The organism is Synechococcus sp. MU1648, assembly GCF_023630615.1.
GTDB lineage: Bacteria > Cyanobacteriota > Cyanobacteriia > PCC-6307 > Cyanobiaceae > Parasynechococcus.
Genome location: NZ_JAKUHI010000016.1, coordinates 1 through 42,410, shown reverse-complemented (window position 1 = coordinate 42,410; position 42,410 = coordinate 1). Strand labels below are relative to the sequence as shown.

47 protein-coding genes are annotated in these 42,410 nt (G+C 58.9%); 16 read left to right on the top strand and 31 right to left on the bottom strand.

Annotated elements, in window-relative coordinates; genetic code table 11:
• Positions 1-677: 677 nt before the first annotated feature.
• Positions 678-908 carry a hypothetical protein gene (locus tag NCN06_RS12195; protein WP_226397815.1) on the bottom strand — a complete coding sequence of 77 codons (231 nt, stop codon included), beginning with the start codon at positions 906-908 and terminating at the stop codon, positions 678-680.
• Between the two features lie 1,235 nt (positions 909-2,143).
• Between NCN06_RS12195 and NCN06_RS12190 the strand changes: the two genes are divergently transcribed.
• Entirely contained in the window at positions 2,144-2,641 is a 498-nt protein-coding gene (locus NCN06_RS12190) for a hypothetical protein (RefSeq protein ID WP_250398980.1), read from the top strand.
• Positions 2,642-2,679: 38 nt separating this feature from the next.
• Here NCN06_RS12190 and NCN06_RS12185 read toward each other — a convergent pair whose 3' ends face one another.
• Both NCN06_RS12185 and NCN06_RS12180 read right to left on the bottom strand, forming a co-directional pair.
• Positions 2,680-2,760, bottom strand: coding sequence for a DUF1651 domain-containing protein (locus NCN06_RS12185; protein ID WP_226397919.1), 81 nt, complete (start codon positions 2,758-2,760; stop codon positions 2,680-2,682).
• A gap of 214 nt (positions 2,761-2,974) precedes the next feature.
• A complete protein-coding gene (locus NCN06_RS12180) occupies positions 2,975-3,247 on the bottom strand; it encodes a DUF1651 domain-containing protein (RefSeq protein ID WP_226397920.1) in 273 nt (90 codons plus the stop codon).
• 55 nt (positions 3,248-3,302) lie between these two features.
• Between NCN06_RS12180 and NCN06_RS12175 the strand changes: the two genes are divergently transcribed.
• Positions 3,303-3,521: a hypothetical protein gene (locus tag NCN06_RS12175; protein WP_226397817.1), complete on the top strand. Its 219-nt coding sequence runs from the start codon at positions 3,303-3,305 to the stop codon at positions 3,519-3,521.
• Positions 3,522-3,730: 209 nt separating this feature from the next.
• On the opposite strand, the gene NCN06_RS12170 is transcribed toward NCN06_RS12175, so the two are convergent.
• Both NCN06_RS12170 and NCN06_RS12165 read right to left on the bottom strand, forming a co-directional pair.
• The gene (locus NCN06_RS12170) at positions 3,731-4,564 is read right to left on the bottom strand and encodes a PfkB family carbohydrate kinase (RefSeq protein WP_226397921.1); all 834 of its coding nucleotides are present in this window, start codon (positions 4,562-4,564) and stop codon (positions 3,731-3,733) included.
• Between the two features lie 2,471 nt (positions 4,565-7,035).
• Entirely contained in the window at positions 7,036-7,230 is a 195-nt protein-coding gene (locus NCN06_RS12165; RefSeq protein ID WP_250398979.1) for a hypothetical protein, read from the bottom strand.
• A 782-nt stretch (positions 7,231-8,012) separates the two neighbouring features.
• Between NCN06_RS12165 and NCN06_RS12160 the strand changes: the two genes are divergently transcribed.
• Entirely contained in the window at positions 8,013-8,522 is a 510-nt protein-coding gene (locus tag NCN06_RS12160) for a hypothetical protein (RefSeq protein ID WP_226406499.1), read from the top strand.
• A gap of 67 nt (positions 8,523-8,589) precedes the next feature.
• On the opposite strand, the gene NCN06_RS12155 is transcribed toward NCN06_RS12160, so the two are convergent.
• A complete protein-coding gene (locus tag NCN06_RS12155; protein WP_226397819.1) occupies positions 8,590-8,853 on the bottom strand; it encodes a hypothetical protein in 264 nt (87 codons plus the stop codon).
• A gap of 333 nt (positions 8,854-9,186) precedes the next feature.
• Positions 9,187-9,483 carry a DUF8646 family protein gene (locus NCN06_RS12150; RefSeq protein ID WP_226397820.1) on the bottom strand — a complete coding sequence of 99 codons (297 nt, stop codon included), beginning with the start codon at positions 9,481-9,483 and terminating at the stop codon, positions 9,187-9,189.
• Positions 9,484-9,528: 45 nt separating this feature from the next.
• Here NCN06_RS12150 and NCN06_RS12810 point away from each other — a divergent pair, with 45 nt between their 5' ends.
• Entirely contained in the window at positions 9,529-9,660 is a 132-nt protein-coding gene (locus tag NCN06_RS12810) for a hypothetical protein (protein WP_255614156.1), read from the top strand.
• Between the two features lie 150 nt (positions 9,661-9,810).
• On the opposite strand, the gene NCN06_RS12145 is transcribed toward NCN06_RS12810, so the two are convergent.
• From NCN06_RS12145 to NCN06_RS12130, 4 genes are all read right to left on the bottom strand, one after another.
• Positions 9,811-10,263 carry an MAPEG family protein gene (locus NCN06_RS12145; RefSeq protein WP_226397821.1) on the bottom strand — a complete coding sequence of 151 codons (453 nt, stop codon included), beginning with the start codon at positions 10,261-10,263 and terminating at the stop codon, positions 9,811-9,813.
• Positions 10,264-10,313: 50 nt separating this feature from the next.
• Positions 10,314-10,769, bottom strand: coding sequence for a hypothetical protein (locus NCN06_RS12140; RefSeq protein ID WP_226397822.1), 456 nt, complete (start codon positions 10,767-10,769; stop codon positions 10,314-10,316).
• A gap of 87 nt (positions 10,770-10,856) precedes the next feature.
• A complete protein-coding gene (ribD, locus tag NCN06_RS12135) occupies positions 10,857-11,921 on the bottom strand; it encodes a bifunctional diaminohydroxyphosphoribosylaminopyrimidine deaminase/5-amino-6-(5-phosphoribosylamino)uracil reductase RibD (protein ID WP_226397823.1) in 1,065 nt (354 codons plus the stop codon).
• Positions 11,921-12,409 (bottom strand): DUF3122 domain-containing protein, encoded by a 489-nt coding sequence (locus NCN06_RS12130; protein WP_115092858.1) that lies wholly within the window; start codon positions 12,407-12,409, stop codon positions 11,921-11,923. Before NCN06_RS12130 ends, ribD begins: the two co-directional genes overlap by 1 nt.
• Before the next feature lie 71 nt (positions 12,410-12,480).
• Here NCN06_RS12130 and NCN06_RS12125 point away from each other — a divergent pair, with 71 nt between their 5' ends.
• Positions 12,481-13,461, top strand: a complete 981-nt coding sequence (locus NCN06_RS12125) for a helix-turn-helix transcriptional regulator (RefSeq protein WP_250398978.1) — start codon at positions 12,481-12,483, stop codon at positions 13,459-13,461.
• Here the strand turns inward: NCN06_RS12125 and NCN06_RS12120 are convergent.
• The 3 genes from NCN06_RS12120 to NCN06_RS12110 are packed head-to-tail and all read right to left on the bottom strand — an operon-like array spanning position 13,380 to position 17,250.
• Positions 13,380-15,878, bottom strand: coding sequence for a GH116 family glycosyl hydrolase (locus NCN06_RS12120; RefSeq protein ID WP_226397825.1), 2,499 nt, complete (start codon positions 15,876-15,878; stop codon positions 13,380-13,382). The genes NCN06_RS12125 and NCN06_RS12120 overlap by 82 nt on opposite strands.
• Positions 15,879-15,937: 59 nt before the next feature.
• On the bottom strand, positions 15,938-16,180 hold the full coding sequence (locus NCN06_RS12115) for a DUF8678 family protein (RefSeq protein WP_115092861.1): 243 nt from the start codon (positions 16,178-16,180) through the stop codon (positions 15,938-15,940).
• On the bottom strand, positions 16,177-17,250 hold the full coding sequence (locus NCN06_RS12110) for a sulfotransferase family protein (protein WP_226397826.1): 1,074 nt from the start codon (positions 17,248-17,250) through the stop codon (positions 16,177-16,179). Before NCN06_RS12110 ends, NCN06_RS12115 begins: the two co-directional genes overlap by 4 nt.
• 32 nt (positions 17,251-17,282) lie before the next feature.
• Between NCN06_RS12110 and cbiE the strand changes: the two genes are divergently transcribed.
• Complete coding sequence (gene cbiE, locus NCN06_RS12105; RefSeq protein ID WP_226397827.1) at positions 17,283-18,542, top strand: precorrin-6y C5,15-methyltransferase (decarboxylating) subunit CbiE; 1,260 nt, start codon at positions 17,283-17,285, stop codon at positions 18,540-18,542.
• Here the strand turns inward: cbiE and NCN06_RS12100 are convergent.
• From NCN06_RS12100 to NCN06_RS12090, 3 genes are read right to left on the bottom strand one after another with little or no spacing between them, the layout of a single operon-like run.
• Positions 18,474-18,992, bottom strand: a complete 519-nt coding sequence (locus tag NCN06_RS12100; RefSeq protein ID WP_226397828.1) for a DUF192 domain-containing protein — start codon at positions 18,990-18,992, stop codon at positions 18,474-18,476. The two genes, cbiE and NCN06_RS12100, sit on opposite strands and share 69 nt — an antisense overlap.
• Positions 18,993-18,998: 6 nt before the next feature.
• Positions 18,999-19,676, bottom strand: coding sequence for a winged helix-turn-helix domain-containing protein (locus NCN06_RS12095; RefSeq protein WP_226397829.1), 678 nt, complete (start codon positions 19,674-19,676; stop codon positions 18,999-19,001).
• The gene (locus NCN06_RS12090; RefSeq protein ID WP_226397830.1) at positions 19,673-20,581 is read right to left on the bottom strand and encodes an NAD(+) kinase; all 909 of its coding nucleotides are present in this window, start codon (positions 20,579-20,581) and stop codon (positions 19,673-19,675) included. Before NCN06_RS12090 ends, NCN06_RS12095 begins: the two co-directional genes overlap by 4 nt.
• A 258-nt stretch (positions 20,582-20,839) precedes the next feature.
• Here NCN06_RS12090 and NCN06_RS12085 point away from each other — a divergent pair, with 258 nt between their 5' ends.
• Both NCN06_RS12085 and NCN06_RS12080 read left to right on the top strand, forming a co-directional pair.
• Positions 20,840-22,720 carry an NHL repeat-containing protein gene (locus NCN06_RS12085; protein ID WP_350223196.1) on the top strand — a complete coding sequence of 627 codons (1,881 nt, stop codon included), beginning with the start codon at positions 20,840-20,842 and terminating at the stop codon, positions 22,718-22,720.
• Between the two features lie 47 nt (positions 22,721-22,767).
• Positions 22,768-23,688, top strand: a complete 921-nt coding sequence (locus NCN06_RS12080; protein ID WP_115024291.1) for a hypothetical protein — start codon at positions 22,768-22,770, stop codon at positions 23,686-23,688.
• A gap of 26 nt (positions 23,689-23,714) precedes the next feature.
• On the opposite strand, the gene NCN06_RS12075 is transcribed toward NCN06_RS12080, so the two are convergent.
• Together NCN06_RS12075 and pheS are read right to left on the bottom strand one after the other, a co-directional pair.
• Positions 23,715-24,326: a ferric reductase-like transmembrane domain-containing protein gene (locus NCN06_RS12075; protein ID WP_166016767.1), complete on the bottom strand. Its 612-nt coding sequence runs from the start codon at positions 24,324-24,326 to the stop codon at positions 23,715-23,717.
• A 149-nt stretch (positions 24,327-24,475) separates the two neighbouring features.
• A complete protein-coding gene (gene pheS / locus NCN06_RS12070) occupies positions 24,476-25,483 on the bottom strand; it encodes a phenylalanine--tRNA ligase subunit alpha (RefSeq protein ID WP_226397832.1) in 1,008 nt (335 codons plus the stop codon).
• 71 nt (positions 25,484-25,554) lie between these two features.
• Here pheS and surE point away from each other — a divergent pair, with 71 nt between their 5' ends.
• Positions 25,555-26,364: a 5'/3'-nucleotidase SurE gene (gene surE / locus NCN06_RS12065; RefSeq protein WP_226397833.1), complete on the top strand. Its 810-nt coding sequence runs from the start codon at positions 25,555-25,557 to the stop codon at positions 26,362-26,364.
• 322 nt (positions 26,365-26,686) lie between these two features.
• Here surE and NCN06_RS12060 read toward each other — a convergent pair whose 3' ends face one another.
• Positions 26,687-27,433: a phycobilisome rod-core linker polypeptide gene (locus tag NCN06_RS12060; RefSeq protein ID WP_226397834.1), complete on the bottom strand. Its 747-nt coding sequence runs from the start codon at positions 27,431-27,433 to the stop codon at positions 26,687-26,689.
• A 606-nt stretch (positions 27,434-28,039) separates the two neighbouring features.
• On the bottom strand, positions 28,040-28,600 hold the full coding sequence (locus NCN06_RS12055; RefSeq protein WP_115023707.1) for a DUF3611 family protein: 561 nt from the start codon (positions 28,598-28,600) through the stop codon (positions 28,040-28,042).
• Positions 28,601-28,606: 6 nt separating this feature from the next.
• Here NCN06_RS12055 and NCN06_RS12050 point away from each other — a divergent pair, with 6 nt between their 5' ends.
• The 5 genes from NCN06_RS12050 to NCN06_RS12030 all read left to right on the top strand — a co-directional run bounded on the left by NCN06_RS12050 (position 28,607) and on the right by NCN06_RS12030 (position 32,240).
• Positions 28,607-29,596 carry a bifunctional riboflavin kinase/FAD synthetase gene (locus tag NCN06_RS12050; RefSeq protein WP_226397835.1) on the top strand — a complete coding sequence of 330 codons (990 nt, stop codon included), beginning with the start codon at positions 28,607-28,609 and terminating at the stop codon, positions 29,594-29,596.
• Positions 29,597-29,730: 134 nt separating this feature from the next.
• Positions 29,731-30,789, top strand: coding sequence for a thiamine phosphate synthase (locus NCN06_RS12045; RefSeq protein ID WP_226397836.1), 1,059 nt, complete (start codon positions 29,731-29,733; stop codon positions 30,787-30,789).
• A gap of 3 nt (positions 30,790-30,792) precedes the next feature.
• Entirely contained in the window at positions 30,793-31,011 is a 219-nt protein-coding gene (gene thiS, locus NCN06_RS12040; RefSeq protein WP_166016773.1) for a sulfur carrier protein ThiS, read from the top strand.
• Between the two features lie 18 nt (positions 31,012-31,029).
• On the top strand, positions 31,030-31,977 hold the full coding sequence (locus NCN06_RS12035; protein WP_226397837.1) for a DUF1517 domain-containing protein: 948 nt from the start codon (positions 31,030-31,032) through the stop codon (positions 31,975-31,977).
• A gap of 119 nt (positions 31,978-32,096) precedes the next feature.
• A complete protein-coding gene (locus tag NCN06_RS12030; protein ID WP_170952137.1) occupies positions 32,097-32,240 on the top strand; it encodes a DUF8633 family putative protein in 144 nt (47 codons plus the stop codon).
• Positions 32,241-32,244: 4 nt separating this feature from the next.
• Here NCN06_RS12030 and larB read toward each other — a convergent pair whose 3' ends face one another.
• From larB to NCN06_RS12005, 5 genes are read right to left on the bottom strand one after another with little or no spacing between them, the layout of a single operon-like run.
• A complete protein-coding gene (gene larB / locus NCN06_RS12025) occupies positions 32,245-32,919 on the bottom strand; it encodes a nickel pincer cofactor biosynthesis protein LarB (RefSeq protein ID WP_226397838.1) in 675 nt (224 codons plus the stop codon).
• Positions 32,916-33,305 (bottom strand): TIGR03792 family protein, encoded by a 390-nt coding sequence (locus NCN06_RS12020; protein ID WP_370629803.1) that lies wholly within the window; start codon positions 33,303-33,305, stop codon positions 32,916-32,918. Before NCN06_RS12020 ends, larB begins: the two co-directional genes overlap by 4 nt.
• A gap of 54 nt (positions 33,306-33,359) precedes the next feature.
• Positions 33,360-34,574 (bottom strand): tRNA (guanosine(37)-N1)-methyltransferase TrmD, encoded by a 1,215-nt coding sequence (gene trmD, locus NCN06_RS12015; RefSeq protein ID WP_226397840.1) that lies wholly within the window; start codon positions 34,572-34,574, stop codon positions 33,360-33,362.
• A 6-nt stretch (positions 34,575-34,580) separates the two neighbouring features.
• Positions 34,581-35,042, bottom strand: a complete 462-nt coding sequence (locus NCN06_RS12010) for a phycobiliprotein lyase (RefSeq protein WP_226397841.1) — start codon at positions 35,040-35,042, stop codon at positions 34,581-34,583.
• 21 nt (positions 35,043-35,063) lie between these two features.
• Positions 35,064-35,966: a phytanoyl-CoA dioxygenase family protein gene (locus NCN06_RS12005; protein ID WP_226397842.1), complete on the bottom strand. Its 903-nt coding sequence runs from the start codon at positions 35,964-35,966 to the stop codon at positions 35,064-35,066.
• Between the two features lie 65 nt (positions 35,967-36,031).
• Here NCN06_RS12005 and gltS point away from each other — a divergent pair, with 65 nt between their 5' ends.
• Positions 36,032-37,261, top strand: a complete 1,230-nt coding sequence (gltS, locus tag NCN06_RS12000) for a sodium/glutamate symporter (protein ID WP_226397843.1) — start codon at positions 36,032-36,034, stop codon at positions 37,259-37,261.
• An 8-nt stretch (positions 37,262-37,269) separates the two neighbouring features.
• On the opposite strand, the gene era is transcribed toward gltS, so the two are convergent.
• Entirely contained in the window at positions 37,270-38,205 is a 936-nt protein-coding gene (gene era / locus NCN06_RS11995; RefSeq protein ID WP_226397844.1) for a GTPase Era, read from the bottom strand.
• A 62-nt stretch (positions 38,206-38,267) separates the two neighbouring features.
• Between era and NCN06_RS11990 the strand changes: the two genes are divergently transcribed.
• Positions 38,268-38,789 carry a sll1618 family protein gene (locus NCN06_RS11990; RefSeq protein WP_226397845.1) on the top strand — a complete coding sequence of 174 codons (522 nt, stop codon included), beginning with the start codon at positions 38,268-38,270 and terminating at the stop codon, positions 38,787-38,789.
• A gap of 53 nt (positions 38,790-38,842) precedes the next feature.
• On the opposite strand, the gene NCN06_RS11985 is transcribed toward NCN06_RS11990, so the two are convergent.
• The 4 genes from NCN06_RS11985 to ffh all read right to left on the bottom strand — a co-directional run.
• A complete protein-coding gene (locus tag NCN06_RS11985; protein ID WP_115092958.1) occupies positions 38,843-39,574 on the bottom strand; it encodes a Bax inhibitor-1/YccA family protein in 732 nt (243 codons plus the stop codon).
• Positions 39,575-39,642: 68 nt separating this feature from the next.
• On the bottom strand, positions 39,643-40,638 hold the full coding sequence (locus tag NCN06_RS11980; protein ID WP_226397846.1) for a PhoH family protein: 996 nt from the start codon (positions 40,636-40,638) through the stop codon (positions 39,643-39,645).
• 8 nt (positions 40,639-40,646) lie between these two features.
• Positions 40,647-41,039, bottom strand: coding sequence for a 30S ribosomal protein S16 (gene rpsP / locus NCN06_RS11975; protein ID WP_226397847.1), 393 nt, complete (start codon positions 41,037-41,039; stop codon positions 40,647-40,649).
• A gap of 79 nt (positions 41,040-41,118) precedes the next feature.
• The coding region (gene ffh, locus NCN06_RS11970; protein ID WP_250398977.1) for a signal recognition particle protein at positions 41,119-42,410 on the bottom strand (1,292 nt) is incomplete at its 5' end.

Below are 42,410 nucleotides of genomic sequence, written 5' to 3'. Positions count from 1 at the left end.
CGCCATGGTGTTATCGGAGTTTCCCCTCCATCCAATGGTCCCTGCATGACTATTGGGCGCTGAGTGTCAGCGTTTAATCCGTCGCCGACACAGCAAGCAACGGCCTGACTCCTTGCAACGAAGGCGGGGAGTCAGATCAGCGCATCTCTCAAAAACAAGCCTGCTGATCAGAAGCCCCGTCAGTAATGGCGGGGGTTTTGTTTGCTTGATCGATCACGGCTCAACCTCGGCACCCCAAGCAGGGTCATTGGCTGACCAGCCCAATGCAGAAGCTCTTTCCAGCGTTGTTCTGCAGCATCGCGGAATAAGAGACAAGTCCCTCACCTTCAACCAAGTCGGTGCCTAGAGCTTGCAGCGCTTCTTCAGGTGCTGCCCCTGCTATTGATCTCAGCCATCGAGCCCACAACATCTACCGCTGTTCACCAAAACACTGAACGAGCTTCGGGAGCAGTGCGCGCTGGAGGGGCTGGAGGCTTAACCCTGTTGTCTGTCCGCAGGGGTGCAAACAGCAGCATATTTCCGCCAACCAGCCCCGCAGTCACAACGATTGCGGCAAGCACTTCCAAAGATTCGCTCGGTTCGTTTTGCATGGCTCGTCCATGCAATCTGTCGAACTGAACCTCAAGTGGTTGTCAGTTTTTCAACAACCCAGCCACTCATTAATCAGCTTCCTCGCTTCATCCCGCTTCTGGAGCCCAGCCCATTTCTTTCTGCCAGGTGGGCGCCCAGAGCTTGCACCGCTTCTTTAGATGCTGTCCCTGCTGGAGCTGCTTCTGCCTGAGGTTGCAGCCCACCATCGTGTGGCAGTGCTGATCGACGCCATAGGTGAAGTGCTGGAAAGTCATGCAGACCACACCGCCTTTCCAGTTCTGCAGATCTCGCTCATCAACGAAGTCCCACTCCTCCATCACGACCCTGGCCAGCACAGATGCACTAGCCAGGGTGGCGATGGGCGATCAAGTGGCGGAACCAGCTGCTCGCAGGCAGCCAGGCACGCCACCTCAACATTCGATGGGCCAGGCCATCAAGGCAATGCGCCTTAATGCCGATGACTTTGTGCCCTTAAGGCACAAAACTGAGTGCATCGAAATCGGAGGAACCCATGACGGCCGAAACTCCACCCCAGCAGATTTAAGAAGCAGACTGACTTTCTGGCCCCTGCTCCAACAGTCTCAAAAATGACCTGGGTTGGTCGTTTGGTTAGGTACACATCAGATACGTCACGCCAATCGACGCTCCACTTGCATCGTCTCAGGTGCCCTCGGAGAAAACGACCCAACACCTAGAGCAAATGGCCCCAGGGCGCCTCTAGCCAGAAGCTTCGACCCTCTCTCTCTTCAGCAGTGATGGGTTGAACCATGCACAAACGAGCGAGCTAGGCCGTCTCTCCACCGGGAGGGGCGGCCTTCCTCTTTGGGCATCAGATCTTGCGCCTGATGACAGGCCGAACAGCAGAGGAAAGTAACAAGCAATACATAATTTGAGAGTATCTGTAACCGCACGAACACGTTCCATCGGTTACAAAAAGAGGGCCATTGGCTCTTCTGTCATGTTCGAAAAGCTTGTTGTTATTCAGCTTGGCGCTCTCCTCTTCGCCAACACTCATGATCACGACACGGAGTGGGTGAAGTGGGGAGGGATCGTCGTTTCTATTGCAACGATCGTTGTGGGCGTAGCGACTTAAGGCCGATCGGCCTAATGGTCGACTAACCCTGCATAAGCGAGCTAGGCAGTCTTTCCACCGGGAAGGGCGGCCTTCCTCTTTGAAAAGGCTAGAAATTGTTCCCCTAAGCAGCCTTGCTGTTTTTGCAGGGACGTTCACCTCGCCTCAACTTGAGCCACATCGCTTTCTCCAGAGCCGTGAGCTTTGGAGACGTTTCATGCAAAGCAGCTTGAGCACGTGCCCTGGCCGCAATGATGAAGCGGGCTGTCTTGTCTACCCCGTCGAATGCCATGTCCATAAAGAGGAAGACAGTCGAAAAGTAGAGACCCGAAATGAGCGCGCATCGAATGACAGTGAGCCCTCACTTGAGCGAGTGATCATTGGCTCGAATATCTACAACCCCAAGAAGCTCGCTCCCACCGACCGGCATATTCCAGTCAGTGCCCCGGGATTTAGGCAACGAGAAAAATCGCATAATCCTTGCCAGAACTGACGACAGAGGAGCAATCACTAGTCTTCCGGCATGGCCGCATTGCTTCTAGCCACCGATTAGGAACTGGCGCTTTCGCTACCGCCTTCAAGCGATTTCTCCAGCTGATCAACATCCTTCTGCAGTTCCTCGACCCGCTGCTGCAGTTCTTGCTCACGGGCGTGCTCGGCCTCATCCATCTGCTGGCGGCCGCCGTTGAACGGGCCATGGCGATCCGAAACACCACGAGCTTCGATCAGCTCTTGCTGGACGGCGAAGGCTCAACGCTGCATGACCTCATCGCGGATCCGCAAAACACCAACAACCTGGATCAGCTGGATTGGGATCTAGCCGCCGAAGCCATCGAAGCAGCCTTACCCGAAGACGACGAACGCACCGAATGGTTCAAACGCAATCAGCTGCAGGGCGAAACCCTCAAAGCGATGGCGGAAGCCAGCAGTCCGATGGAAAGTCGACCGAGCATCGGACAGGTGCGATTGCGCGAATGATGGCGCGGTTTGTATCGGTCGTCACACAATGACTTCAATCAACGCACCGGCGGCCTGCACCGACGCCATCCTGTTTTCAGCATCTTTTCCCACGCCTCGATGGCGTTGTGCCTGGTGATTACAGGACCGATCGTGATTCAGCCTCGCTTGCTGTTCCTATTGGATATCGAACGCCGCAATAGACAGGCCAAGGCATTAAATGGCTTGTGCTTGCCGTCAAAGATGAGTGCGCCGATTGGTTGAGAATGTGCGATGTGGATTTCCATGATTTCTCCAATGACTGAGTAGGTCTAGCGAACCGTTTTGAGCAGTTGGTGCGTCACCTGACACCATTCATCTCACTGGTGGTGAACACAGCCGCCAACCTGTTTTGAGCATCTTGTCCCACGCCTCGATGGCGTTATGCCGAAGCATCCTTCTGCGGGTTTGCGGCACCGGTGGGCGTGGTGGAACCCAGCGATAGGTGCGCACCGCAACCCACTTCGCATGGACCGTTGCTGAGTCAGCTTTGAACTGACAAAGCAGCTGTTGTTCAGGACTCACCAGCCAACCCTCACCGCCAGGCTTTTCCTGCGGGGGGTTGGTAGAGCGATCCTTGTTCGCCATGGGGTGGAGTCTGGCCAGCACCCTCGCCAAACTGAAGCGTTGCCAGCGAACGCCCATGCCGATCCCCTGGGGTGATCACCTCGATCTGGCCCGATGTGTGGCCCTGATCGGGGAGGAAGACCTGGGGGAGGCCACCACAATGCTGGGCCGATGCCTGATTCACCTGCAGCGGGACCTGCTGCTCGAGACCTGGCACGTGCGCACAGAAGAACCGCCCATGGCCCGGCCACGCGCACAAATCTGCGCACATCTACCGGCAGATCAGTTGCAATAACTGAAAAAAGAGGCCGCTATGCCAGCAGCCTCGACCGGCAATCCAGAGACCAGTAAGCACCAGTCAAAATTAGAGATGAATGGGGGTGAGCCAGGCACCAGCCGAGCGAGACGGTCAAGGTCTGGTGACCACCACGGCCCGTCGGCAGAAGAAACCGGCCCGAACCGATGTGGAGGGGATCCTCGGTCAGGGCGAACCGTCCAAGTTGACTAGCCGTAGGGTCCAAAGCGCGTCGCACAGGCGGCACCACACTGCGCACCCAAAGCGATGGCCTTCGCCAAGGACCATCGCGCGGCAAGGCCGGTGACCACCCCCGCCGCAAAGCTGTCTCCGCAGCCATAGCTCTCCACCACTGGCCCTGGGAGTGGCGCTGGGTCATAGCGCCCGCCAGGACGACTGAGGCCCCCTGCGGCACCCTCCGTGCGAATCAACGTGTGGGGAGCTGGGTTCAACTGCTCCGGCTCCACCCGCTCACCCGGATCAAGCCCACTGCCAATCAGGGCGTCGAGGGACACCTTGGCCTGTTGAAGCACAGGCAAACGAACCCGCGGAGTCGCGGCAAGGACTGCAGCAGAGCGGCAGGCTTTCAACAGAGGGGCGTCAGCTGCCGTGACGAAGAGGCCGTCGCACTCGCCCAGGGTCTCCCAGGGCAGGTCATCGTCGAGTGATGGGGTCAGCCGCTCGCCGATCACGGTGATCGCCCGGTCCCCCTCACCATCGACCAAGCTCAGGCCCCGCCGGGTTGGTGCCTCCCTCCAGGCGACATGCACCTCAAGGCCCAAATGTTCGAGCCGCTTAACGCAGGCTTCGCCGACCGAATCACGGCCTAGGGCCGTAAAGAACTGGACGGGCTGCTGCTGCAACCGTGCCATCTGCACAGCAACGACAGCACCACCGCCGGCGGGTTCCTGCAGGGTCCGCAGGGCGTGACCAATGGCCCCGGGTCGGGGCAATTGATCCACCGCCAGAAATTCCACCCACTCGACATGGCCGACGACGGCCAAGCGCAAGGGCGGCAGGGCTGAGGCGGAAGACAACGGCAGTCCCAGACGGCTGGACCCCCATCCTCTCTGGTGATGCAGCCCGAATCACCAGAGAGGATGGGGTGAGGGATGGGTCGTGCTGCCCTCTTGCGCGTCAGATATCAGCCAATAGGCAGGTTGATCTGCACATGGACCGGGTGTGATGAACCGGCTTTTATGTGCCTATCGAACTTTCTCTTACTGGTGCTTGGATGCTCCGATGGGGCAATGTGACACAGCCATTTGCCGCATGATTGCTGCTATTGCGGTCTGATTGTTGAATGCGCGATAGACAGAGAGCTGTTTGCTCAATTCGTGGCATGTCTTCTGTTGGGAGTCCATGAGTAAATCCTTGGCACAGAAATCATGGCCTCAGTAAGCATGGGGTAAATGTGCCAAATGCCACAAAATGAAATTGACGTGCGTCGAAGGCTTCAATGACCAGACTAAGCATTAATGCTCCTAAAAGTTTTGTGTGATCAATGATGCAGAACCACCGCAATCAGCCTATTAAGGTTTAGCTGGCAAGCGAGATGGCTATGGGATTTACTATTCCAACGTTCTCAATCGGAGTCGTTTTATATATCTTCTTTCACTTTTTACTGGGTGGTGTATTCAGCTAGTTCACGCAGCCTGGCTTGATTAATCAGACCTTGAGCGCTGCCACGAGGTCTGCCGTCGCGTTGGCTTTGGCAACCGATTGGCGCAAAGAAGAGCGACCGCCCAATCAACCCCAGGAGATTGGGCGGTTCACCCCCTCTCGTCGGGCGTGGAACAAGCCGGCTTTCAGGATTTCGCTTCCTGACGATTCAATGCTGGTCAAAAAAGAACGCACCTGTGCTCTATGTGCGGCATCCGCATGGCATCATCAGCCTTGGTTCTGAGGGGTGTTCCCGTAGAAGATTCCAGCGACAACCAATATCAAGCCAGCGAGGGGCAAAACGAACGGAACCATTCCCTAGGGATTCAAGAGGATTCAAGAGGAACACGCTGTGAGCGGATCGCCCTGGCAAATATCACTTTTAAAAGTGCATGGCCCGGAGTCTGGCTGAATCAGTCAGTCGCTTACTGCAACAGGACGAAACCACATCACTGAGCGATAAGTAATGCGGTTCCGCCACCGGTAGCCCTGCATTCATAACCACCGGCTCTTCATTCTTATCCCTGGCAATTGCCGGAATTACGCGTCACTTACTACAGAACGCAACCTTTTAAATAGACCTTCTCCAAGCCCTAACCAAAAGCAGGGGCATAGAGGTATGGGGTGGAGAATTGACGACCCTGCTAAGAAGGGTCGTCAACGCTGAGTTTCCCCACTCAGGCTCCACCGAGTCAAAGATGGCTCAAAAGACCTGATAAGTCAGTGCTGTGGCTGAAATCTGAGGAGATATGGCTATCGGCGGGACAGATTGTGTTTTTGGGGGTGATTGTTCCTAGACAATCGTCATCAGGGTCGAATTCGACAGAAGTTGGGCCGCAGAGATGCAAGCCATGGCCGAGCAAAGCCGTTTGCATGCGGACTGCAGCGGCTTTGTACCCACGGGAACGGATCAGCGTCTAGGGCCTTAGGCCGTTGCTTTGACGACGAAAGCCATAACAAGCACTGCAATCGCAACGGTTCCACTGAAGTAAGCAACGTTCGTGTGGAGTCCTTTCATGCAGCCTCTGGGGTTTGCATGAGTCTGCTGTTTTTTTCTCTCGCCGGTGGCTAAGGCTTAATGCCTAAATCCTCCTCAACGAGGAAGGCCGCCCTTCCCGATGGAAAGACGGCCTAGCTCGCTCGTTTGTGCATGTTGAACCCGTGAGTTGTTCAGGGGTTGAGAGGCCAGCCCACCTACGACAGGAATGGGGTGACCTCTCCTATTGCTCGCTTCCGACACCCCCGCTTTCCCAAGACAGGGGCCATGCCGCATGCCATTGCTGGCGAGAGGCGAAGTGTCGGGCTCTTCAAGCGTCTGGGGCCAAGGTTCCAGGTGGTGGACTCTCTGACTCTGGTGAGTGCCCCCCGACGAGACGGTGCCGGGATTTAGGGCAAGCCCATGGATGGTGAGAAAACCTGTGGAGCAGTGGCTTGAAAAGTCAGGCGACTTCTGCGTTTTGCTGCGGTGGAGTGTCGGCCGTCATGGGCTCCTCCGATCTCAATGAACACACTCTCGTCAGCGGTGCAGGGTCTGGCAATCAGCTGTCGTGCTTATTGCCTTCTGAGGCTGATCGAACGATTGTGGGGATGGCGTGCCAAGCCCAGTTTCCGGTCAACACTGACGAGGCAGAGACGTCGTCAGCCTGCAGGCCATGCCACGCATGGACGATGCCACATGTAGAAACACCCCGACAGAGAAGCCGGTCGGCTAGGGATGCCTGGTGAGCCCTGTAGCCATCGTGCTTGCCCAGAAAACCCCTTGGACAAAGACGGGATTTATGACCCCAAACCCTGTGCTGATGATGGTCATGCCGGGAATAACAAATCTTGCTCTAGCTATGGCTATAGCCACTTATTCGCAGCAGCCACCTTGTTGCAAGGGGATCACTGTTACGTCGTTGACGACATTTGAATCAATTAGTACCCGTACTTGAACGCCACCATTGGGCTCTTGGCCTAATTCCACAGCAAGCCCAACGAGTTCTTCACCGTCAGGTCGCGTGTAACTCAACAGCTCAACCCGAGCAGGTTCTTTGGCAATGGACATCAGCATCTCTAAAAGCAGTTCAACGCTGATCTGACTCCCTGCATCGTCAGAAGGGAGTCAGTGGTGTTACCAGCGCCCAATGGCTGTGGATCCATTGGATGGAGGTCTTGGGGACTCCAAATTCACCTTGACGGCGACCATAGGGACAGCACCGTTCAAATGAGTCACTGACAGCGACCAAATGAGCTGCAGGAGAGTTGTGGCGCTCTTCACCACCAATCCAGTGACCATTAAAAAACCCCATCTTTCGACGGGGTGAAGAGTGAATGCAAAGCGTGAACGCAAAACGTGCATTCAACCCATTTCTCTTCCCCACAGGAATCAATGGAGCCCAGCCAACTTGCTTACACCAGTCATACTTTCACCTCACGGAAGTTGGTGGAGTAAGGGAAGCGGTAGCCAAGCTCCATCTCCTCCAGCTGTTCTTCAGCCAGATAAAGGCTGCGGGTGAAGAAGCACAAATTCTCGCTATTACATACCAAAAATTTACCGTCGTCGATTCTTTGAATGGACGAACCTCGTGGGGTCTGAGCAATCAGATCTTCTGAAGCCATTGAACTTGCCAAGAAAGCCCCTTTGTCATGGCTTTAATCATCAAAGCCATGGCGTTACAACGCTCACAGTTCGCCAATTTTCCAGCCTATGGAGACCAGCCCCATAGGTGCGACAAAGAGAATTCAGCGAACTATTGGTAGCAATAGATACTCAAGTTAAGCATTGAGAAGAATTTCTTAGCATCACCAGCAAATAAGCTAAAAACAGTCTCACCGAAAATAGGCAGCATGAAGTGGCTTCTCTCAAAACTAGGGCTGTTAAGACAAGAAAAAAACACCCAAACCTTGAAGAGAGACGTCTCCTTCCTCAAAGCCTCGGCCAAGTCCAATACAATTAGTTGCGAATGGGGCTTGAGAAAGCAGACGCAGCAATTAATAAGTCAGAACCAAGGCACGACGCTAATGATAAGAATCAGAGATGCATCAGGCGATGGAACTATTGCTAACAAATCCATTGAAATTGGACGTCATGCCACGCAAGCCCAGATCGACACCCCTTTTCCAAATGGCCTAATCCTTCTCGAGCTTGGCTACAAAACACCGGAAGGCGACTTCATTACCCTTGAATATAGATTTATAGACCTTGGACCTAAAAAATGCACGACGCCGGAATTAACGAATTGGTTTACGAATGAATCAAAGAATATTCACCAAGAAATGTACGACTTAGCGACCCGAGGAGTGACACTTGGAGGATCCGAGCGAATAAGAGTCGATCAGCAAACCATCAGCCAATAGCCATAACTAAGCGAAACCTCGCCATGACAACCGCCCCATAACAACCGCGTGCACGAGGCTTTGGGAGTCAGTCAGATCCAAACCCTTTCTTGGGGGCTTTGCTGATCTGAGGCCTAGGCTTATTACTTTTTGACATCACAACTGCATCATCCTTGAATATCTTACCTTCAATCCAAACCGTCAACGCATAAACAAGTATAAGCGCTGGAACAAGAATTAGCCATTCGTTCTGAAATTCGTAAGGAATTTGTCTAACACCAAATACAGTTAGATACCCTGTAGCCAGCGTGAGAATGAGGCGTCGAATGGTGCCAGAGTTCAACTGTTTCAAGCCAGATCCTTAATGCTACCAACTAGATCCAACCTCAGCATCTATCTATCTCTGATCTCATATTAATTTCATTTTCCGTGAATCAACTCGCCTAAACCCTGCACATTCCTGGAATGTCATCACTGAAATCAGCTCTGCCCACTTTTAATTGCTTAATCTGCTCCAAAGCAGGCATTACTGCTGCATTCATATGGCTTCAACTTGAAGTCACATTTTGAGCCTTCACTCTTTTCACTTACTGACTTAGAAGCAAATCTTCCCCAAGCAAGTTAATCATTAGGGATTTCCCACTCCATTACTGGGTTGTGCTCAGTAAGCCGCGTCAAAAACTTCTCATTTCTCTTCACGAGATTTTTTCACGGCTAAGCCGGCTTCAACCGCTGTTCCAGCCGCCAGAGCGATTAACCCAACCAGGCCAACCAATTGGTTTTGAATGTCCTGGGCACCCTCTGCTCCTTGCCCAAGCACTGCCCCAAGCACGAACCAGGTCGTGGCCAGAGCAGATGTAATCCAGTAGGCCCTCCAGCGGCGCTGGTACAGGTACCCGGCGCCTAAACCCGGCACCACGTTCAAGGTGACGGCCACCCAGCCTGCTGATGCGGCGAGGATCTCTCTCTTGGTGGGTGCCATATCGACAAATGTTTCTAAACATCATTGCGGACTTCTACACCTGCCGTGCGTCGTGGCGCCCTTAACCGGGAACGCGACCTGCTGCTGGAGATCTGGCGTGTGCGCACGGAAGAGCAACCGATGCATCAGCTATGCGCACAGATCTGCGCACAGACTCCGACAGATCAGCTGCAATAACTAGAGAACAAAGCCGCTACGCCAAAAGCCTTGAACGCTGGCAAACAAAACAAAAACGAATCAACTTGAAACTCAGACAGTGGACTCACAGACAAGACCCAGTCAAAAGACATCCACCTCAATCACCTCAAGAGCTATCAACATCGATCGCTATACAAGGGCTGCCAATCCCACGCCATAAAGAATTCCACTGCACAGCAGACCCAGGAGCCAAGCCACGGATCGAGCGATGGGAACATTGAAGAGATAGGCACTGATGTAAGCAACACGTAGCGCTGGATGCGCCAAAGCCACCGCAACGGTGATGGACGGAAGGGTTTGTCCGTTCAAAACAGCAACAACAGCAAGCAGTGCCGCAGGTGCATGGATCGTGAAGGCTTCAAAACTGTTTTGCTGTGCCCAACTAGCACGCTTTCCCCACGCCGGAAAACGATCAAACATGGAACGAAGAGCCGCCAGATCCTTGATTTCAAGCCTTGCGCTGAATCGAGCGAGGTAGAGGAGGAGGATGCTGATCAGCAGCGTGGCTAACGACAGCACCAACGACCACAGATAATGCGCGGCACTCGCAACAGTCGATTGCGACAAATCTGAAATCAACATTCACAAATCAAGCCTTCTTCAATGCTAAAGACTTTAGGCACAAAAGCAACTTAATTTGATGTCTCACGAAGGCTTGCGATGAACGCCGCCACGCAAATACCCCATATCACTCCTTTAACAATAATCCCATTAATATCTTCAATGGGATGATCTGGCCGAAAAGTCGCCCCACGAAGATATGCTTCTAGGTGCGCAAAGAAGGGCACGAACATTCCTCCTGCCGAATATCCCCAAGCACCAGCCAAATAAATCGTGGACTGTGCAAGCTTGGCAGTGCATGCAGCAGCAGCAAGGATCAGCAAAACTCCCGACCCATAATCCTCAAGCATCGTTGTTGCATTGATCGCAAAATAATCAAGGCCTCGACGTGCTGTTTCTCCAAGAATAAATATTGTTCCCATGGCGTAGGCCATGGCCTGAGTGCCCTTCATACATTCATTTGATTCAAATTTCATTTTGAGGGCTGATGCCGAATTGTGCATGCAGCTCACGTTGTACAGCTGCATTGTTCGAGAACAATCCGATCGTTCCCTGAACTAGAGACCCAAAGTTGTTCATCACCTGAGAGGAAGACTCACTGAAGAGGAATGGATTCAGGAGCTGCTGCGCCAACGCAGCAACCAGTCCTGCCCCAGCGGCTCGCACTGGTGCCATCCCCCCTGAAGCACCTCATCCATGGCGCTGAAGTCCAGCTCCCCCAGAGGAGTGCGGGCTGCTGTGCCCCCCATCAGCTTCGGTGCCACCACCGCCGCAATCTCCTGCACACAGCCCTGTCGGATCGCCGCGGCCGCCAACTCGGGGCCGCATTCCCACAGCACTTGGTTGCAACCGCGCTGCGCCAGCACCTCCATCAGCTGCAACGGATCACAGACCGAAAGCCCAAGCCCCTCTGGGCCGCATGGCAGACGATTGGGATCAGCATCGGGCCCATGGGCCACCAGGGTCGAAGCCACCGCGGTGTTCCAGAGCTGCGCCTGATCCGGTAAGTCCAAACTGCGGCTCAGGACCACCCGCAGCGGTTCCGGTGAACGCCTGCCCCGGCTGGTGAGCAGCGGATCATCGACGCGAACCGTGCCGCCCCCCACGATCACAGCATCCATGCCACTGCGCAGCTGATGCACCCAATCACGCGCCAGTGGGCCGCTGATCCATTGGCTAGCGCCATTGGGCAAGGCGGTGCGGCCATCCAGGCTCATGGCCCACTTCAGAATTCCGAAAGGCCTGCCAGTGCGCACGCGATGCAGGAAAGCCCTGTTCTGCTGCAGGGCCTCGTCGCGCAGCACTCCGCTGATCACCTCCAGGCCAGCCTCACGCAGCTGGCGAATCCCCCCCCCATCCACACGAGGGTCTGGATCCTCAAGAGCAACCACAACACGACGGATACCGGCTTGCACCACCGCCTCACTGCAGGGGGGAGTGCGGCCGTGATGGCAGCAAGGTTCCAAGGTCACCACAAGGGTCCCTCCTCGGGCCGCAGCGCCGGCTTGCAGCAGGGCACCCACCTCGGCATGGGCTTCACCGGCCCGCGCATGAAACCCCTCGCCGACCAGACGCCCATCCCGATCCAGAACCAAAGCCCCCACCAGGGGATTGGGGCTGGTGTGACCTTGGGCAAGGGCAGCCAGGGCCAGCGCCCGCCGCATCCAGATCTCCCACATCAGCTGAGGGGAAGTTCCTGCAGCGAGCGCCATTCACCAACGACGTAGGGAGGTACGGGCAACTCGGTGAAGACTCCCGGCAACGCCAAGCGAAGCGGCCGGTTGTTGCTGAGATCGTTCAGCAAGGGATCGAGGGCAAATTCAGCCGCCGCCTCACGACCATCCGTGGCCAGCACCGGATTGGCCATGGTGATGTCATCCAGCAGCCATTCGCGTCGACCCGCCAGCACCTGAAGACCCACCGGGTGATCCAGACGCAATCTTCCGGGATAGCCCACAACGCGCAAGACAACTGGCTGACCAGGAGGCCCCTCGCGATAGGCCACCGCCTGCCAGCTGTCGTAATCGAGATCCCGCAGGCTCTCCAGAGAGCGCACCATGGCGACGCCGGTCTCACTCTCGTGTTGGTGAACCTGGGCCCAGGCCATCCCTGGCGTGAGCAACAACAGCCCAAGAGCGGCCATCAGACAACACAGGAGACGGCGCATACCGGAAAAATAAGTCAGAGAATTCTCACAACAAATCATCCCAACAGGTGAGTTTGACCAACAATTGACCAATGAAGCTCGACTTCAACTCAGCTCGGGGCCTCGGCGCGACCCTCCGAACACTCGGCTTTGAGATGGATGTGGCTCAATTGAGCCAGGGCGCTCTCGATGGAGTCTTCCACCTGGGTGGTTCGCGGCAGCTGCCGGTCTTGTCGATCCAGACCAATCAAGACCTAGTGCTTCACGGCAACAGGCGCCCGGGGATGTTGCCCATCAGCTTGAACACCACCGATCAGCAGCCGGTGGTTCGTGGCGAGGAAACTTATCCGGGCTCCCTTCATGGTTTTCATGCAGGCCTGACAGACACTTTTTTTCTGCTTCCGTCAGGGGCTCACATCCAGGTGGCGCTCGTCTCGCAGACAAGGCTTGAACAGCTCGCCACCACCACCGGCGACCACCAAGTGATTGAGGTCATCCATGGTTCCAATTCCGCCAACCTCCACCCCCAACGGTTTCAAGAAATCAGCGAGTTAATCCAGGACCAACTGATGGGAGTGGCCCAGGAGGATCTGGTCGAGGTCGCGATGCTTGAAGCCTTGACACCGCATGAGCTGAAGGGAACAGCGAGTGGTGAACTCGGCGTGGGGACCGCCCTAATGAAGGATCTGGTCAGATGGGGGTTCGAGAACAGCCGCCAGGCCATCACGCTTGACGATCTAAGCGCAACGATCTTTGCCTCACGTTCCTCCATCGTTCAGCACTGTCGTCAGACCTTCGGCACCGGTCCCATGGCGCTGCTCAAACAGATCCGGCTCGCTCAGGTGCAACACGCCCTGGGAGAGCCGGACGTGCAACACGCCATCCGCTGTCGAACCGTGCAAGAGGTTGCCTCCCATTACGGCTTTCAAAGTCGCAATCACTTCGCTCGGGATTACCGCAACCAATTCGGAGAATCCCCAAGAGCGACACTTCAACGGGCATCCGATCCGGGGATTGGACTCCAGTCGGTCTCGGTCGCCCAGAGCCCCCAGATGGCCATGGCCCGGAGGTAATGACAGGCCCGGTAGGTGTTCACAGCAGTGATGGCTTCAGGGGTGCGGAACTGCAAGCCGCCGGAATACACCTGCTCGACCACCGCGGAGCAGATGGCTTCCGCCGTCTGCTTCTCGCCCATCAATCGGTAGTAGCTGGCAATCCCGAAGTTGATCCCCGTCCACACCTCCAGGGGGTGGGTGCCATTGGGATCCAACGGAGTGCCATCCCGGCGTAAGCCGTTGGCTACACCAAGGGATCCGCCATCAAAGGCCTCGAAACAAGCCTCTTTGACAGCCTTCAACGTGCTGAGACTGTTGCTGTCACTCACCACCGGCGGAAGACCTAACAAGCGTGCGTAGAAATCTCCGCAAAGCTGATCGGCCATGACCACCGGCGTGCCGCTCTCGGCATCGATGTCGTAGTACTCGCCGTTCCAGAGCAACTTGTCGAAGTTGCCACGGGATTGCTCCAACCAACCGCTGAATTGCTTCTGCTCGGCTGAGGTATCAAGACCTGTCTTGAGCTGCAGAGTCTGGGCAATAGCAAGAGCAGCCTCGAGAGCCGCGATCCAGAGGGCACCGCAATAGGCACTCACCCCCTTCAGAGGCCAGTCATCGAAGGTCTGATCTGGAGCACCGCCGTTGTCGGGCAATCCATCATCGTTGACGTCGAAGGTCTTGAGGTAGCGGAGAGCCTCGACAGCCGCCGGCCAGCAGTCGGCCAAGAAACGAATGTCTTCACCGCTGGGCGCCAGCTTGAACGTGCGCCAAACCTGCAGAACAAAATCACTGCCGAGATCTTTCCAGAGGTTGCAGTCCTGATAAGCGGTGTAGTTGGTTGCATCCCAGGGAATCTCGTTGGGAGCCCCCAGATCATGGGGCGTGGCTCCCTTCACCTTGCGGTCTGCCTCCACCCGGCCTTTGCCCTGGGTGAAATACCAACCGATCGGCCGCTGCGTGGCATCCGCCGCCGGAATCGCCCGGGCAAAACTGCGCAACACGGCCTTGTCGAGCTCGGGCCAGAGCTGCAGCAACGCAAAGGATCCGTAGAGACGAACATCAAGACTCTCGTACCAGGCGTAGTCGAGGCACTCCAAAACGCCGAAGCGGCCGTGGGGATCATCGGGTGAGGCCGCGCTCCAGAGACTGCCGCCACTGCAGAGGTCGTAGAGCTCATTGAACAGAGCCATCCGCAGCGGTTCCGGCAAGTTCTGGCGTTGCAGCACCGGCTGCTGCCAGGCCTCGATCTGCTGGCGCCACGTCTGCCAGTCGCGCAGCGCTTCAGCCGCAATGGCAACCGCCTGGTTGCCATCAGCACCGAAGAAGTCGGTATAGCGGCGCAGAGCTTGGCTGCCGGTTGCAAAAGCCGTCACGGGAAGATCCCAGCTAATCACCACCGGGATCTCGATGCTCTGCCCGGGAGCCAGCTGACACTGCACCGCCAGAGCCGCGCTGAGGGGATCATCGGATCCACTGCGTCGATCGTTGTTGCTCTCGGGGATGGAGCCATCGGCACTGAAGCTGTCCCACAACTCACGGCCATCGCCGCTGGGATTCCATCGGCTACAGCGCTGGACGGTCACACCCGGCTGCTCGGCCGTGGCGATGCACCACTGCCCCTCGCCTTCGGCGACGGGTTTGGAGACGTTGCCCTCCAGCACCACCCCCTTGAGGGAGCCATCCTCAACGCAACGATTGCGCTGACCGTTGGTCATGCCGATGGCCGGGGCGTAATTGTGCTCGGGGCTTCCGTCATCGCGGAAGTGAACCTCGGCCGAGGCATCGGTGTTGGTGAACCAGCCCGTGGTGTTGCGCCAACTCAACAACAACGACAAATCCAGAGGCTGGTCGGTGGGATTGCGCAGCGTCCAGACGAACACCGCGACCGGATAACTGGTGCGCTGATAGTCCCCAGGCAGGATCGGACTGAAGGCCTCACATCGCACCTCGGCGTCATAAACCCCCTCGTAGCTGGTCCAACTCAGCGGGTAACGGGCGGCGTAGGTGCCGGTGCTGCGTTCCGGCGTGCTGGCCGGATACCACTCCCAGGCCTTTAGGGGCTGGCCAGCCTTCGGACGCGACGCATCCTGATGGGGCTGAACCGCCAGGGCATGAGCCCGCTTGCCCCGACCATTCCCCTCAAACAGAGCGAACTGGCAGTCGGGTAATACACCGAACCAGTGCTCACCACCATCGAGGTGCCAGAGGTTGATGTTGCCGTCGGGGGCACGACCGAAGCAGCCCGCCCCGAAGCCCCCAAGCGGCATGCCGTGGTTGGGCCCGTCATCGAGGTTGCTGGCGTAGCGAACTGTGTAGGGCTTATCCCAGCCCAGGCCGAAGGGATGGCTCCAGCAGGCCTCCGGTGGTTGCCAATTGGAGGTTTTGGCGCCGCGGCCCAGCAGGGAGTTCAGAGCGGACCAACCGAACGAAGCCATGCAGGGGCCGAGAGTCGCCCCAGATTGCCAGGTTTACCGCGATCAGCCAGCGGTTCAGATCAGCCCGTGGACAAGGGTGATGGATTGTCCTCGGCGTCGAGCAGGGCATCCAGCGTGACCGCCGTGCGAACCAAGGATTGGTAACGCTGGAGGCTGCGCCGGTTCTGATCCAGCCAACGACCGGGGGCCGCCCCCTCAAGGTCGGGCTGATCAGGATCGAGCAAGGGGAGATCGTCCTCCCGCGCAATCAGGGCGATCACAAGTTCATGCAAACGCTGACGGCGATCGTGGGATGGGGTCATGCCACCTCCATCAAGTCGTGCAGGCGCTGTTGCGCTTCAACGGGCAGGGGCACAGGATCGGCGATGTAGCTCCGAGCTTGGGCAATCCGAGCCTGAATCGGTGCCTCCGCCACGAACCAACTGCTGAGCCCAAGTTCGTCATAAATCCGCTTCACCGCCGCAAGGGGTTGGCTGACCAGCGCGTCGTAGGGCAGCTCAATCAACTGACCCTGAGGGATCCGATGCCGAGACGCCTCAAAGGCCTGGAGCAGCTGGCGATGGGCCGCCACCGTTTCCTCCACCTGGGTCACGGCATCGGGCACGGGCTGGAGCCCCACCAAGCCACCCAATCGCTGCTTCACCTGAACCAGCGAACGGATCGAAGCCTGCGGATCACGAGACAGCACCACGAACCGCGCCTTGGGGAAATGCCGCAGCACCAGCTCCACCCGGGCGGAATGAGCACTGTTCTTGATCAGCAGACCAGTCTTGCCCGGGCCGTCGTGGAGCCAGGTGAGCTTGGTGAAGAGCAGCCACTCTCGCTCAAACGCACGGGACAACCCCAGAACGTTGCGACGGAAAAACCATGTGTAGGCCTGTGGGAAAGCCATCCCCGCCATGTTGGTGTCCATGGTGAGTCGTGCCAGACCAACCTCATCTTCCTGGGGATCGTCCGGTCCCCAGGGCACCGCATCGATCGGCCGCTGCCGCGTCATGAACGCTTTGAGTACCGAACGAATCCAGGGTTTGAGCAGCAACGCCACCTGCGGCGCCATGGTCAGCGAATTGCGTGCCGTCGCCAGCGTGGGATCAGAGGCCAGCAACTGATGCAGATACGTCGTGCCACTGCGCCAGTGACCAATCACCACAATCGGATCATCCGGGAGCTCAGCCTTGTGCAAACGATGTGCAAAAAGCCATGACTGCACCCAAGCCAGGGGCTCAACCATCAGCCCACTGATCCCCATCACCAAGCTCACCCTCCAGCAGGAGAGTGCCGGGCGACGAAGCTGCAAGCCTCGAAGCAGCACCGCAGGGCGGACGAAGCCTCCAGCAACCAAGCGATCCCACAGCAAGTCTCCCCGTGCCATAGCCCCACAAACCCTGACACCAGAATGACGGGATGATCGATGTGATCGGTACCGACGCGGGGGCTCCAGCCTCGCTGCCCGCTCCACAGCAGAAGCTGCTGCGGACTGCCGCGCTGATTGCTGCACCACAACGGTTGCAAGCCGCTGTAAGGGAGTGGCTGGGGGACGACCTGCAGGAACTGATCAGCAGCGACGACCCGCGGGCTCTCGTGGGCAGCCTGCAATCAAGACCGGCGGCACAATCTGTGGTGGTGCTCGCCAGCGGTGATCCGCTCTGGTTCGGCCTAGGGCGCATCCTTTGCGACCGCATCGGTGCGGAGCGGCTTCGGTTTCATCCCGCCCCCACATCGCTGCAACTGGCCTTCGCCCGCATCGGTCGCCCCTGGCAGGACGCCGACTGGGTCAGCCTGCATGGACGGGACCCCGAGATCCTGGCCAGCGCCTTGCAAAAACGACCGGCGGCCGTGGCGGTATTGACGGACCCCAACCAGGGTGGCGCTAGCACCGTGCAGCGGATGTTGCGCAGCAGCGGCCTTGAAGCCAGCACAGACCTGTGGCTCTGCGAAAACCTCGGGCACGCCGATGAGCGGGTGCAGCAGATCGCCCCAGGCACGGCCCTGCCGGAGGATCTGCATCCGCTGCTGATTGCACTGCTAATCGCACGGGAACCCGCCGTGCCGGATCTGCATGAGCTGCCGTTGTTCGGGCTCGATGACGGGCTCTACCTGCAGCACAGCGATCACCCCGGACTGATGACCAAGCGGGAGGTGCGCGTCCAACTGCTGGCCGAACTCGCCTTGCCTGAGCACGGCGTGCTCTGGGATCTGGGGGCGGGCACCGGCAGCGTCGGATTGGAAGCTCTGCGTCTGCGTCCACAGCTGCAACTGCTGGCAGTGGAACGGCGCGCCGGTGGCGCTCAACTGATCCAGCGCAATGCGCAACGGCTCGGCGTCAGCCCCGCAGTAGTGCTGGAAGCAGACGCCATCCAGGTCATGAATGGCGCCCTTCCCAAGGAGCTCAGCCATCCAGATCGTGTTCTGCTCGGAGGCGGAGGGGCGCAACGGGAGCGCTTGCTGCAGCTGGTTGTGGAGCGTCTGCGGTCTGGAGGCGTTGTCGTGATTCCCCTGGCCAGCCTGGAGGGGTTAGCCAGCGTTCGGCCCCTGCTCGAGAACGCCGGGTTAGCGGTGCGCGTGCAACAGCTGCAGGCCTGGCGAGGACAACCACTAGGGGACGGCACACGCCTGGCTCCGATGAACCCAACCTTGATCGTGACTGGAACGAAGCGGAGCTGAAACAGCCTCAGTCCGAAGACATAACGGCTCAATCTGAACCGGATCTCCGATGTCAATCCCAAGGCGTTGAGCCTCCCCCGCACCGATTTCGATCACCGCATCGACAAAATCGGCTCGTCCGTTGCCATCCGCATCAGCGGCGTAGGAGCGACAAGGCAACGCAGCACAGGTTGGAACAGCCCGGACCAGATCGAGCACGCGTCCATCTCGCACAAAGATCATGTCCAGAGGAGCGAGGGTGTTGAACATCCAGAACCGCTGCGGTTGAGGCGTGGAGAAGGGGAACCACATGCCCCGCAAAGGCGGCAGGGCCGGCCGTTGCACCAACCCCAGCCGCTGCTGCTCCGAACTGCGGGCCACCTCGAGATCGATGCAGCGCTGGTTCTCCACACACCAGCGGGCGGCAATCGGCAGCCACTGTGGGGGCGGCTCAGAGGGCAGAGCATCCATGACCGCTCAAGCCTCCGGCAACACCTGGCCAAGGCAGTAGCCCCGGCCGCGCACGGTGTGCAGCAGACGGCGCTCACCGCCGGCCTCCAGCTTCTGGCGCAGATAACGCACGTACACCTCAACGACATTGCTACTGGACCGCTCCCCTTGCCAGACCTCCCGGAGCAACGCGTCGCGACTCAACACCTGGCCCCGCCGCCGCAACAGCACCTGCAGAAGCATGAATTCACGGGCCGTCAACGCCACCACACGCCCTCCCCGGCGCACCGTTCGGCTGGTGGGATCAACGCTGAGATCATCGAGCTGAAGCAGCGCCGGGCGCTGACCCGACCGCTGCTGAATCGTGCGGTGCAAGCGCAGACGCAACAACAGATCGCTGGGCCCTATCTCCGACAGCCAGAAATCGTCGGCGCCGGTTCCAAGGCAGGCGGCGCGTGCTTCAACGCTGTCGCGTTCCAGGTCCAGCAGGATCGGCATGGCCCCGAAACGGTTGCGCAGATCCTGAATCAAAGCGGCCTGATCGGCCGCCAGCACGGCAGCCACAGGGGATTCACCCGGTTCAGGGGCATGGGCCGAAGGCCCGGCACTGAGCCAGTCGAGGGTGGCGTAGCCGGATGCAGCCAGACGGGGCGCCAGGGATATCGCCGACGGGCCTGCCAACAGCAACAGGGGATCAGCGTTCATTCCCGCTCAGGTTTAGCGATGTGGGGCAGACCCCAACCCAGTTTGTTGCGCAGCACCTGGAAGAACTCATGGTCGGCGAGGCGCACAAAGCGCACGGGATTGTCGCTACGACGAATTAACACCCGATCTTCGGGCCAGACATAGCAACCAGCACTGCCGTCCACCACCATCATCAGGCGCTCCGGCGTGGCCGGAAACACCGTGACAGGTTCGCGGTCACTGAAGACCAGAGCGCGGGACGCCAGGGAATGGGGCGCGATCGGGGTGAGTTGCAGCACCGGACAATCGGGCGTGATCACCGGCCCACCGGAGCTGAGGGCATAGGCCGTGGATCCCGTCGGCGTGGAGAGGATCACACCATCGGCAGCAATGTCCACCGGGGCATGACGACCAATGGCGATCTCGAAATGACACATGCTTGTAAGCGGCTCACGATGCAGCGCCATTTCGTTGAGGGACAGCGCCTCCCAGCGGCGCTGATCACCCCGCATCACACTCACCACGAGGTTGCTGCGTTCTTCAATCGTCCATTGCTGGGTGAGCACCACTTCGAGGGCCCGGTCGAGATCGTCGAGATAGGCCTCCGCCAGAAATCCCAGATGACCTGTATTGATCGTGAGAATCGGGATCCCGACAGGGGCGGTCTGACGCGCTGCGGAGAGAACCGTGCCGTCACCACCGAGCACGATGGCCAACACCATCGATTGGTCGAAGCCCTGAGGCACGCAGGCGCCGTAGCCCCTCAGACGTAGATGCTGATCGGGATTGGCAAAGCCAACCATGCCCCCAGAGCTGCTGGCGCGCTCCACGGCATGGCCGGCTGCCTCCAGGCGCTGCTGAATGGTGTCCGCCGTCTGCACCGCCAGCGGCTTGCCGTCATTGACGATCAGTCCGATCCGGGGCACTGATCGCAGCCTGTAAAGAACAGGTTCAGCTTATGGGACTTGGCATGCGCCCATCCGTCCGTGATCTGGATCGAAACGCTGCGCAAATTTCTTTTTCTCCCTAGACCAAAAAAAAACGTATTGACGTCCATGAAAGCCTTCAAAACGCTTGGACAGGTCCTCGCCCTGAGTGCACTGGCTCTTGGGACCGCAACTGGATCTGTCGAAGCCCGAGGGCATTCAACCTTGAAAGGGCAGATCTCTTTGAAGGGTCAGCCCGTGAGCGACTCATCCATCACCCTCTGGCAAACCCAAGCCGGGCAATCCCCCAAACAACTGAGCACCCATCGCTCGAACAAAAGCGGTGCGTTCAGTGTCAACGTTCGAGCAACGCAAGGGGTCGTCCACTATCTCGTGGCCCAGGGGGGCGACATCGGCGGATCCAGCGCCGACCAACTCACCATGCTCACGGTGCTCGGCGGAGATGAGCATCAGCAGGTGGCCATCAACGAGCTCACTACCGTTGGTTCGGTTTGGCCCAATGCTCAGCTGCTTGAAGGCACAGCTTTGGAAGGGAGCCAAAGCGCCTTAGCGATCGGATCGAGCCAAGTGGAAAACCTGGTGGACCAGAGCACAGGACGCTTTGGCGCGACGTTGCTGAAGAGCACCAACCTGCTGAATTCTGAGACTGCAGCTCGGATGAATGTGCTCTCAGATCTGATTGCTCTGTGCGGGCAACCGACGCAATCTCGAGCATGCGATCAGCTGCTAACACTGACAAATTCAGAGAACACATTATCGGCGATGACATCCATCGCCCAACAACCCTGGAAGAACGCCGGAGCGCTCTATCAGCTGTTCCAAAGCTCTTACCCGGTCAACAAAGCGACACAGCTGCGCACAACTGCAACCGCTCCCTATTTGCTGTTTCAACCCAAAAGCTTTTCCCTCTCCCTGGTTTTTAACGGTGGCGGTGCTTTAGGGCTCGGGAAGTTGATGTTTGATGGCAAAGGAAGCATGTGGAGTGGAACCAACTGGATGCCGGGATCTCAATCCGGCGTTGTGAACAACATCGGCGGAGGTGTGACCCACTTCGGCCCCGGTGGCACACCCCTCTCGCCAGCGATTAGCGGTTACAACGGCCAAGGCATCAACGGTGTGGGCTGGGGGACTGGCGTCTCAGAAAAATATGCCTGGGTTGGTGCGTTCAACAACATGGTTGGGGTGTTCGACCTCAAAGACGGCAAAGCCCTCGGGCCAGCCACCATTGATGGGGAAGTGGGTCAACTTCAGGGCGTCGCCACAGCCGCCAACGGAGATGTATGGATTGCCGACAACACCGCAAACCACATGATTCATTTCCCAGGTGGCGATTACACCCAAGGGGAACGAATCACAATTGATGGCCTCCAAGCACCCTTCGGTGTTGCCGTTGACGCGCAAAACAGAGTGTGGGTGAGCAGCAGTTACAACAACAAACTCACCGTGTTTCCAGGGGACACTCCTGATCAGGCCAAAACGATCGAAGTGAACCTTGGGGCACGTGGTGTTGCCGTTGACTCAACAGGGCACGTGTGGATTGCCCAGCAATCCAATTCTCCTCAAGGAGCACTACCTCCAGGCGCGAAAATGCCGCCCAACATCCCGGCCAATGCACCACAACCCAAGACCATCATGGAGGAATTTGAGGCCGGTGCTGAATACCTTTTGACCAACCCCAACATCACGCAAACTGGCATGGTTGGGTTGATTTCACCCGACATGAAAGTTCTCAAGCAGGACATCGCCAAAGGCACCGCTTATATCCCATGGGGTGTGACAATCGACGGCAATGACAATGTCTGGGTCGGCAATTTATATGGTCAAAGCTTGACTCACATCTGCGGCGTCAATCCCGCCACATGCCCCGCAGGAAAAACCACCGGGGATGTGATTCACAACTACCAAAGCGGCGTTATTCAAATGACCACCGATGTGATCGTTGATGACGCTGGAAATCTCTGGAGCGCCAACAACTGGTTCGATGGTGAAGTCGTGATCAACCCCACCTACAGGGGTCGCACCTCCACATTTGGAGGGGGGCAGGGATTCGTTGTGACCTATGGCGTTGCCGGACCGGTTCAGAACCCCCTCATGGGTCCTGTGCGCAAGCCACGCTGATGGCTTCGTTGGCCTCAATCGTCAGATTTCTTCCGTTCCAAACCCCGATGCGTCTCAACCGCCTGCTTGGCCTCGCCACTGCCTGTTTACTTGCTCCGCTTGCACTGCCATCTACCGCAGAAGAAGCCGCAGACAAGGACAACGACACCCGCGTGTATGTGGAGGCCTACGGGTTCTTCCCCCTGGAAACCCACTCCAAAACCACACTGGACAACAACAGCACCAAAGAAACGCTGGATCTCAGCGATGTGTTGGACATGCTCACCGGTGTGTTCAGCGGCAAGGTGGCTGTTGAGAAAGGGCGGTTTGGCCTGCAAGCAGGACTGGACCATCTCAGCTTCAGCACATCCGAGACGGTCTCGTCCTGGAACAGCTCGAACCCCATTCAGAACGAACGCCACCCGCTCCTGCCGGAGCGGAGGGTCAACTCCAAGGGAACGATTAAGTCGGTCACCGACACCGAGCAAACCATTTTTGATCTAGCCCTGCGCTACCGCGCCGGTGAGATTCAAAAGCCAAAGATGACGCCAGGTTCGGTCAGCTTCATTGGCTTTGCAGGGATGCGATTGATCGACGCCTCATTGGACATGGACGTGTCGTTCAAAGACGACGTCACCGTCGAGGGAATCCTTCCCTCAAGGCAGCTTCAACGCGACATTGCCGATGCAGCCAGTGAGACGTGGCACAACACCTGGGTGCAGCCCCTCGTTGGCATGAACACCACCCTTGCTCTGGGTGAAGACTGGCAAGCCTTCCTGGCCATGGATGCCGGTGGTTTTGGGCTCAACGGAAAACAGGATCTGTCAGGAACCATCGAGGCGGGTGTGGCCTACGCCCTGGGCAATTCCGCCCAGATTTCCCTGGCCTATCGCTACTTCGGGATCGACTACTCAGCCCACAACGGACGCGACGCCTACTCCTCCACACAAAACGGGGTTTCAATGGGATTCCGCTGGTTGTTTGACTGAGCTTTTATCCAGGGAGACCTGAGTGTTTATCCACTCACGGGGCTTAATGGGCTTTTGGGTTTGATGTGGCCAACCCAGCGGATCACCAAAAGAACCAGGGTGAACACAAGAAAAGGTGCATAGAAATCAGCTGGCCCTTTCTTCACATGGCTCACATACGTGAGGGCGAATTCAGCCCAAATCCAATAGGAGCCAATCACGTGCAATCGCTTCCAGTGCTTCATGCCCATCCATCGCTGGGCCGCATTCGTCGACGTCAGGGCCATCAAGGCAATCAACAGATACGCCACACCCCCAACCAGCCACTTCCCTGCGGGCTGCTCACTCAGGAATGGATCCGGAAAATCCAGAGACATCGCAAGGATCAAGGCCAGATGAATCGCGTGGGACGACGCGAAACTCAACCCGATCCAGCGCCTGTTTTGAAGCATCCACTGACTCAGGGATGACGGCCAGAGGCGTTGCACACTCGAAGCCACAAAGGCCATCGAAAAGAGAACCAGGGAGCTACGTCCCGTTGCATCGATGCCTGCCGCGACTGACGTTGACGTCCAACCAGAGACGCCGAAATGCAGCGCCAGACCCGCCACAATCGCGAGCGTCGCCAAGGCGGTCAGTCGCCAGCCAAGACGTGCCATCGACTCTCCCCTAAATCTCTTTTTTAAACACGCTGTTCAGCGTTGCCAACGGCAAGTCGAAGACAGCACCGAGGAGAGCAGGGAGCGGAGAAAAGCTTGGCTCTGTTCGAGCTTCAGAGTCAGCGCCTCTGAAAAACAGTATTTACCCCTCAGAACTGCTCGAGGAAACGCAGATCGCTGGTGTAAAGCCGGCGGATGTCATCGATGCCGTGACGCACCATGCAGAACCGCTCCACCCCCAGACCTGCAGCAAAACCGCTGTAACGCTCAGGATCCAGCCCAAGGCCTTCCAGCACAGCGGGATCGACCATGCCGCAGCCCATCACCTCAAGCCAGCGGCCTCTCCACTGCACATCCACCTCAGCTGAGGGCTCAGTGAAGGGGAAGTAGCTGGCCCGGAAGCGCACCGGCAGGTCTCCAAAAAAGGCCTTGAGGAAGGCCATCACCGTGCCGCGCAGATGGCTGAAATCCAGCCCTTCATCAATGGCCAGTACCTCCACCTGGTGGAAGACAGGCGAGTGGGTGGCATCGACGGCGTCCCGGCGATACACGCGCCCGGGAGCCACGATGCGCACCGGCGGCGGATTCTGTTCGAGATGGCGGATCTGCACCGGTGAGGTGTGGGTCCGCATCAGCAGGTCAGCCCCGAGATAGAAGGTGTCCTGCATGTCCCGGGCTGGATGATCCTCGGGGATGTTCAACGCGGTGAAGTTGTAGTGGTCCTGCTCCACCTCAGGCCCCTCAGCCACGCTGTAGCCGAGGCCCAGGAACAGATCGACGATCTCTTCTGTCGTGGTGATTAGGGGATGGCGATGCCCCATCGGCACCCCTGAAGCCGGAGCGGTGACATCCAGAATTTCCTTGGCAATCCGCTCCGCCATGGCCACCTGCGTCACGGCTTCAAGCCGCTCGCCCAACAGTGTCTGCACCTGCGTTTTCAGCACATTGGCGCGCTGACCCACCAGGGGGCGCTCCTGACCCGGCAACTTGCCCATGGCACCCAGCACACCGGAAATGCGACCTTTCTTGCCCAGCAGCCCGACCCGCAGCTGCTCAAGCGCAGCGGCATCGGCCGCCTCGGCGATCTCGGCCGCAGCCTGCTGCTCGAGGGCATCGAGTTGATCGGTGAGCTGCTGCAGGGTGACCGGTGCGCTCACAGGGACGTGTCTGACAGCTGCCGACTGTAAGCAGCCAAGCCGCTTAGGTTCACCGCAGTGCAAATACCGCCATGGCCCCGCTGCGGATCCTGATCAGCAACGACGATGGGGTCTTCGCCGACGGCATCCGAACCCTGGCCGCTACTGCGGCAGCCCGTGGCCATCAGGTGACGGTGGTCTGCCCGGATCAGGAACGGTCCGCCACCGGCCATGGCCTCACCCTGCAGACGCCCATCCGTGCCGAGCGAGCCGACGAACTGTTTGCTCCAGGAGTCACCGCCTGGGCCTGTAGCGGCACCCCTGCCGACTGCATGAAGCTTGCCCTGTTCGAATTGGTGAAGGAGAAGCCGGACCTGGTGCTCTCCGGCATCAATCACGGCCCCAACCTTGGAACAGACGTGTTCTGTTCCGGCACCGTTGCAGCAGCCATGGAGGGCACCCTGGAAGGCATTCGTTCGCTTGCGGTCAGCAGCGCCTGCTTCCAATGGCGTCAATTCCAAGCCGCCGCCGACCTGGCCATGGAAGTGAGTGAACAGGCCATCGAAGACCAGTGGCCCGAAAACCTTCTGCTCAACCTCAACATCCCCCCCTGCTCCAGGGAGGAGATGAATGCACTGCGCTGGACCCGTCTCTCAATCCGGCGTTACGACGAGCAATTCAGCCGCCGGGAAGACCCCCGGGGCCGCGCCTACTACTGGCTGGCCGGGGAAGCGGTGCAGGATTTGGAATCGGCCGGTGAAGGCCCCCGGGATTGGCCCAGCGATGTGGCCCAGATCCATACCAATTCCCCTTCCCTCACGCCGATCCAACCCGACCTGTTCTGGCGGGGGCCACTCAACGGCCTCCCAAATCTCAAGCTCAACGATCAGCTGGTGCGCTAGATCGACTTTCCAACAGTTGCTGACAGGGAGTCAGAAACTGTTTAGCGCCTGGAGGACAACAGAAAACGTCCCAAAGAATCAAGCCAGACAGACGATTACAACCAACAGCGTTCTGCACAAACGAAAGGGGATCGATGAGAGGCATCGACGCACAACACAACTGAACTGGGAAAGAGTTGACTGAGCAGACAAGCCGCAGTGCGTGCAGAACTCAAAGGCCTTTCACAAGGACTTAAGCCAGATGTTTTGCCATGACTTTTGACTTCTCATGGGTGCAAACCGATCAAGTGGCTTGCACCCAGGATTGGCTGAAAAGGTCAGGTCAAAGACCAAGGAACATTGCAGGGATTCGGTCGAGTGCGTGAATGCCAAGCATTTGTGACACTACATTCACGAGCATTCCAGCGAGGTGAGCACCACCCACGAGAGCCAAACCACGCCACAGCTTTTCATAATTTGCGGGTGGCTTGCCTCCCAGCCACGCAGCAGACATTTGTACATATTCTGGCGCCGGCGGCACATGAATAGCAATGGATACTCCGCCAGCAAGATTGCTACGGAGCAAGCTATCGCTCCCTTTCGATCGATCACTGCTTGCAAAACCTTGCTCAAGAGCCGCAATTCGAACAAAGTTTTGCATCGACATTCCACTTGCAGAAGTGAACGATCGAACATAAGGAATCATATGATCCCCAAAGACTTCTGTGTATTCAGCAGAATCAATAATGGAGTCAATCAGCCCATCGAACCCATGCTCAGCTTGGATTGCAGCTGAACTAATAATTTCTTGCTGATTAAGAGGTGGTCGGCCAAGCAAATGCTTGAAATTCAACTCAATCCCTCTGTACGCAGAAACCTTAAAGAAATAACGGGATTTATACAACTCACTCTTGGCGAGATGACGAACAAACTCTCGAGCACAAAGACGTCCGTCGGCGAATTCTGCTTCAAGCGAATCACAACGCTCATAGGCCATGACATGTGCATTACCCAGAACCTGCCGGTATGCGGCATCAATACACTCGCGCAGAGCCTCTCCATCTGACGGAGAAAAACGATCAAACGTCACCCGATGCGGACACTCAACATGGTCCCTTGGGCCGATACCAATACGCATCTGTGCACACGATTGCCTCAGATATTCGGCATTCGTCAGAGCGGCTGGACTCATCCCCCTGCGGGCCTGAGACGACGCAAAACCAACGTCCATTGACTTGGACTCAGCGCCGAACCTGTACTTGGGTGAGAGGGAAGCGTTCATTTAAAGCAGAATTACTGAAAGCCTTTGCCAAGCAATTGCGAGCACGAAAGACCGTTGACGGCGCAACTCCAACGGGAGCGCATTGAGAACTTAGTTGTGAAACAACAATTTCCTCTGAACGCGAAAAAAAATTAAATTAAAGAATAATTAGTTATCTTTAGTTTCCTAAAGCCTTGCAGCATCACTGAGAAGCGACTGCTTTGAAGATCCAAACAGTCCTGGACTCAGGCCAATTCAGCCTTCAACAGTTCAGCGAGATTTGCGCATCAAGACGTCAAGCGAAGAGCTTTGGCTTGCAACCAAACCCAATCATCGAGGCTCGACCTGATGCCTCTCTCCCCAGATCAGAACCACGAAAAAGCCTTAAGGCATTCATTCACTGATGGAGAGGCAACCGGAGCCAAAGGGATCCATTCATTGCGTGCGATAAACCCGTTGCAGCAGCCACAGGGAGAACAACACACCGATCAGATGGGCGAACAGCACCTGGGTGTTGCTGAGCACGGACAGCATTTCCAATGACGTAATCGCCAGGTTGTCGGCCATGCCGCGGCCGCCGATGGCAATACCGGGGGTCTGCATCGAAGCCTGCACGAACAGACTGCCGGCGAGGGCCTGATAGCCGATCGTGGCGAAGGTGAGGCCCAGCAGATCCGCCAGCAACCCCCGCTTGATCAGCCGTGCCACCTCCCCCCGACTGGGTCGGGCAGCACTGTCGATGGCCCGACCGGCACGAACGATCAGCCAGCCCTGCCAGAGGCTGAACAGCAGCACGAGGAAGGCCAGGGAGGTGAGCGACAGGCCAGGCCCTAGCCCGACAGCACGTTCGGAATTGCGGGCCAGGCTGCCGCCAATGTTGTTGAACAGGAGAACACCCACCACAACGATGCCGAGAACCACCTGAATCCAGAAACGGATCCATCCCATCCGACGCACGCCGAAGGACAACTTCTGGAAATCGAGGCGGTCGGCCATGCCCTGATGCTCGGTCGTTCAAACTTGCCACCAAAGCGCACCTTCTGCACCTCCTTGATTCCGCTCTGCTCTCCAGAGGAGGCCCGTCGGCCAACAGCCCTCGCCCTGGGGAGTTTTGATGGCCTGCACGCGGGCCATCGTCGTGTGATCGATGAGGCCATCCAGGGCATCCCAGAGGAGACCGTTCCCTCGGTGGTGAGCTTCTGGCCCCATCCCCGTGAGGTGCTGTTCGGCGAAGCACGCCTGAGGCTGGATCTACCGAGCGAAAAACTCGCCCTGCTTGAACCCCTTGGCATCCAGCAGCTCGTGCTGGTGCCCTTCACCCGGGAGCTCGCTCAGCTGAGTGCGGAAGAGTTCGTCAAAACCGTTCTATTGAGCACCCTTCAGGCCAGGCGCATTGCGGTGGGCACCAACTTCCGCTTCGGCCATCAGCGGCGGGGTGACGCCGAGATGCTGGAACGGCTCGCCGCTCGCGGGGGCGTTGAGGTGAAGGTCGTGCCCATCGTTGAAGACCGTGAGGGCCGGATGAGCAGCAGCAGAATCCGCGCAGCCCTCGAGCAGGGAGATCTAGATGCAGCCAAAGGCTTGCTTGGCAGGGCCTACCGCTTTCAGGGCCGGGTGGTGCGGGGCCGAGGCCTGGGGCGAGAACTGGGCTGGCCCACCGCCAATCTCCAGGTGGATGGCCGCAAAGCACTTCCAGGGCTCGGTGTCTACGCCGCCTGGGCCCAACTGGATGGGGCAGGCGATCGCCTGCCAGCCGTGATGAACCTCGGCCCCCAACCCACGATCGATCCCACATCTCCCTCTGCCGTGGAGGTGCACCTGCTGGATCAGAGCCTGGAGCTGGAGGGGCGGCACCTGGGCGTCGAGCCGGTGCAGCGCCTACGCGGCCAGAGAAAGTTCAATGGACTCGAGGAGCTCAGCAGCCAGATCGGCCGCGACGCAGCCCAAGCCCGCGAGATCCTTCAGACAGGCTCTCAGGCCACGGTCGGATAGGCATTCACCAGACCCCAGACGATGAACACGCCGATGCCACCGAGAAGAACGATTCCCCAGACCAGAACGTGCATGGTGCTTTCAGAACCACCGTTCTCCATGACCGACGCAGAAACCGTTGCCCACAGGGTGCCATGAATCCGACCCCTAGCGAGACATCCCTGGATACACGAGTGGCACGCCTGATCGATGCCAACCTCGACCGTGCCCGGGAAGGCTTAAGGGTTGTCGAGGACTGGTGCCGCTTCGGCCTGGAGCAGCAGGATCTGGTGGTGCGCCTCAAGGACTGGCGACAACGGCTGGGACGGCTCCATCACGACAGCTACAAGCAAGCCCGCTCCACCAGCACCGACACCGGTGCTGGTCTGGAGCATCCAGCCCAACTCGACCGCCACAGCCCCGATCACGTGGTGGCGGCCAACTGCGCCCGGGTGCAGGAAGCGCTGCGTGTACTGGAGGAGTACGGACGCAACATCGACCCTGCCCTGGCCGCTGAAGCCGCTGTGATCCGCTACGGCCTTTACGACCTGGAGGTGGTCTGCCTCAACGCCACCCTGCGGGCCAGGCGACGCACCAAGCTTCAGGAATGTCGCCTCTGCCTGATCACAACCCCCTGCGATGACCTGAGCGATCGGGTGCAGGCCGCCCTGCAGAACGGGGTGAGCATGGTGCAGTACCGCTGCAAAGCGGGGAACGATCGCGAACGTCTGCAAGAGGCCCAGCAGCTCCGGCAGCTCTGCACCCGATTCGGGGCGCTGCTGATCATCAATGACCGTGTTGATCTGGCCCTGGCGGTCGATGCAGATGGGGTGCACCTGGGCCAGGAGGACATGCCCAGCGAGGTGGCACGCGCTCTGCTGGGTTCCGCGCGTCTTCTGGGCCGCAGCACCCACAGCATCGATCAGGTTCATCAAGCTCAGCAGGAGCCGATCGACTACCTCGGCTTCGGCCCCATCCACTCCACGGCCGTCAAACCCGAGCGATCTCCTGTTGGCCTGGAGTCGGTGCGTGATGCCACGGCGACCAGCCAACGCCCCGTCTTCGCCATTGGTGGGATCACCCCTACCAACCTTCCGGCTTTGATTGCGGCTGGAGGCCAGCGCGTGGCGGTGATCGGCGCAATCATGCATGCAGATGACACCGGGCAGGCCTGTCGGCAACTGCTCCAGCACCTGGACCATGCCAAGTTCTGAGCTATGTCTCTCACCCTGAAAGTCAACGGCGAAACCCGCGTTCTGGATCCAGCGCCGGCACCCGCAACCCTGGCAGCCGTTGTTGCACAGCTCGCCAACAACCCCCAGCTGGTGGTCGCCGAGCACAACGGCGTCATCGCTTCCCGCAGCCGTTGGGACAGCATCCTGGTGAAGGATGACGACACCCTTGAGATCGTCACCATCGTGGGTGGTGGTTCCTAGAGTCGCCTCACTGATGCTGTGGGCGCTGCTGTGGCCACCCCCCGACTGTTGACACGACCCCGACGACTGCTCGCATCACTGCTGCTGCCTGTTGTGCTTGTGGGGCTCTGTCTGTTCCAGGCACAACCAGCTGATGCTGCCCGCGGTGGACGCATGGGAGGGGGTAGTTTCCGCGCTCCTTCGATGCCCCGATCCAGCGGCGGTAGTTACGGCGGTGGATACCGCGGAGGTGGTTACCGCGGCGGGGGGATGGGCTTCCCCTTCATCATTCCGATCTTTGGCTTCGGTGGGGGTGGTCTATTTGGGCTGCTGATCCTGATGGCCATCGCGGGTGTGCTGGTGAACGCCGTCCGGGGCGGCGGCGGTGCTCCCGCCATCGGTGGTGCGGCAGCAGCTCCAGCCATGCCGCGCAACGTGAACATGATTCAGGTGCAAGTGGGGCTGCTGGCCAGTGCCAAATCCCTTCAGGACGATCTGCGCTCTTTGGCTGCCTCCTCCGACACCAGCAGTTCAGCCGGCCTCCAAAGGCTGCTTCAGGAAACAACCCTGGCCCTGCTACGCCAACCGGACCTCTGGGTCTACGCCAATGCAGAGAGTGGAAGTGTTCCGTTCAGCTCCGCTGAATCGACCTTCAATCGCCTCTCCATGAACGAGCGCAGCAAACTGGACGCTGAGCTCACCAGCAATGTCGGTGGTCAGCGGATGAGCGACACCAGCAGCAGCGCTGGCGAGGCAGATGCCACCAACGAATTCATCGTCGTGACGCTTCTCGTCGCGTCAACGGCAACGGCCAAGCTCGGTGGAGCTGACACCGGTGAAGATCTGCGCCAGACCCTGCGCATCCTCGGTTCCACGGCTTCTACTGAACTCATGGCCCTCGAAGTGATCTGGCAACCGGAGGGGCGCGGTGATGTGCTCAGCGCCAACGACCTCGTCACCGCCTACCCCAACCTGCAGCACCTCTGAAGAACTAAAGATTTTCTTCGCCGATTTTCTGGGTTTCTGGGTATTCCTTCTCAAGAATCAGTCTTAATTTGCTGATAACCAAATTTGGACTTCCGGCGTTGGCCCCCGACCCCCGCTCCATGGAATGGCAACAAGATGGCGAGCTGGCTCGGGCTGATCTGGATGCTCTTGTAAATGCACTGCTGCGCGTGGAGTGCGACCGCAACTCTGCCGAGCTCCAGCGACTGGGCCAGATTGATCCACCTGCTGCTGCTGCCGCCTAAATAATTAGCCCAATTCAGCGGGCTCGAATCCTCTGAGGATCCGCAATGCAGCCATCGCGGCACCGTAGCCATTGTCGATATTCACCACCGTCAACCCGGGGGCACAGCTGGCGAGCATCCCTTCCAAAGCGGTCCTCCCCCCTGAGCTGATCCCATAACCAACCGAGACCGGGACGCCAATCACCGGTTGGGAGACAAGACCGGCCAGTACCGTCGGGAGAGCACCCTCCATTCCCGCGCAGGCGATCAGGATCCGAGCCGTTGCCAAACGGGGAAGTTGATCGAGAAGGCGATGCAATCCGGCAACGCCAACATCCATCACAGGGTCAACGCCAATGCCATGGCAACGCAGGGCAAGAGCGGCTTCAGCCACCACAGTGCGATCACTGCTGCCTCCACTCAGCACCACCACCTCAGCAGGAGGCGGTGGTGCAGGAGGCAAAGCGCCCAAGGTCAGGCAGCGGGCATCAGGGTGCAGCTCAACCTCCGGCAACATCTCGAACACCCGTGCCGCCTTCTTGGCATCCACCCGGGTCACGAGCCCCAACTCTCCTGCTGTGGCGAAGGTCTCGAGGATGGCGATGATCTGATCGGCCGTTTTGTGTTCCCCCCAGATGGCCTCAACCATGCCCAACCGCTGGCGGCGCCGCAGATCAAGACGAGCATCAGGGGTGTTCACTGCGGCAACAGTTCTCCCTCAAACACAAGGGGAAAGGGATTGCCCTGGTTCTGTCCCGTTTGCTCACAGGCCAGCATCTCGAAGCGCGCCTGAACCCTCTCCACCTCCGCAGGAGGAATGGATTTCCAAGCCTCACGACTGCTCCAACGAATCAGCAGCGTCCCCTCCTCAGTTGCCGGATCCCAGAAGAGATCACGACCCAAAAATCCCGACTGGTGCTTCAGCCAAGGCTCCCAGCTGCCGCGTTCCGCAACCATCCAATCCTCTCGACTCTCCTGGGGCACCTTCAGCCGCAGGTGCTCAATCACGGCCACCTTGTCACCAACTTGAAGGTCGGCCCATGCCTGATCCCGTGCCTCCGAAATCCCTCCCAACAACAGAACCAGTGCCAAACAAGGTCCGATGACCCTAAGCAAAACAAGCCTGAGTCGATGCACGATTCAGCTCCTCTGCAGGAGTGCCACAGCCTGGCAACTGATGCCCTCTTCCCGTCCCTCTGGACCCAAGCCTTCGTTCGTGGTGGCCTTCACACCCACAGCGTCAGCGGCAATTCCGATGGTTGATGCCATCGTGCTGCTCATCGCCGCGATATGCGGTTTGAGCTTCGGACGCTCGGCAATCACCACTGCATCGATGTTCACCACCGACCAGCCGCGCTCCTTCACCAGCTTCACCACTTGATCCAGCAGCTTCAAGCTGTCGGCTCCTTTCCATTGGGGATCGGTCGGTGGGAAGTACTTGCCGATATCGCCAAGGGCTAGGGCCCCGAGCAACGCATCCATCACGGCATGCACCAGCACATCGGCATCACTGTGACCATCAAGACCAAGACCGTCGGGATGCTCCAGGCTCACGCCGCCGAGGATGAGGGCCCGTCCGGGCACCAGCCGATGGATGTCGTATCCGTTGCCGATGCGCAGCTCCATGCCGGGGTCTAGGGGGTCGAAAGGAATATCCATTGTTGCGGCCTGCCAGCGGGCGAACAGATCGGGCCGCCGTTCGCGAGTCCGCTGCTCCCGCTGCTCCTGACGCCATCGGGCGATGGCACCGTGGTCGCCACTGCGCAGCACGTCGGGAACCGTCATGCCGCGAAAGTCAGCGGGGCGGGTGTAATGCGGGTGTTCCAGGAGGAGTGCACTGTGGCTTTCCTCCACCAGCGAATCAGCCGTCCCCACCGTGCCGGGAAGTAGGCGAACAACACCGTTGATCACCGTCATCGCCGGCAGCTCACCGCCGGTGAGGACGAAGTCACCCATCGACACCTCCTCATCCGCCAAACCGCGAATCCGCTCGTCGAACCCCTCGTAGTGTCCGCAGAGGAAGACCAATTGATCGTGGTCGGTAGACCAACGCTGCAAATCCTGCTGCTGCAGGGGACGCCCCTGTGGTGACATCAATAGCACCCGACTGCGGGAGCTACGGGGGATTTCCTCCATCGCGGCGAACACCGGTTCCGGCTTGAGCACCATGCCGGCACCACCGCCATAGGGCTCGTCATCCACCTTGCGATGGCGATCCGTGGCGAAGTCCCGGGGATTATGCAGGTGCAACTCGGCAATTCCTGCCTTGAAGGCACGCCCGATCACCCCCAGCTCCAGCAGAGGGGCAAACGCCTGCGGCGCCAGACTCACCACATCCAGGCGATAGGGCGCCATGCCGCCTCAGGCCGCGGGTTTGGACACCCTTCGGATGTCCGTGCAGAAACTGCCCTGAACCGGTGTTCCTTGCGCATCAACAGCTGTGGTGCTGCGCAGGCGCAGGTTGACCCGCGTGAACCAGATCCTCTCCTGCACACACACCCCGTCGGCCCGGCTGAGGTTCAACTCCATGCTGCCGTCGGGCCAGAACCTCCAGCTACCAGGGGCATCACCATCCAGGATCAGCTTTCCATCAGCGGCGAAGGTAAGGGTGCTGCAGGTCCCTCCAGGGGCCTGCACCTGCAGTTGACCGAGAGCCCCCTGCTCTGCCACGCAGCGGACAGTGAGTTCACCCCGCTCGCTGCTGTGCCAGTCGTCATCACCTCCGGCAGCCAGCTCAAAACAGCTGCGAAGGCTCATCCACTCACCGTCGCAGAGATTCAGAAAGGAGGCAGGGTCTTCCGGGGGAAAGGCTTGTTCGCTCATCAGACCATCTTCTCAGCCGGGTCACCAGCTGATGGGGAGAAAGGGATAAGGGCGGTTCCAGCCATAAAGCGCAAGCCGCTGCTGTCCCTGGGCGGCAGCACCACGACGGTGAAAGCCGAAGACATCCGCAAGCACAAGGGTGTTCGCTGGGCAGGTCAAGGCAACGGGCTTGGGCAGACCCAGCTCTGCCAGGGATTCTTCACGAATGCGGAACGATCCAGAGACATCCGGCTGCCGCCGTTGTTCAGCGGCAGCGGTGGCCGTGGCCTGCTCCCAACGCAGGCGAGGCGCATCGAGGCGATGGCTGCCCGGCACGTATTCGAAGGGTCCGTCCTGGCGTTGAACCGGCCGCAGAAAAAACCAGAACTTGAGAGCACGAAAGAACGTGTCGCGATGCAGATCCTTCTGCAAATCATGCGTCCGGGTCTCCTCGCCATGCACCGTCAGGTAGATGTCCAGCTTGTGCGGATTCATGGGCAGCCCAATGATCTGGCGCGATCCCTCATGGAGCCGCTGATCGCGGGAAAAGGCAGCGGCCCGAGGCATCTGCTCGGGATCGATGTGGAGAAAACGGTTGAGGGTTCCACCATCGAAACGGTCAAAACCTCCAGGAAAGGGTTGTTTCGGGCGAAAGCCAGGCCGGGTGTTGTCTGGTGCTGGATGGGAGCGTGACGCGCAACTGACCACAGCCTCCACCTCGTCACGCAAGGCATCAAAGTCGTGTTGCGGCAGAAAGTTCTCCAGCACAACAAAGCCATCCCGCTCCAGGCTGGCCAGCTGAACTGGGCGAAGCAGGCGTCTCCAGAGGCAAAGCGTCTCCGCCAGCTGGACGCGGTGTCGATGCAGCTGCCAACGCCGGTTCAGGCCAGGGTGACCCACCCACGGATCTCGAAAGGTCTTGGTGCGGGTCAGCAACGAAAGCATGAGCGCGACATTACGCGCTCAAGGAATCGTTCATACCTTGAAGTTGAAAGGTCGATTCCTTTGCTGTGATTGAACTCTCGCCGCTGGTTTCAACCACCACCGGCTTTCTCGTGTTGTTCGTGGGGAAACGCCTGAACCGCGAATTCAAGGCGTTACGGAACTATTCGATTCCAGAGCCCGTATCGGGGGGCCTACTTGTGGCCATCCTCCTGACCCTGCTGCATGTGATGGGTGGGCCCGAACTCAGTTTCAACCTTGATTCGCGGGACTTTCTTCTGGTTTATTTCTTCACCACGGTGGGGATGAATGCCCGGTTCAGCGACCTTCTCCGAGGCGGACCGGCACTGTTCATTCTTCTGGGCATAACGATCGGCTACATGACGCTGCAGAACGTCATCGGAGTCACGATGGCGGGTTTGATGGGGCTGCATCCGGCCACGGGACTGCTCGTGGGAACGGTGTCACTAATTGGTGGACACGGCACAACAATTGCCTGGGCTCCGAGCTTTGTGGACACGTTCCAGATTGAAAGTGCCATGGAAATCGGCATTGCAGCGGCCACCTTTGGGTTGGTGCTGGCCAGTGCCAGCGGCGGACCCATCGCCCAATTCCTGATTCGTCGTTTCCAGATTCCCTGTCCGAGCTCAACGGCTGAAGATCAGAGCCAAAGAGGCCAAGCCAACGACGAACAAGATCCGTTGCCTGGAAGAAGGCAGATCGACATGACCTCCTTCCTGGCGGCCCTGTTGGCCATCAACATCTGCATCATCACCGGCACGGTGCTGAACGGTGGCATTGCCGCCCTCGGAGTGAAACTGCCGCTGTTCGTGCCCTGTTTGCTCGTGGGCATCCTGTATTCGAATCTGCTCCCAGCAGAGCGATCTGAGCGCGCTGTTTTCCATTGGCCCCGTCAATCGCCATCGCTCGATCTGATCGGTGAACTGTCCCTGGGAATCTTCCTGGCCATGTCCCTGATGAGCTTGCAGCTGTGGACCTTGGTCGGTCTTGCCCTGCCCTTGCTGATGATCCTGCTGACCCAGTTCATCGTCGCTCTGGCCGTGAACCTGCTGCTCGTGTTCCGGCTCATGGGACGGACCTATGACGCAGCTGTGATCTGCGCGGGCTTTGGCGGGATCGCCCTCGGTTCCACACCAACGGCCATGGCCAACATGACGGCTGTGACGCAGCAATACGGAGCCTCGACGCGGGCCTTTCTGATCGTTCCGCTGGTGTCTGCCTTTTTTCTGGATCTGGTCAATGCATTCCTGATCCCCGGATTCATCGGCCAGCTCTAAGGAAGCGTTCAGTGGTTCCCTGTGTACCCAAGTTCAGCCAAGCGGGCAGGTTTGCTTCGCCAATCCGGCACCACCTTGACGAACAGCTCCAGATACACCGGGCCATCGATGAGCACCTGCATCTGCAGACGCGCCCCCTGACCGATCGTTTTAAGCATCGCCCCGCCTTTGCCGATCAGGATTCCCTTCTGACTCTTGCGCTCCACCAGAACCGTGGCCAGTACTGCGGTCCGCCCCGTTCCTTTGCCCTTGGCCGGCATTTCCTCAATTCGATCAATCGTGACGGCGACGCTGTGGGGCACCTCTTCTCGCGTGTGGAGAAGCACCTGCTCACGAATGAGTTCCCCCAGCAGCACCCGCTCCGGTTGATCGCAAACCATCTCAGGCGGATAGAGCTGTGGCCCCAAGGGCAACTGAGCTGCCATCGCTGCTGTGAGCTCGGCGCAACCATCTCCTGACAGGGCGCTGCAGCGATGCACCGGCCAGTTGGTCTCCTGCAGAAGGGCGTTGTAAGCCTCCTCCGCCGCGGACTGATGCCCCTCCGCCACCTTGTCCCACTTGTTGAGGGCCACCAACACCGGCAAGGACTGCTGCTGCAGCAGATTCACGATGAAGGCATCGCCCCGCCCTGGGCGCTCGCACCCCTCCAGAAGCAGCACCACCAGGTCCACCTCACCGATGGCACTGCGTGCACTCTTCACCAGTCGTTCCCCAAGCAGATGGTGGGGTTTGTGGATGCCAGGGGTGTCCACCAGAACCATCTGAGCCATCTCAGTGGTGAGGATCGCCCTCAGGCGGTTTCGCGTGGTCTGAGCCACAGGGGAGGTGATAGCCACTTTTTCCCCCACCAGCTGATTCAACAGAGTGGATTTGCCCACGTTCGGGCGACCAATCAGTGCGATAAAGCCAGAGCGATAATCCTCTGGTAGCGAAGTTGGGTGCATACCCCAAGTCTGCGCCGCCGTTGAATCGTTCAATAGCCTGAGGTGAGGATTTCGAGAGGGCCATGGCGGACCAGCAGCCCACCTTCCAGCAGGCCATGGAGATCACTGCGGCTTGGCTGCAGCAATGGGACAACGAGGAGATCAGTGATGAAGTGCTGGCCGACCGCATCGGTGAAATGGTGGCCAGCCGCGATGGCGCCCGGGGATTTTTTGTGGTGAGCCTTGCGGGAGACAGTGTTCTCATGGATCGGTTGCCCGACGCCGTTGTCGGACAACTGCGCAGCGCTGGTGATGGAGTGGTTGATCTGAGCGTCCGCAATCTGGCCATGAGCACCGCCATGGCGGTTCAGCACCGACGCTCGGGGGATACAGCTCAGCAGGCCGGTTCTGAGCGGGTCACCAGCCGCTGCATCGAACTGCTCAGGCTTCTGGAACCGGCAGACGTGAAAGAGCGCCTGGAGCAACTGCTGGCCGCAGCCCTCGACAACCGCGGCGAGGATGTCCCCTTCCTGAAGAAGTGGGGATATGACGCTGAGCAGAAGCAAGCCATCGGAGACAGCGTTTATGCCGTGGCAGAGGGCTGAGCCACAAAAAAGCCCCGGACAAGCCGGGGCGAAGAAGACATTCGGTCAAAACCTCAGTCGCGACGACCACCGCCGTTGAGCACGATGATCAGGCGCAAGATGAAGATGAACAGGTTGATGTACGTGAGGTACATGCTCAGGGCACCTGCCAGGTATTGGTCATCCCGGTAGGAGCGGGGCATCGTGTAGAAGTCGACGAAAGCAGCGCCAACGAACAGCACGGTGCCAAAGCCTGCGATCATCAACTCAAAGCTGGTGCCATGGAAGATGGTGGGGGCAAAGATCCCTCCAATGAACTGGACGACCATCGCCAGAATCAGGCCGATCAAGCCGAGGCCAACCACGCCGGAGAGGGCCTGACCAACGGAATCGCTCATGCGACGGCCAACGATCGACGCAATCACAAAGGTGATGCCGGTGGCCAGGGCAGCGGTGCCAACCGCACCGATACCGGCGACGGCTCCAGCGAAGGCCACGAGACCGCTCAGGGTGAATCCGGTGATCAGGCTGTAGATCGACAACAGCGGCAAGGCTGTCGCGTTGTTCCCCTTCATCGCGACGTTCTGCGCGACGAAGAACAGAACCAGGTTGCCGATCACTGCCACCCAGAACAGGGGCATGAACAGCGGGGTGGCCATCATCGAAAGACCACCGATCACCCCGATAGAGGTGAGCACCATGCCGCCACCGACGTAGGGCAGCGCTTTATTGACAACGTTGGGCCCGACAAGGGCGCTGGATTGCGCCTGGCGGATCGCCTCCTGGAAATTGCTGCTTGCTGGCATGTCGACCAGGTCACCAAAGACTCCACACATCCTGCCAGCGATGACAAGGGATTGGAGTGTGGATGTCCCTATCGACGCTGAGGCTTGGCTGTTTTGCGTTCGTCCCGTCGGGCATAGGCCTCGACCACCCGCTGGACAAGGGGGTGACGCACCACATCGGCCGAGGTGAGACGACAGACAGACACGCCTTCCACACCATCCAAAACGTCGGAGGCCTCCACCAAACCGCTCTGCACGGTGGCTGGAAGATCCACTTGTGTGATGTCGCCCGTCACCACCATCCGAGAACGCTCTCCGAGACGGGTGAGCACCATGCGCATCTGGGCAGGCGTTGTGTTCTGAGCTTCATCAAGGATCACAAAGGCATCGCTGAGGGTGCGGCCCCGCATGTAGGCCAGCGGAGCGACCTCAATCACCCCCTTCTCCAACAGCACGCTTGTTTTCTCCGCTCCAAGAAGGGAATGCAAGGCGTCATAGAGCGGGCGCAGATAGGGATCCACCTTCTGCTGAAGGTCGCCCGGCAGGAACCCCAGGCGCTCCCCAGCCTCGACAGCCGGCCTGGTGAGAATCAAACGCTCCACCTTGCGTTCGGTGAGCATCCGAACAGCAAGAACTGTGGCCAAGAAGGTTTTTCCTGTGCCCGCAGGCCCGAGCGCAAAGGTGAGGTCGTGGCGCTCCATGGCATCCACATATTTCTTCTGTCGCAGGGTGCGCGGTCGCAGCAGATTGCCCTTTTGGCTCTTTGCCAACACCTGCTCCCCCATGGCGGCATGGTCATCGCCGCGGCCGGTGTTGAGGGCTCCAAGAGCCGATTGAAGATCCACCGAAGAGACCGACTGACCCTCCTGCCAGATCGGGCGCACCAGTTCCACAACCGCAGCAGCCCGTTCAATCTGCGTCGGACGCCCGGTGATCACCAACTGAAGACCCCGCAACACCATGGAGGCTCCTGTCAGAGCTTCGAGGCGATGCAGGGTTGTTTCTGCTTCACCGGCCAAAGCCAATGCAGCATCGGGATCAGGCAGGTCGAGAACGAAACGGCCGCGTTCGCCGTCGTCAGACACCGGAATGATCAGCCCTCGGTGGATTCGGCTTCAGCGGAATCGGAAGCAGCCGCTTCAGCTTCAGCAGCCTTGGCATCAGCAGCATCCTTAGCGGCCTGCTTGACATCAGCCTCACGCTTGGCCGCTTGCTTGGCCTTACCGACAGTTTCTGCAGAACGCACGGTCTTTTCAAGAAGACCGCCACGCTCGAGCAGCGTACGCACGACATCGGTGGGCTGGGCACCCTGCCCCAAACGCTCACGGATGGCCTCGGTATCGAGACGTGTTTCCTTCGTCCGCGGGTTGTAGAAGCCCAGCTCCTGGAGGGGACGACCGTCCCGACGAGAGGTGCTGTTACAGGCCACGAGGCGGAAGCTCGCTTCCCGCTTCTTGCCAAACCGCTTCAGGCGGAGCTTGATCATCGTGGCCCTGGAATGAAGGAAAAGAGGTGGTCCGGCGGCGCCTAAACGCCCGCCAAACAACCACCATACCGTTCCGCCTTCACAGATCCCCGAAGCCCTTCTTCTTCTTGGCCGGTCGCTGCCGCTTGGGCGGTCCGCCGCGACCGGGGCGGCCACCGCCAGCAGGCATGCCACTCATTCCTGGCATTCCACCCATCCCTGGCATTCCAGGCATACCGCCCATCCCGGGCATGCCACCCATTCCTGGCATACCGCCCTGACTCATCTGCTGCATGAAGCCACGCATTTTCTGGAAGTCGGCCAGCACCTTGTCCACATCAGCGGGCTGATGACCGCTGCCGCTGGCAATCCGCCGTCGTCTTGAGGGTTGACTCGCCAGCAAGTCGGGGTTTTCCCGCTCCTGCTGTGTCATCGAGCCGATCATGGCCTCGATGCGCTTCAACTGCTGCTCTCCCTGCTTGAGCATGCCGTCATCGATTTTGTTCATGCCCGGGATCATTTTCATCAGGCCACCGAGCGAACCCATGCGCTTGATCAAGCGCATCTGCTTCACGAAGTCAGAAAAGTCAAACGTCGCCTCCTGAAGCTTCTTCTGCATCTTCTCGACGTCGGCAAGTTCGACCTCCTTCTGGGCCTTCTCCACCAGCGTCAGCACATCACCCATGCCGAGGATGCGACTGGCCATCCGTTCGGGATGGAACGGCTGCAGCGCCTCCACCTTCTCGCCAGTACCGATGAACTTGATCGGCTGACCGCTCACCTTGCGGATCGAGAGGGCCGCACCGCCGCGGGAATCACCGTCGAGTTTGGTGAGAACTGCTCCAGTAATGCCCACCTGATCGTGGAAGGCACGGGTGAGCTCGGCCGCCTCCTGGCCAATCATCGAATCCACCACCAGCAGCACCTCATCGGGCTGCACGGCGGAACGGATCCGCACCATCTCCTCCATCATCTCGGTGTCGATCTGGAGACGGCCGGCGGTGTCCACCAGGAGGGTGTCGAACCCCTCCTGCTTCGCTTTGGCCAAGCCAGCCGCGGCGATGTCCTCTGGCTTGGCTTGAGCTCCGAGGCTGAACACCTCCACATCGATCTGGGCACCCAACGTCTTGAGCTGCTCGATAGCCGCTGGTCGATAGACGTCGGCACCCACCATCAGGGCTCGACGTCCCTGGTCCTTGAGGTGCAGACCAAGCTTGGCCGTGGCGGTGGTCTTACCCGCACCTTGGAGGCCAGCCATCAGCACGACGGTGGGAGCCTCGGCCGCCTTGGCCAGAGGAGCGTTATCCCCCCCCATGACCTCCACCAGCTGCTCATGGACCACCTGGATGAACTTTTGATCCGGGTTGACCCCTCGCACCACTTCAGCGCCGA

Excerpts from the sequence above, each read along its gene's own strand:
- NCN06_RS12095 (WP_226397829.1), bottom strand. The coding sequence starts at position 19,676 with ATGAACGCTGATCCCCTGTTGCTGTTGGCAGGCCCGTCGGCGATATCC.
- NCN06_RS12140 (WP_226397822.1), bottom strand. The coding sequence starts at position 10,769 with ATGCAGCTGTACAACGTGAGCTGCATGCACAATTCGGCATCAGCCCTC.
- NCN06_RS11990 (WP_226397845.1), top strand. The coding sequence starts at position 38,268 with ATGGCGGACCAGCAGCCCACCTTCCAGCAGGCCATGGAGATCACTGCG.
- NCN06_RS12045 (WP_226397836.1), top strand. The coding sequence starts at position 29,731 with ATGAATCCGACCCCTAGCGAGACATCCCTGGATACACGAGTGGCACGC.
- NCN06_RS12175 (WP_226397817.1), top strand. The coding sequence starts at position 3,303 with ATGCCGATCCCCTGGGGTGATCACCTCGATCTGGCCCGATGTGTGGCC.
- NCN06_RS12145 (WP_226397821.1), bottom strand. The coding sequence starts at position 10,263 with ATGTTGATTTCAGATTTGTCGCAATCGACTGTTGCGAGTGCCGCGCAT.
- NCN06_RS11985 (WP_115092958.1), bottom strand. The coding sequence starts at position 39,574 with ATGCCAGCAAGCAGCAATTTCCAGGAGGCGATCCGCCAGGCGCAATCC.
- NCN06_RS12050 (WP_226397835.1), top strand. The coding sequence starts at position 28,607 with ATGCTCGGTCGTTCAAACTTGCCACCAAAGCGCACCTTCTGCACCTCC.
- NCN06_RS12125 (WP_250398978.1), top strand. The coding sequence starts at position 12,481 with ATGAAGCTCGACTTCAACTCAGCTCGGGGCCTCGGCGCGACCCTCCGA.
- ribD (WP_226397823.1), bottom strand. The coding sequence starts at position 11,921 with ATGTGGGAGATCTGGATGCGGCGGGCGCTGGCCCTGGCTGCCCTTGCC.
- surE (WP_226397833.1), top strand. The coding sequence starts at position 25,555 with ATGGCCCCGCTGCGGATCCTGATCAGCAACGACGATGGGGTCTTCGCC.
- NCN06_RS12180 (WP_226397920.1), bottom strand. The coding sequence starts at position 3,247 with ATGGCGAACAAGGATCGCTCTACCAACCCCCCGCAGGAAAAGCCTGGC.
- cbiE (WP_226397827.1), top strand. The coding sequence starts at position 17,283 with ATGATCGATGTGATCGGTACCGACGCGGGGGCTCCAGCCTCGCTGCCC.
- NCN06_RS12055 (WP_115023707.1), bottom strand. The coding sequence starts at position 28,600 with ATGGCCGACCGCCTCGATTTCCAGAAGTTGTCCTTCGGCGTGCGTCGG.
- NCN06_RS12080 (WP_115024291.1), top strand. The coding sequence starts at position 22,768 with ATGCGTCTCAACCGCCTGCTTGGCCTCGCCACTGCCTGTTTACTTGCT.
- era (WP_226397844.1), bottom strand. The coding sequence starts at position 38,205 with ATGCACCCAACTTCGCTACCAGAGGATTATCGCTCTGGCTTTATCGCA.
- NCN06_RS12005 (WP_226397842.1), bottom strand. The coding sequence starts at position 35,966 with ATGCTTTCGTTGCTGACCCGCACCAAGACCTTTCGAGATCCGTGGGTG.
- NCN06_RS12165 (WP_250398979.1), bottom strand. The coding sequence starts at position 7,230 with ATGTCCATTGCCAAAGAACCTGCTCGGGTTGAGCTGTTGAGTTACACG.
- NCN06_RS12030 (WP_170952137.1), top strand. The coding sequence starts at position 32,097 with ATGGAATGGCAACAAGATGGCGAGCTGGCTCGGGCTGATCTGGATGCT.
- NCN06_RS12195 (WP_226397815.1), bottom strand. The coding sequence starts at position 908 with ATGGAGGAGTGGGACTTCGTTGATGAGCGAGATCTGCAGAACTGGAAA.
- NCN06_RS12110 (WP_226397826.1), bottom strand. The coding sequence starts at position 17,250 with ATGGCACGGGGAGACTTGCTGTGGGATCGCTTGGTTGCTGGAGGCTTC.
- NCN06_RS12150 (WP_226397820.1), bottom strand. The coding sequence starts at position 9,483 with ATGGCACCCACCAAGAGAGAGATCCTCGCCGCATCAGCAGGCTGGGTG.
- NCN06_RS12100 (WP_226397828.1), bottom strand. The coding sequence starts at position 18,992 with ATGGATGCTCTGCCCTCTGAGCCGCCCCCACAGTGGCTGCCGATTGCC.
- thiS (WP_166016773.1), top strand. The coding sequence starts at position 30,793 with ATGTCTCTCACCCTGAAAGTCAACGGCGAAACCCGCGTTCTGGATCCA.
- NCN06_RS12130 (WP_115092858.1), bottom strand. The coding sequence starts at position 12,409 with ATGCGCCGTCTCCTGTGTTGTCTGATGGCCGCTCTTGGGCTGTTGTTG.
- rpsP (WP_226397847.1), bottom strand. The coding sequence starts at position 41,039 with ATGATCAAGCTCCGCCTGAAGCGGTTTGGCAAGAAGCGGGAAGCGAGC.
- trmD (WP_226397840.1), bottom strand. The coding sequence starts at position 34,574 with ATGGCGCCCTATCGCCTGGATGTGGTGAGTCTGGCGCCGCAGGCGTTT.
- NCN06_RS12120 (WP_226397825.1), bottom strand. The coding sequence starts at position 15,878 with ATGGCTTCGTTCGGTTGGTCCGCTCTGAACTCCCTGCTGGGCCGCGGC.
- NCN06_RS12010 (WP_226397841.1), bottom strand. The coding sequence starts at position 35,042 with ATGAGCGAACAAGCCTTTCCCCCGGAAGACCCTGCCTCCTTTCTGAAT.
- NCN06_RS12115 (WP_115092861.1), bottom strand. The coding sequence starts at position 16,180 with ATGACCCCATCCCACGATCGCCGTCAGCGTTTGCATGAACTTGTGATC.
- NCN06_RS12160 (WP_226406499.1), top strand. The coding sequence starts at position 8,013 with ATGAAGTGGCTTCTCTCAAAACTAGGGCTGTTAAGACAAGAAAAAAAC.
- NCN06_RS12075 (WP_166016767.1), bottom strand. The coding sequence starts at position 24,326 with ATGGCACGTCTTGGCTGGCGACTGACCGCCTTGGCGACGCTCGCGATT.